This is a genomic window from Paraburkholderia sp. GV068, assembly GCF_003058125.1.
Taxonomy (GTDB): domain Bacteria; phylum Pseudomonadota; class Gammaproteobacteria; order Burkholderiales; family Burkholderiaceae; genus Paraburkholderia; species Paraburkholderia graminis.
In genome coordinates this window covers 286,009-328,050 of record NZ_QBUB01000008.1, presented here as the reverse complement: position 1 = coordinate 328,050, position 42,042 = coordinate 286,009, and the positions used below count along the sequence as shown (strand labels likewise).

40 protein-coding genes and 2 tRNA genes are annotated in these 42,042 nt (G+C 63.5%); 16 read left to right on the top strand and 26 right to left on the bottom strand.

Features of this window, described 5'->3' with window-relative positions:
- Positions 1-164: 164 nt before the first annotated feature.
- Positions 165-1,379: a lytic transglycosylase domain-containing protein gene (locus C8K18_RS18800; RefSeq protein WP_107708754.1), complete on the bottom strand. Its 1,215-nt coding sequence runs from the start codon at positions 1,377-1,379 to the stop codon at positions 165-167.
- A 615-nt stretch (positions 1,380-1,994) separates the two neighbouring features.
- Here C8K18_RS18800 and C8K18_RS18795 point away from each other — a divergent pair.
- Together C8K18_RS18795 and C8K18_RS18790 are read left to right on the top strand one after the other, a co-directional pair.
- Complete coding sequence (locus tag C8K18_RS18795; RefSeq protein WP_107708752.1) at positions 1,995-3,563, top strand: UbiD family decarboxylase; 1,569 nt, start codon at positions 1,995-1,997, stop codon at positions 3,561-3,563.
- Positions 3,564-3,620: 57 nt separating this feature from the next.
- The gene (locus C8K18_RS18790; protein ID WP_107708750.1) at positions 3,621-4,316 is read left to right on the top strand and encodes a LysE family translocator; all 696 of its coding nucleotides are present in this window, start codon (positions 3,621-3,623) and stop codon (positions 4,314-4,316) included.
- Positions 4,317-4,400: 84 nt separating this feature from the next.
- Here C8K18_RS18790 and C8K18_RS18785 read toward each other — a convergent pair whose 3' ends face one another.
- The 3 genes from C8K18_RS18785 to C8K18_RS33330 all read right to left on the bottom strand — a co-directional run bounded on the left by C8K18_RS18785 (position 4,401) and on the right by C8K18_RS33330 (position 6,408).
- Positions 4,401-5,375, bottom strand: coding sequence for a threo-3-hydroxy-L-aspartate ammonia-lyase (locus tag C8K18_RS18785; protein WP_107708748.1), 975 nt, complete (start codon positions 5,373-5,375; stop codon positions 4,401-4,403).
- Between the two features lie 191 nt (positions 5,376-5,566).
- Positions 5,567-5,878 (bottom strand): hypothetical protein, encoded by a 312-nt coding sequence (locus tag C8K18_RS18780; protein ID WP_006050154.1) that lies wholly within the window; start codon positions 5,876-5,878, stop codon positions 5,567-5,569.
- A 368-nt stretch (positions 5,879-6,246) separates the two neighbouring features.
- Positions 6,247-6,408, bottom strand: a complete 162-nt coding sequence (locus C8K18_RS33330; RefSeq protein WP_165919826.1) for a hypothetical protein — start codon at positions 6,406-6,408, stop codon at positions 6,247-6,249.
- A gap of 261 nt (positions 6,409-6,669) precedes the next feature.
- Between C8K18_RS33330 and C8K18_RS18770 the strand changes: the two genes are divergently transcribed.
- The 4 genes from C8K18_RS18770 to C8K18_RS18755 all read left to right on the top strand — a co-directional run bounded on the left by C8K18_RS18770 (position 6,670) and on the right by C8K18_RS18755 (position 8,974).
- Complete coding sequence (locus tag C8K18_RS18770) at positions 6,670-7,620, top strand: Rossmann-like and DUF2520 domain-containing protein (protein WP_107708746.1); 951 nt, start codon at positions 6,670-6,672, stop codon at positions 7,618-7,620.
- 77 nt (positions 7,621-7,697) lie between these two features.
- Entirely contained in the window at positions 7,698-8,018 is a 321-nt protein-coding gene (locus C8K18_RS18765; protein ID WP_107708744.1) for an EthD family reductase, read from the top strand.
- A 233-nt stretch (positions 8,019-8,251) separates the two neighbouring features.
- A complete protein-coding gene (locus C8K18_RS18760; RefSeq protein WP_006050150.1) occupies positions 8,252-8,815 on the top strand; it encodes a YggT family protein in 564 nt (187 codons plus the stop codon).
- Positions 8,816-8,900: 85 nt separating this feature from the next.
- Positions 8,901-8,974, top strand: a tRNA-Gly gene (locus C8K18_RS18755).
- Between the two features lie 67 nt (positions 8,975-9,041).
- Here C8K18_RS18755 and C8K18_RS18750 read toward each other — a convergent pair.
- Entirely contained in the window at positions 9,042-9,314 is a 273-nt protein-coding gene (locus C8K18_RS18750; RefSeq protein ID WP_258196145.1) for a hypothetical protein, read from the bottom strand.
- A gap of 560 nt (positions 9,315-9,874) precedes the next feature.
- On the opposite strand from C8K18_RS18750, the gene trmB reads away from it, so the two are divergent.
- Positions 9,875-10,669, top strand: coding sequence for a tRNA (guanosine(46)-N7)-methyltransferase TrmB (trmB, locus tag C8K18_RS18745; protein ID WP_107708780.1), 795 nt, complete (start codon positions 9,875-9,877; stop codon positions 10,667-10,669).
- 106 nt (positions 10,670-10,775) lie between these two features.
- On the opposite strand, the gene C8K18_RS18740 is transcribed toward trmB, so the two are convergent.
- The 3 genes from C8K18_RS18740 to C8K18_RS18730 form a co-directional block, all read right to left on the bottom strand.
- A complete protein-coding gene (locus C8K18_RS18740; protein WP_029968002.1) occupies positions 10,776-11,618 on the bottom strand; it encodes an undecaprenyl-diphosphate phosphatase in 843 nt (280 codons plus the stop codon).
- 87 nt (positions 11,619-11,705) lie between these two features.
- The gene (locus tag C8K18_RS18735) at positions 11,706-12,296 is read right to left on the bottom strand and encodes a DUF1439 domain-containing protein (RefSeq protein WP_107708740.1); all 591 of its coding nucleotides are present in this window, start codon (positions 12,294-12,296) and stop codon (positions 11,706-11,708) included.
- A gap of 74 nt (positions 12,297-12,370) precedes the next feature.
- On the bottom strand, positions 12,371-12,679 hold the full coding sequence (locus C8K18_RS18730) for a YkgJ family cysteine cluster protein (protein WP_029968005.1): 309 nt from the start codon (positions 12,677-12,679) through the stop codon (positions 12,371-12,373).
- A gap of 275 nt (positions 12,680-12,954) precedes the next feature.
- Here C8K18_RS18730 and hemN point away from each other — a divergent pair, with 275 nt between their 5' ends.
- Both hemN and C8K18_RS18720 read left to right on the top strand, forming a co-directional pair.
- Positions 12,955-14,340 (top strand): oxygen-independent coproporphyrinogen III oxidase, encoded by a 1,386-nt coding sequence (gene hemN / locus C8K18_RS18725; RefSeq protein ID WP_107708738.1) that lies wholly within the window; start codon positions 12,955-12,957, stop codon positions 14,338-14,340.
- Positions 14,341-14,446: 106 nt separating this feature from the next.
- A tRNA-Leu gene (locus C8K18_RS18720) sits at positions 14,447-14,531 on the top strand.
- A gap of 139 nt (positions 14,532-14,670) precedes the next feature.
- Here C8K18_RS18720 and C8K18_RS18715 read toward each other — a convergent pair.
- Positions 14,671-16,065 (bottom strand): amino acid permease, encoded by a 1,395-nt coding sequence (locus C8K18_RS18715; RefSeq protein WP_107708736.1) that lies wholly within the window; start codon positions 16,063-16,065, stop codon positions 14,671-14,673.
- A gap of 214 nt (positions 16,066-16,279) precedes the next feature.
- Between C8K18_RS18715 and C8K18_RS18710 the strand changes: the two genes are divergently transcribed.
- On the top strand, positions 16,280-17,284 hold the full coding sequence (locus tag C8K18_RS18710; protein ID WP_107708734.1) for an alpha/beta fold hydrolase: 1,005 nt from the start codon (positions 16,280-16,282) through the stop codon (positions 17,282-17,284).
- 22 nt (positions 17,285-17,306) lie between these two features.
- Here the strand turns inward: C8K18_RS18710 and C8K18_RS18705 are convergent, their stop codons facing one another.
- The 9 genes from C8K18_RS18705 to C8K18_RS18665 all read right to left on the bottom strand — a co-directional run bounded on the left by C8K18_RS18705 (position 17,307) and on the right by C8K18_RS18665 (position 28,256).
- On the bottom strand, positions 17,307-18,143 hold the full coding sequence (locus tag C8K18_RS18705; protein ID WP_107708732.1) for a M55 family metallopeptidase: 837 nt from the start codon (positions 18,141-18,143) through the stop codon (positions 17,307-17,309).
- A complete protein-coding gene (locus C8K18_RS18700) occupies positions 18,143-19,240 on the bottom strand; it encodes a P1 family peptidase (RefSeq protein ID WP_006050139.1) in 1,098 nt (365 codons plus the stop codon). The genes C8K18_RS18705 and C8K18_RS18700 overlap by 1 nt, the downstream gene beginning before the upstream one ends.
- Positions 19,237-20,142, bottom strand: coding sequence for a glutathione ABC transporter permease GsiD (gsiD, locus tag C8K18_RS18695; RefSeq protein WP_006050138.1), 906 nt, complete (start codon positions 20,140-20,142; stop codon positions 19,237-19,239). The genes C8K18_RS18700 and gsiD overlap by 4 nt, the downstream gene beginning before the upstream one ends.
- A 7-nt stretch (positions 20,143-20,149) precedes the next feature.
- On the bottom strand, positions 20,150-21,070 hold the full coding sequence (gene gsiC, locus C8K18_RS18690; protein ID WP_006050137.1) for a glutathione ABC transporter permease GsiC: 921 nt from the start codon (positions 21,068-21,070) through the stop codon (positions 20,150-20,152).
- Between the two features lie 118 nt (positions 21,071-21,188).
- A complete protein-coding gene (gene gsiB, locus C8K18_RS18685) occupies positions 21,189-22,751 on the bottom strand; it encodes a glutathione ABC transporter substrate-binding protein GsiB (protein ID WP_029968019.1) in 1,563 nt (520 codons plus the stop codon).
- 130 nt (positions 22,752-22,881) lie between these two features.
- A complete protein-coding gene (locus C8K18_RS18680) occupies positions 22,882-24,804 on the bottom strand; it encodes a dipeptide ABC transporter ATP-binding protein (RefSeq protein ID WP_107708729.1) in 1,923 nt (640 codons plus the stop codon).
- A gap of 59 nt (positions 24,805-24,863) precedes the next feature.
- On the bottom strand, positions 24,864-25,865 hold the full coding sequence (locus C8K18_RS18675; RefSeq protein ID WP_107708727.1) for an isoaspartyl peptidase/L-asparaginase family protein: 1,002 nt from the start codon (positions 25,863-25,865) through the stop codon (positions 24,864-24,866).
- The gene (locus C8K18_RS18670) at positions 25,862-26,845 is read right to left on the bottom strand and encodes a MurR/RpiR family transcriptional regulator (RefSeq protein WP_107708725.1); all 984 of its coding nucleotides are present in this window, start codon (positions 26,843-26,845) and stop codon (positions 25,862-25,864) included. The genes C8K18_RS18675 and C8K18_RS18670 overlap by 4 nt, the downstream gene beginning before the upstream one ends.
- A gap of 157 nt (positions 26,846-27,002) precedes the next feature.
- Positions 27,003-28,256 carry an MFS transporter gene (locus C8K18_RS18665; RefSeq protein WP_107708723.1) on the bottom strand — a complete coding sequence of 418 codons (1,254 nt, stop codon included), beginning with the start codon at positions 28,254-28,256 and terminating at the stop codon, positions 27,003-27,005.
- 93 nt (positions 28,257-28,349) lie between these two features.
- On the opposite strand from C8K18_RS18665, the gene C8K18_RS18660 reads away from it, so the two are divergent.
- Entirely contained in the window at positions 28,350-29,069 is a 720-nt protein-coding gene (locus tag C8K18_RS18660; protein WP_107708721.1) for a pseudouridine synthase, read from the top strand.
- Positions 29,070-29,258: 189 nt separating this feature from the next.
- Positions 29,259-29,447: a hypothetical protein gene (locus tag C8K18_RS18655; protein WP_006050130.1), complete on the top strand. Its 189-nt coding sequence runs from the start codon at positions 29,259-29,261 to the stop codon at positions 29,445-29,447.
- Between the two features lie 103 nt (positions 29,448-29,550).
- Here C8K18_RS18655 and C8K18_RS18650 read toward each other — a convergent pair whose 3' ends face one another.
- Positions 29,551-30,609 (bottom strand): NAD-dependent epimerase/dehydratase family protein, encoded by a 1,059-nt coding sequence (locus tag C8K18_RS18650; RefSeq protein ID WP_107708778.1) that lies wholly within the window; start codon positions 30,607-30,609, stop codon positions 29,551-29,553.
- Positions 30,610-30,746: 137 nt separating this feature from the next.
- Between C8K18_RS18650 and C8K18_RS18645 the strand changes: the two genes are divergently transcribed.
- From C8K18_RS18645 to C8K18_RS18635, 3 genes are all read left to right on the top strand, one after another.
- Positions 30,747-31,778, top strand: a complete 1,032-nt coding sequence (locus tag C8K18_RS18645) for a CDP-6-deoxy-delta-3,4-glucoseen reductase (protein ID WP_006050128.1) — start codon at positions 30,747-30,749, stop codon at positions 31,776-31,778.
- A 261-nt stretch (positions 31,779-32,039) separates the two neighbouring features.
- Positions 32,040-33,224 (top strand): acetylornithine transaminase, encoded by a 1,185-nt coding sequence (locus C8K18_RS18640; RefSeq protein WP_006050127.1) that lies wholly within the window; start codon positions 32,040-32,042, stop codon positions 33,222-33,224.
- A 19-nt stretch (positions 33,225-33,243) separates the two neighbouring features.
- Complete coding sequence (locus C8K18_RS18635) at positions 33,244-33,711, top strand: GNAT family acetyltransferase (RefSeq protein ID WP_107708777.1); 468 nt, start codon at positions 33,244-33,246, stop codon at positions 33,709-33,711.
- Between the two features lie 129 nt (positions 33,712-33,840).
- On the opposite strand, the gene C8K18_RS18630 is transcribed toward C8K18_RS18635, so the two are convergent.
- The 7 genes from C8K18_RS18630 to C8K18_RS18600 all read right to left on the bottom strand — a co-directional run bounded on the left by C8K18_RS18630 (position 33,841) and on the right by C8K18_RS18600 (position 40,895).
- Positions 33,841-34,545, bottom strand: a complete 705-nt coding sequence (locus C8K18_RS18630; protein ID WP_029968028.1) for an ABC transporter ATP-binding protein — start codon at positions 34,543-34,545, stop codon at positions 33,841-33,843.
- A 17-nt stretch (positions 34,546-34,562) separates the two neighbouring features.
- Complete coding sequence (locus tag C8K18_RS18625; protein WP_006050124.1) at positions 34,563-35,339, bottom strand: ABC transporter ATP-binding protein; 777 nt, start codon at positions 35,337-35,339, stop codon at positions 34,563-34,565.
- A 23-nt stretch (positions 35,340-35,362) separates the two neighbouring features.
- Positions 35,363-36,532 (bottom strand): ABC transporter ATP-binding protein, encoded by a 1,170-nt coding sequence (locus C8K18_RS18620; protein WP_006050123.1) that lies wholly within the window; start codon positions 36,530-36,532, stop codon positions 35,363-35,365.
- Between the two features lie 22 nt (positions 36,533-36,554).
- Positions 36,555-37,505, bottom strand: coding sequence for a branched-chain amino acid ABC transporter permease (locus tag C8K18_RS18615; RefSeq protein WP_006050122.1), 951 nt, complete (start codon positions 37,503-37,505; stop codon positions 36,555-36,557).
- A gap of 229 nt (positions 37,506-37,734) precedes the next feature.
- Positions 37,735-38,934: a branched-chain amino acid ABC transporter substrate-binding protein gene (locus C8K18_RS18610; protein WP_029968029.1), complete on the bottom strand. Its 1,200-nt coding sequence runs from the start codon at positions 38,932-38,934 to the stop codon at positions 37,735-37,737.
- A 543-nt stretch (positions 38,935-39,477) separates the two neighbouring features.
- A complete protein-coding gene (gene ispH, locus C8K18_RS18605; protein ID WP_006050120.1) occupies positions 39,478-40,437 on the bottom strand; it encodes a 4-hydroxy-3-methylbut-2-enyl diphosphate reductase in 960 nt (319 codons plus the stop codon).
- Between the two features lie 2 nt (positions 40,438-40,439).
- Positions 40,440-40,895, bottom strand: a complete 456-nt coding sequence (locus C8K18_RS18600; protein ID WP_006050119.1) for a peptidylprolyl isomerase — start codon at positions 40,893-40,895, stop codon at positions 40,440-40,442.
- A 177-nt stretch (positions 40,896-41,072) separates the two neighbouring features.
- On the opposite strand from C8K18_RS18600, the gene radC reads away from it, so the two are divergent.
- Positions 41,073-41,837 carry a DNA repair protein RadC gene (radC, locus tag C8K18_RS18595; RefSeq protein ID WP_006050118.1) on the top strand — a complete coding sequence of 255 codons (765 nt, stop codon included), beginning with the start codon at positions 41,073-41,075 and terminating at the stop codon, positions 41,835-41,837.
- The last annotated feature ends 205 nt before the right edge of the window (positions 41,838-42,042 follow it).

Here is a 42,042-nt window from a genome sequence, read left to right as displayed (position 1 = left end):
GCTGGTCCGCAGCGTCACGGGCCATCGCGCGAATTCCTACGCCTGAAAAACAAAACCCCACGCTCCGGAAAACGTGGGGTTGGTCAGCAGTCTGAAAGGACACTCGCAAGTGTCCTTTTTTCTGCCCTCAGCTTTCGCCGAGAGCTACTTAAGCCGTCAACCCCTCACGCACCCAGCTCCGCATTCGAAGCCACATGCTTAGGCGCATTCACGCTGGCATCGTCCTGCTCCGACGAACCCGGCGTCTTGCCCGGCGGCGTAGCAGCGCTCAAAGGATGGCTTCCTTCGAGCGTCACCTGCACGCGCTTGCCATTGTTGCTATTCGCAGCAGCCGGCGCAGAAGAAGCCGACGCATTGTTCGACGCCGTGATTACCGGAGCCTGCGGCGCATTGATCGGCACCTTGCGGCCACGCGCGACATCGCGCAGACGCCCGCGCTCGGCCATCACCTTGGCGCCGTAGCCGCCGTCGTCCGGCGAGGTCGAGCCGACATAGAGACGCAGACCGCCCGGCAATGAACCGCCGCGCGCGATGCAGTCCTTCAGGACCAGCGCGCCGACCTTGATGTTCGCGACCGGTTCGAGCGCCGCGCTCTCGCCGCCGAAATACTGGAATTTGTCCGAATGAACCTTGGACATGACCTGCATCAGACCCTGCGCGCCCACGCCGCTCTCGGCGTAAGGATTAAAGCCGGATTCGATCGCCATCACCGACAGCAGCAGCAGCGGGTCGAGACCGACTTCGCGGCCGGTGTCGAAGGCGGCCTTCACGAGCTCGCTGACGGGCTCCTGAGCGACACGGTAGCGTCGGGCAAGGTATGACGCGACGAGCGCCTGTTCACGCGACGAGACCAGCACGCGGTCATCGCGGGCGTCGGCGGAAACGCGTTGCGCCGGAATCAGCCGGGCAAGCGCGGTGACGCTTTGCATCGTGCGCGGATCGAGGCCGTTGAGCGCCGCGATCCCCATGCCGCCGGCCGAGCCGGTGCCGTCGAACGCACCGTCGTAGCTGGTGTTGCTCACGGCCATGCCGGCGTTGTTGGCGCCGTTGCCGTTGGCCGCATCGGCGGCGTTCGTGTTCGTGTTCGAAGACAGTGTTTCGTCTGACGACGTGCGCCCCGGCGGCCCGAAAGCCGGCAGCGGATTGCCCTGCAGGAGGCGCGCGGGTCCGGCCTGGACAGCGGCCGAGAGGACCGGCATCAGTTTGGCCGCGAGCGTGCCGCGCCACGTCGGCATCAGCCACAGCGCGATTGCCAGCACGACGGCCATGCCGCCGACAATGCTGAACAGGTGATGACTCAATTGCGTCCCACGACGCACGGCACCGCGCACGATCTGCGCGATACGTTCATCAGGACGCCACGATAACCAGGCGTTCATTCAGATCTCCCATGTTGCATGATCCGCGAATTCCGCTGAACAAACAGGCGGCAACACACATTCGCAGAGTCAAGACATCGCGCGCTCTGTCTGGTTAGGGCAGCAGCGACGTCGGGAAAACGGCAAATACCGTTGTGGGGAGCCATCTTGAAAGCGGTCCGCGGCAGGCTGCGAAGCATGCGGGCGGTGGCTCCCACGCGAAAAACCAGCGTCAGATGGCGCTGGCGAGGACATCAATAAGACCGACGAATACCGTGCAGGGCTTCGGTAAGCGGTGACGCGTTGCGTCAGATGGGACCGGGGGCGGTGGTAAAAAACTCCACGCCCTGCAACCAATGTGGACGGATTCTAGGGCACGGTTTTATAGATCGTCAACACTACAAACAGGCAAATGTATAACTAATTGTAATAACGACGGCCCTTCGGAGCCCGCGAACCACCGCGCGAAGCGCTTTTCGGGCGATTTTGCCGCGTCCGCGAGTCTTATGACGTTCGGCCGATCTACGTGCGCTAGCCAACGCAGGTAAAATCGACAATCGCTTCGGCGCCGCCAATAGCGTCACGCCGTTCCACGCCGTTCCCTTTTTTCGCCGTTCGCGGCATTGAACCGCCAACATGAAATACAAAGACTTGCGCGACTTCATCGGCCGTCTCGAGACGATCGGCGAACTGCGCCGCATTCCGCAAAAGGTATCGCCGGTCCTGGAAATGACCGAACTGTGCGACCGCGTTCTGAGAGCCGGCGGCCCAGCCTTGCTGTTTGAGAACAAGGAGGCGCATGCGTTCCCGGTGCTCGGCAACCTGTTCGGCACGCCGCGGCGCGTGGCGCTCGGCATGGGCGTCGACGCGCAGGCCGGCGAAGGCGATGGCGCGGCGCTCGAATCGCTGCGCGACGTCGGCCGCTTGCTGTCGGCGCTGAAGGAACCGGAGCCGCCAAAAGGGCTGAAGGACGCGGGCAAGCTGTTCTCGCTGGCGAAGGCGGTCTGGGACATGGCGCCGAAAACCGTGAGCGCGCCGCCCTGCCAGGAAATCGTGTGGGAAGGCAATGACGTCGACCTCGGAAAACTCCCGATTCAGACGTGCTGGCCGGGCGACGCCGGCCCGCTGATCACTTGGGGCCTGACCGTCACGAGGGGCCCGAACAAGAGCCGACAAAACCTCGGCATCTATCGCCAGCAACTAATCGGGCGCAACAAGCTGATCATGCGCTGGCTCGCGCATCGCGGCGGCGCGCTCGATTTTCGCGAGTTCGCGCTGAAGAACCCGGGCAAGCCGTATCCGGTCGCCGTCGTGCTCGGCGCGGACCCCGCCACCATCCTCGGCGCAGTCACGCCGGTGCCGGACACGCTCTCCGAATATCAGTTCGCCGGCCTGCTGCGCGGCGGACGAACCGAGCTCGCCAGGTGCCTCACGCCCGGCGTTGATGGCTTGCAGGTCCCCGCGCGCGCGGAGATCGTGCTGGAAGGCTTCATCTACCCGCAGGAAGGCGCGCCCTCGCCTGCTCCTGCTGGCGCGCCGCCGCGGCCAGTGAAGGGCGCGTCGGCGGCTTACGAGCACGCGCTGGAAGGCCCCTATGGCGACCACACCGGCTACTACAACGAACAGGAGTGGTTCCCCGTGTTCACCGTCGAGCGCATCACGATGCGCCGCGACGCGATCTACCACTCCACGTACACCGGCAAACCGCCCGACGAACCGGCCGTGCTCGGCGTCGCGCTCAACGAGGTGTTCGTGCCGCTGCTGCAAAAGCAGTTCGCCGAGATCACCGACTTCTACCTGCCGCCCGAAGGCTGCAGCTACCGCATGGCCATCGTGCAGATGAAGAAGAGCTACGCGGGCCACGCCAAGCGCGTGATGTTCGGCGTCTGGAGCTTCCTGCGGCAGTTCATGTACACGAAGTTCATTGTTGTCGTCGACGAAGACGTCAACATCCGCGACTGGAAGGAAGTGATCTGGGCGATCACGACGCGCGTGGACCCGACGCGCGACACCGTGCTTGTCGATCGCACGCCGATCGACTATCTGGACTTCGCGTCTCCGGTGGCTGGACTCGGCTCGAAGATGGGACTCGACGCGACCAACAAATGGCCGGGCGAAACAGATCGCGAATGGGGCCGCCCGATCGAGATGGACGCGGCGGTCAAGCAGCGCATCGACAGTTTGTGGAACGAGCTGGGCCTCTGAGCGCCGCCCCGCGCGACCAAACAACCCAATAACGAGATTGATGGAGCAGTTGCGCGGATGCATGCCTTTTCGATGATGTCCGACGGGTTTTTCCTGTCGTTGTCGCTGTGCCTGGACATCGGCCTCGTGAACGTCGCGATGATTTCTCTGGCGCTGTCGCACGGTTTCAAACCCGGCTTCTGGCTCGGCCTCGGGTCGTGTGTCGGCGATCTGATTTACGCGGCCCTCGCGCTCGCCGGCATGGCAGCGCTGCTGCAGTTCGAGTCGGTGCGGTGGGTCGTGTGGATAGGCGGCGCGGCCATCCTGCTGTTTCTCACATGGAAGATGGCGCGCGAAGCGATGTTCCCGGCGTCGGCGCCGCCGGTCGCCGGCGAGGCCGATGCCAACGCGCCGCATCTTTCGGCGTGGCGCGGCTTCTTGCGCGGCGTGTTGCTGGCGGTATCGTCGCCGTCGGCGATTCTGTGGTTCGCCGCAGTCGGCGGCGCGTTGATTGCCAAGGCCGGCGCGACCAGTGCGGCCACCGCACCTGTGTTCCTGGGCGGCTTCTTTCTGGGCGGCTTGTGCTGGACGGTGTTTATTTGCGGCCTGGGCAGCCACGGCCGCAAACGCGCCGGCACCGGTTTACTGCGCGCCTGCCATGTGCTGTCCGCGCTGCTGTTCGCGTACTTCTCATATAGCGTGATCGTGAACGGCTATCGCGATCTGATATTGCAAACGGCGCAGCACTCGCCCGTTGCGCAAGCAGCGAGCTGATAAAAAACGGCGCACGCCGGCAACGAGGCGAGGCCGTTTTCGCAGACATCAACGGCGGGCGGGCGCCGCCGGGCGATCAAGCGATCACGCCAGATACTGCGCGAGCTTCTCAAGGTCGACGTTGCCGCCGCTCACGATCACGCCCACGCGCTTGCCCTTCACGGGCACGACGCCGTTAAGCACCACCGCCGCCGCGAGGCAGCCGGTCGGCTCGACCACGATTTTCATGCGCTGAGCGAAAAAGCGCATCGTCTCGATCAATTGCTCGTCGGTGACCGTTTCGATGCGCGCGACGAGCTTACGGATAATCGCGAACGTGTAGTCGCCAAGATGGGTGGACGCGGCGCCATCGGCGATGGTTCGCGGCGTGTCGATATGCACGACCTCGCCGCGCGCGAGCGATTGCTGACCGTCATTGCCCGCTTGCGGCTCGATGCCGATCACCGCGCACTCAGGGCTCAGCGCCGCCGCCGACAACGCGCTGCCGCCAATCAGCCCGCCGCCGCCCAGGCAGACGAACAACAGGTCGAGCGGGCCGGTTTCGTCGATCAGTTCCTTGGCCGCCGTGCCCTGCCCCGCGATCACATGCGGATGATCGTACGGCGGAATCAGCGTCATGCCGCGCTCCTCGGCAAGCCGCCGGCCGATCTCCTCGCGGTTTTCCTTGTAGCGGTCGTAGGAGATGACTTCGCCGCCGTAGCCCTTGGTCGCGGCAACTTTGGCGGCGGGCGCGTCGTGCGGCATGATGATCGTCGCGCGGATGCCCGCGAGGCGCGCCGACAACGCGATGGCCTGCGCATGATTGCCGGACGAGTAGGTCAGCACGCCGGCCTTGCGCTGCTCGGCGTCGAAATGGGAGATCGCGTTATAGGCGCCGCGAAACTTGAAGGCGCCCATCCGCTGAAAGTTCTCGCACTTGAAAAACACCGACGCGCCGGTGCGCTCGTTGAAGGTGCTCGAGGTCAAGACCGGCGTGCGGTGCGCGACGCCTTCGAGGCGTGCGGCGGCGTCGAGTACGTCGTCGAATGTGGGAGCGGGGAGTGGCTGCTTCGGCTGCATCGGCGGAGATTCCTGAGCGGTGGCGAGACGGCCATTCTCCCAGCTTCGCCGCCGCTTTGGAACGCCGGCGAACATTCGCGCGAGGCAATGAAAAAACACGTCGAAAGCTAGTCAAAAAACAGAACGGCGTAACCCGGCAATCAAGCCGGCGTTACGCCGTTCATCGGGCTTCAGCTTGCTAGCTGACTCGCTCAGCGCCGATAGTAGCCGTGTCCGTAGCCATATCCACCGCGGTAGTAGCCGTGGCGATAATACGGTCGGCCATAACCATAGTATCCACCATATCCGCCGACCACCACCGGCGGCGGCGCATAGACAACGGGCGGTGCATAGACGACGGGCGGCGGCGGCGGGTAGTACACCGGCGGAGGCGCCGCGTAGACCGGGTACGCCGGCGCGACCGGTACCCCGATACCGATACCGACAGAAACGTGCGCTTGCGCGACGGAGGCAAGCCCCACGCCGAGTGCGGCAGCAACAACAAACGGGACGATCTTTTTCACTTTGTTCTCCTGGCGCGGCCCACTCAAGGTCGCCGACTGCGCATGCCTTGCATGCTACGAAATCAATTTATCTAAAAAGGCCGCGCGACGCTGTTCGCATTTGTTGCAAATTGCAATAGGCGAAAAGAAATTGCATTGCCGGCGCGTCGGCGGCGCAGTTGGAAATGCGGGAAGGTCGTGCAGAATCAAGCAATTGCGCGTGTCGCGCACGCGGCGAACGGTTTCCACAGGCGCATGCCGGTTCAACGGACGTCACCCCGGTAATCTTTAATTACAAATTAGCTTTAATACTGAGGGCGGCGCGCAACAGGCAATAAAAAGCCCGGCGCGCAGGCCGGGCATTGTCTCGTCCGAGGTTGGGTGCGGCGTCAGCCGACTTTCACGTAGGCAAATTCGCGGGACACATTCGGCGGAACGTACGCGACGCTGATCCGCACGCGCGGACTCAGACGTTTTTTCTGGTCCCACCAGCGACGCCGCTGCGCATGCGTCAGAAACCGCAGATGCTTCCGGTAAGAAAAAATGCTCATCGTGACCTCCCCGAGTTCGATTGCAACATTGCTAAGCGCGTACCCATGAAACAGCCACGGCCACATCGGCCATGCGGAAATTGTGAGCAGTTTTCAAGCCCGCGGGGCCGGCGCGCCGCCATGACCGGCTGTGCGCGTCATATCGCCGGCAAACTCATCTGACGACAGTCGTCGCCAGTTGCTCCACCTGCTTGCTCCACCTGCCGGCCGATGCGCGATACTGCTGCTTTCCCGTCCAAGCCCCGTCTGGAGCCCGCCGACATGTCCCAGTCCCGTCCTCTGCCCCGCCTCGGTTTTATCGGCGCGGGCCGGCTCGCGCGTTGCCTCGCGCTCGGCTTTTCCCACGCGGGCTATCCCGTGACGGCGGTGGCAAGCCGTACCGCGGCATCCGCCGCCCGGCTCGCCAGCCAGATTCCTGGCTGCTTGGCGCTCGACGACCCTCAGCAGGTCATCGACAACGCCGACGTCGTCTTTTTAGCCGTTCCGGACGACAGCATCGGTACGTCAGCGCACATACTGCGTTTTGAGCCGGACCAGGACCAGGACCGAGACAAAGCTGGCGGCAAGGCGCTCGTGCATTGCAGCGGCGCATCGCCGGTCGAGCTGCTGGCGCCCGCGCGCGACCAGGGGGCGTCGATCGGCGGGTTTCATCCGCTGTACCTTTTCGGCGGCGAGGCGAGCGACGTCGACCGTATCGCCGGCTGTTCGATAACAATCGAGGCCGACGGCGCCTTGAAGGACACGCTGACCGCGTTGGCCCTCGCGCTGCGCTGCCATCCGCTGTCGATTCCGCCAGGCAGCCGCATGCTGTACCACGGCGCCGCCCACTACGCGGCGAGCTTCGCGCTGTGCAGCCTCGCCGAATGCGTCGCGCTGTGGCGCACGCTCGGTTTTGCCGAAGACGACGCGTTGCGTGCGCTCTTGCCGATGCTCGCGGGCACCATCGAAACCGCACGCGACAAGGGGCTGTCGAACGCCCTCGCCGGACCCATATCGCGCGGCGACACCGGGGTCGTGCAGAAACAGTTGGCGCTGTTCGAGAGCCTCGGCGGCGACCATGCCGCGCTGTACGGCTTGCTGTCGCGGCGCGCGGTCGCGCTGGCGCAACGCCGCGCCACGCCGCCCGCCGCGATCGACGCCATCTCGGACGCCGTCGAAGAATCGTTGGGACGGTCACTCAATCAGGCGGCAGCAGGTGCAAGCGTCAAGTAAGCCGTGATAATGTGACGTCCGGCGCCGCGCGCAATCCGCCGGCGCCTCGCTTCGGGACCAACAGACGAGAACGCACAATGATCAAGGTCAGCATCCTCTATCCGTACCGGGAAAACGGCCACTTCGACGTGGAGTATTACTGCGCCACGCACATGCCGCTTGCGGCGGAGCTGTTCGGCCCGTCGCTGAAGGGCTGGTCCGTCGACGTGGGCATCAACGCCGGGCCGCCGGGCACGCCGCCGCCGTATGTGGCCGCGGGCCATTTCCTGTTCGACAGCACCGAGGATTTCTACAAGGTCTTCAAGCCGACGTCGGAGCGGCTTCTTGGCGACATTCCGAATTACACCGACGGCGGCAACGGCGCGATTTTCATCAGCGAGATCAAGGTTTCGGTGTAGTGACGCGGACGCGTGACGCGGAGCCGGAGCGGCACTGCTGGCGGCCGATTCGTGCGGCCAGTCGTTGCGCTTGCGTCGAGGCAACTGTGTTCCGCGTAGCTGTCTTAGCAACGTTGCACAACGCATGCAGCCGCATCGGCGGCGCATGCGACATGACAAACCGCCGTGCGCCCCACCGAAGCGCCGGCGCCCAGGCCGTTGAACGGCTGCCATCAGAAGCATAAGGACACGAGATGTTTGGCGATATCGCCCGTTTTCTGCTCAATACCCTCTTCACGTTGTTCGGCGCGGCGCTGCTGCTGCGCGCGTGGCTGCAGGTCGTGCGCATGCCGCCGTACAACCCGGTCACGAACGCCGTGCTGCAAGCCACCAACTGGATCGTTCTGCCGCTGCGGCGGATTCTGCCGACCACGCGCAACGTCGACTGGGCGAGTCTCGTCGCAGCGCTGATCGCGGCAATCATCTACGTGGTGTTGATGGTGGTGCTGACCGGCGCCGATCCGCTCACGCTGCTGCCCACGCTGCTGATCGTCGCGGTGCTGACGCTGATCAAGTGGGCGCTGAACCTGATCATCTGGCTGACGATTCTGATGGCGCTCCTGTCCTGGCTCAATCCGCGTTCGCCGGCCATGCCGATTCTGTACCAGTTGACCGCGCCGTTTCTGAACCCGCTGCGGCGAGTGATCCCGCAACTGGGCGGCATCGACCTCTCGCCGATTCTGCTGTTCGTGATCGTGCAGGTTCTGTTGATGGTGGTCACGCGTGCTGCGGTTCAGCTCACTTACTTCGTGATCTGAGGCGCGCTCGCGCGGCCCATGAGCTAAGCAAGGCAGCGGCGCAATTTGCGCTTGCTGCCCTTTCGCGAGTAAAATAGCGCGCTCTGCGGGCGTCGTATAATGGTAATACCCTAGCTTCCCAAGCTAGAGCCGTGGGTTCGATTCCCATCGCCCGCTCCAGATACTTTCCGGCAGTTGCCCAATAGTTGCCGCTGTTCCGTGGAAAGTATCTGCATTCCGCAAAACTTCAAATCCAGTGATTCGCTTGCCACACCAACCGTGCGGACGCCGCATGGTGATAGCGGCCGAGAATATATCGAATACCGCCGCGGCATTCTTCCACGGCATCGCCGAATGATTCGATGCCGTCCGGATTCAATTCATATTGCGACGGCAGCAATTGAAACAGCCCGCGCGCGCCCGATTTCGAATTGCGCAGATTGACCGCGCCGCCCGACTCCTGCGCCATCAGCCACAACAGGTCGTTGAATTGCGTCAGCGGCACGCGTTCAATCAGCATCGCTTTACGAAGCGCATTGCGTGAAGTAGCCGGAACACGGTTCGGCTCAATTGCGATCCAGCCGGATTTCGCTGATTTTGCTTCGCGGTGATTGTGTGCGTGCTGACTCATAACGGATATTCGCGTGAATTAATCGTTGGAAAGAAGAAATGGCTTACAGAACGATTAAATCACATAACCGGTGACTTCCGTTATCGAAACGTAATGTCGCCCGGTTCGCCGTTGCTGCCAAGTGGACTCTGTCTGGACGCGCCCTTTTGCGTTGTGCTACCTTACGCGCACTTGCAACGCCCGCTCCACCTGACTGCCGAGCCTTCGGCGGAAATCAAGCACGAGCCGCCTCGACGAAGGCGGCTTTTTTATAGCGACGGCTGGCCGGCGCGGCAACCCGGCGCGATCGCATGGCAGCCGACGCGGCAGCCGACGCGGCAATCGGCGCGCACAATATGCCGCCGACGCGGCCTACGCGCCGCGCCCGGCGGCGGCGTCACAAAGCGCCCAAGCGCCCGATGCCCCATGCCCACGCCAACCGCGACCTTCACCTTGTAGCAGCATCGACCATGATCCACGATACCCACGACGCCGGTTTGCCCGACGAACTCCCGACACCCTCCAGCGAAACCGACGCGCACCAGGCCGAGACCGAGGCCGACGCCAACGCTCCGCAAGACGAAACGCTGCACCGCCGACGCATCCGCAGCTTCGTCACGCGCGCGGGCCGCGTGTCGACCGGCCAGCGCCGCGCGATGGACGAACTCGGTCCGCGCTTCGTCGTGCCGTTCGCGCCGCAGCAGCCGGACTGGAACAGCGTGTTCGGTCGTGAAGCGCCGCGCGTGCTCGAGATCGGCTTCGGCATGGGCGCGACGACGGCGGAGATCGCCGCACACCGTCCGGCCGACGATTTTCTCGGCGTCGAAGTGCATGAGCCGGGCGTCGGCGCGTTGCTGAAGCTGATGGGCGAGCAGTCGCTCACCAACATCCGCATCATTCAGCACGACGCCGTCGAGGTGCTCGAACAGATGATCGCGCCCGATAGCCTCGACGGCGTGCATATTTTCTTTCCCGACCCGTGGCACAAGGCGCGCCATCACAAGCGCCGCCTGATTCAGCCGAAGTTCGTCGCCCTGCTCGCCTCACGGCTAAAGCCCGGCGCCTATCTGCATTGCGCGACCGACTGGCAAAACTACGCCGAACAGATGCTCGAAGTGCTGAGCGCGGAGCCGTCGTTGCAGAACACCGTCGACGGCTATGCGCCGCGGCCTGACTATCGTCCGGTGACGAAGTTCGAGCGGCGCGGTCTGCGGCTCGGCCACGGCGTGTGGGATCTGGTGTTCCGCAAGCGCGAGATCGCGTAAAGGCGAAAGCACTCACGGCCGGAACATCGGCCTCGCCAATAAAGAAGGTCCGCCAGCATAACTGGCGGACCTTTTTTATTGTCTCGCGCAAAAGAGCGCGCCGGCGTCAATCCGTCCAGCTCAACGCGCCGCTATAGCCGACCAGCAGAATCAGCAATCCGAAGCCGATGCGATACCACGCGAACGCCGTGAAATCGTGCCCGGCAATATAGCGAAGCAGCCAGCGCACGCACAGAAACGCACTGACAAACGCGGCCACGAAACCGAGCGCGAAGATGCCGAGCGCGTCGACGGACAACAGATGCCAGTCCTTGTACAACTCGTAGGCCGTCGCGCCGAACATGATCGGGATCGCGAGGAAAAACGAAAACTCGGTCGCCACGCGGCGGTCGAGACCAAACAGCATCCCGCCGATGATCGTCGACCCCGAGCGCGACGTGCCGGGGATGAGCGCGAAGCATTGCGCCAGGCCAACTTTCAGCGCGTCCATTGGCGTCATGTCGTCCACGTCGTGCACGCGGGCGGCCTTGCCTTCGCCGCCTTGCCCGCGCTGCCGAGCCTCGGCCCACAAGATGACGACGCCGCCCACGACGAGCGCGAACGCGACCGGCACCGGCGAAAAGAGCGCCGCCTTGATCGACTTTTCGAGCAGCAGTCCGAGCACGATCGCCGGAATGGTTGCGATGATTACATTGAGCGTGAAGCGCCGCGCCTCAGGACGGCTCGGCAAGCCGGTCACGACGCTGGCGATGCGCCGGCGAAACTCCCAGCACACCGCGAGAATCGCGCCGAGTTGAATCACGACGTCGAAGGTCTTCGCGTGTTCGTCGGTGAAGTTGAGCAGACTGCCCGCGACGATCAGATGCCCGGTGCTCGACACCGGCAAAAACTCCGTCAGACCTTCGACGATGCCCAGAATCAACGCCTTGCAAGCCAATAACCAGTCCATCCGTGCCCCTCATCGCTATTGATTGTCGATTGCCGGAACTGGCAGGAGCAGCACGGCGACGCGCGGCCCTGCCGGCCGCGCACAGCGTCATTTCTCGACGATTTGCACGCGTATACCGTTTGTAAGGATCGTGATTGTACCGGGTTCGTAGTTCACTCCGGCAAATTGCAACTGTTCCGGCTTGAACGTGTAGATCGGATAATTGCTCAGCAACTGCGTCGCGAGGACGGCGGCGGCAGCATTGATCTGTTGCGTGTACGCCTGCGCCTGGCCGTTCACGCTGACGTTGTCGACGTTCGGCGATTTAAGCACGACGGACCGGCTCGCGGCATCGTACGCGAGTTCGCTCGACAGTGTGAAAACGCCGTCGACCGGCTGCGGCATGAAGGGGCTCGCGAGGTGCGCGTCGAGCTTCACCGACACGCGGTTTGCGTCCGGCAGCAAGCCGACCACCGGATGGCTCAACGCGACGTCGAACACCTGGGAAACCGTGCGCTGATACGGAAATTTCCGCTGCACGGCGTCCTGCACCTGCTGCTGCGAGAACGTGTAATGCGACGGAATGAACGGAAAAGTCGACGTCGCGCACGCCGCGAGCGAGACGGCGCCAAGCGCGCTCGCGCCTGCCAGCGCGGCGAATAAAAAACGGCGCCGGGCCGGCGCAACCAATCGAGCCATACGGTTTCTCCAATCGACCACAGTTGAGGGCTTAGCCCTCTGTCAAAGCACTTGTTTCATCGCACTTGTTTGATTCAACGCGCGGGCTGCGTCTGCGCCTCCAGTTGCGTGAGCCACAAAAGCGCTTGCCCTCGATCGTCTGCGCACATCTCCGCTTGCGGCTGCAATCCCGAACAGCACGCGGGGCGCTCGGGCCGTCCGAAGATAGCGCAACGCAAATCGTCGGCAAGCTGCACGCAACGCACGCCTGCCGGCTTACCGTTCGGCATGCCCGGAATCGGGCTCGAAATCGACGGCGCGATGCAGCACGCGCCGCAATCGGGCCGGCACGCATGATCGGTCAGAGACTCGCGTTTTGCAACGCGCCCATATACATCGTTCACGACGAAAATTCCTGGATTCGAGCAACGGCGCCGCAGCGCCAGTCCCGCATTGTGCCACCGTGTCGCGTGCGACCTTTTTACACAATCGCGCGCGAGGCGGCTCCCCTACACTGGCTCTCGATCTGAGGATCTGAACGATCTTAAGGATCTAAATAAAGGCCACGCTCACGAGGCGCCCGAGTACGTCGCACGCAGTTTCCACGCGGTCCGCAAAAAACCATGCGCAACCGGCGCGACTCCCGCCTCTTATCGCGGCCGTCGAACACGAGCCACTCATGACCAACGCCAATTCGCTCTTTCGCCCCGACCTGCTCGCCAAATACAGCGCGAACGGCCCACGCTATACGTCCTATCCAACGGCCCTTCAGTTCCGCGACGACTTCAACTCCGCCGACTATCTGCGCGCGGCAGCCGATCCCGGCGCGTCCGCCGCGGACCTCTCGCTGTACTTCCATATCCCGTTCTGCGACACCGTCTGTTTCTATTGCGGCTGCAACAAGATCGCAACGAAAAACCGCGGGCGCGCGCGCCCGTATCTGGACCAGTTGAAGCGCGAAATCGCCTTGCAGGCAGCGTGTTTCGACACGCGCCGGCCGGTGTCGCAATTACATCTGGGCGGCGGCACGCCGACCTTCATGTCGAACGACGAACTCGCCGAATTGATGAGCGCGGCCCGCGACCACTTTACCTTGCTGCCCGACAGCGAAGCCGAATATTCGATCGAAGTCGATCCGCGCGAGGCCTCGCCGGATACGATCGTGCATCTGCGCAAGCTCGGCTTTAATCGGCTGAGTCTCGGCGTGCAGGATTTCGATCCGCTCGTGCAGCAGGCGATCAACCGCATCCAGCCGCTCGATATGACCGCGTCGGTCATGCAGGCTGCGCGGCACGTGGGCTTTCATTCGATCGGCGTCGATCTGATCTACGGACTGCCGCATCAAACGGTGTCGAGCTTCAGCCGCACGCTCGACACGATGATCGAGCTCGCGCCCGATCGCCTGTCGGTGTTCGCGTACGCGCACATGCCGAAGCTCTTCAAGATGCAGCGTCAGATGGACGCCGCGGCGCTGCCCTCGCCTGCCGAGCGTCTCGCTATCCTGCAACGCGTGGTGGAGCGTCTGACCGCGGCCGGCTACGTGTACATCGGCATGGATCATTTCGCGCTGCCCACCGACGAACTCGCGCGCGCCCAGGCACAGCGGACCTTGCACCGCAATTTCCAGGGCTACAGCACGCGCGCCGAATGCGATCTGATCGGCTTCGGCGCGTCGTCGATCGGCAAGGTCGGCGACGTCTACGCGCAAAACGCAAAAGATCTGCCGGCGTATGGCGCCGCGATCGACGCGGGCCGACTCGCGATCACGCGCGGCGTGCGCCTCACCGCCGACGACCGTTTGCGGCGCGACATCATCACCCAGTTGATGTGCAATCTGGAACTGCGCTTCGACGAATTCGAAGCGATGTACGGCATTCGCTTCGCCGATACGTTCGAGCCGGAACTCGAACGCTTGCGCGGCTTCGAGCAGGACGGCCTCGTGTCGGTCACGGACCGCAAGCTCGAAGTGCGGACCGCCGGGCGCATGCTCGTGCGCAACATTGCGATGGTGTTCGACCGCTATCTCGGCCAGCAGACGCTCGAACGGTTTTCGCACACTGTCTGAACGACTGGCGAATGGCGGCTGGGGGCGGCTTGCCCGTCGGCGGATTTTCGGCCATAATCTGCGTCTTCGCCGCGCGAGAGTTTTTAACGCGTGTGCCGCAAGATCTGCCCAGGTGGTGAAATTGGTAGACGCAGGGGACTCAAAATCCCCCGCCGCAAGGCGTGCCGGTTCGATTCCGGCCCTGGGCACCATCAAGTTTCCGAGCAATACCCAAGCAACACAAAGAAAACCCGCGCCGGCTGAACGCTTCGCGGGTTTTTCGTTTTTGGTTTCGCAATCTTGTCGCGCGGTTTGAGCAGCGCGACAGCAAGCCGCCGCGCCACCAAACCCTCAACTCTGCCCCCCAACCACCCGCGCAGCACTCCCATGCGCCGCCGCGCGCTTCCGCTTGAACGCATAACCCGCCCACATCACTACGAGCCACACCGGCACGAGCCACACGGACACGGACAAACCGGGCGTCATCGCGAGAATCACGAGGATCAGCGCCATGAACGCGAGGCAGATCCAGTTGCTCACCGGAAACCAGAACGACTTGAAGACGAGCGTCTCGCCCGCGGCGACCATCGCCCGGCGCGACTTCAGATGCGTCAGGCTGATCAGCGCCCAGTTCAGCACCAGCGCGGCAACCACGAGCGCCATCAGGAGGCCGAGCGCTTCCGCGGGAATCAGATAGTTGACGATCACGCACGTGAACGTGGCGAGCGCCGACAGGCCGATCGCCATATACGGCACGCCGCGCCGATCGACCTTCATCAGCGCGCGCGGCGCATTGCCCTGTTCCGCGAGACCATAAAGCATGCGGCTATTCGCATACACGCCGCTGTTGTACACGGAGAGCGCCGCGGTCAGCACGACGACGTTGAGCACGTTCGCGGTCAGCGTCGAACCGATCTGCGAAAAGATCATCACGAACGGGCTGCCGCCGGCCGCGACTTCGTTCCACGGATACAGCGAAAGCAGCACCGCCAGCGAGCAGATGTAGAAAATCAGAATCCGGTAGATGACCTGATTCACGGCCTTCGGAATGCTCTTTTGCGGCTCGTCGGCCTCGGCTGCGGTGATGCCGATCAACTCCAGTCCGCCGAACGAAAACATGATGACCGCGAGCATCGTGAAGAGGCCATGAAAACCATGCGGGAAAAATCCGCCGTGGCTCCAGAGATTCGTGACCGACGCCTGCGGTCCGCCGTGGCCGGAAATAAGCAGATAGCCGCCGAACAGGATCATGCCGATCACGGCCACGACCTTGACGATCGCAAACCAGAACTCGGTTTCGCCGTACGCCTTCACGTTCGCGAGATTGATCGCGTTGATGCCGGCAAAGCAGACGAGCGCCGATACCCACGTCGGCACACCGGGCCACCAGTAGTGGACATAGGTGCCGACCGCCGTCAGCTCGGCCATGCTGACGAGCACGTACAACACCCAGTAATTCCAGCCCGACAGGAAGCCGGGAAAGTCGCCCCAATACTTGTACGCGAAGTGGCTGAACGAGCCCGCCACCGGTTCCTGCGCAACCATCTCGCCCAACTGCCGCATGATCATGAACGCGATGATTCCGCCGATGGCGTAGCCGAGAATCATCGACGGGCCGGCGGCCTGCAACACGCTCGCCGAGCCGAGAAAAAGGCCCGTGCCGATCGCGCCGCCGAGCGCAATGAGTTGAATATGGCGATTCTTGAGCCCGCGCTTCAGGCCCTCTTGCTGTAGTGCATTGTTCAAATTGCGCCCCAGTGTATGGATTTCGATCGCCCGACAGCAGACTTGTGGCCCGCCCCGGCAGAACCGAAAATTTTACCCCGGCCGATATTGCCCAAATACTGGTGTCAACCCGCGCTTCGTGCCGCGCCGCACTTGCCCCGCCGAATGTGATTGTCACTGCGGCGCCGGTTCGGTATGTTGCCGTAGTCGGGTTGGCCGTCTCCGGAGATTCAGCATGTCGCCCAAAAAACGCCTCGTTTGCGCCGCCGTCTTGTGTCTTTGTTTTGCGAGCCGCGGCGCGTTCGCGCAGACTTACACGCCGGCTCCGGCGCCCGAGCCTGCAACGTCTGCGGCACCGGGCGTGGTGCTCACGCCGGGGCCGGCTGCCGAATCTTCCGCGCCTGCGGTACGGGATCAGATGCCCGGCCAGGCGCCTGCCGCCGAAGCCAGCGCCGCCGCAGTGCCCGCCCCCGCTTCAGGCGCGCCGAGCACACCGCCCGCGAAAGCCGCCGCCGCACCGCCCGCCGCCGCGCCCATGACCGGTCCCGTGCGCAACGTCGTGCTGGTCCACGGCGCATTCGTCGACGGTTCGAGCTGGAACGGCGTGGTCGCGAAGCTGCAGCAAAAGGGCTATCGCGTGAGTTCGGTGCAGAACCCGCTGACCTCGCTCGCCGACGACGTCGCCGCGACGCGCCGCGTGCTGGCTCGCCAGCAAGGGCCGACGATACTCGTCGGTCACTCGTGGGGCGGCGTCGTGATTACCGAAGCGGGCGCGAATGCGCCGAACGTCGCGGGACTCGTCTACGTGGCGGCCGTTGCGCCGGATCTGCACGAGTCGACGACGGACCTGCTGAAGCGCGCCGCGCCGATGCCGGCGGGCGCAGGCATGACCAAGGATGCAAGCGGCTTCCTGTGGCTCGATCGCAGCAAGTATCACGCGGATTTCGCCGCCGACGTCCCCGAGAACGTGACGCGCGTGCTGTCCGCGGCGCAGGTGCCGATCGCCGCGACGGCTTTCGGCGAAACGGTCAGTCAGGTCGCGTGGAAAGAGAAGCCTTCGTGGTACGTGCTGACGACGAAAGACCGCGCCGTGTCGCCGGACGTCGAGCGATTCATGGCCGAGCGGATGGGCGCGAAGATCGTGCCGATTGCGTCGAGCCATCTCGCGCCGGTGTCGCATGCGGGCGCGATTGCGGACGTGATCGACCGCGCCGCGCGCGAATTGAGCCGGCAGCAGTAGGCGTAGGCCCGCAATACACTCGCTACCGCAGCATGAACGACATCGCCGACAGGCAGTTGAGCATGCGCACCACATGTTCCGCCGACGCCGCGCTAAAGCGCAGCGTGACCGCATCGACGCGCGTAATGGTCGGCCACTGACAGAAGAGATCGGCGAGCGCACTGGTCTGCACGCGCAGTTCGCACTCGACGGGTTTTGCGGCCGCGGCCCGCGTTGCATGCGGTGCGCGTCCTTCGGCGAGATGCTGCTGCACGACCTCGCGCGCCGCGCTCTCTATCGCCGCGCGAGCGTTTGCCGGCGATTGCGTGACGCCGCTCGCGTGCCCCGTCGCGCTCTTCGTCACGACAAAACGCGCGCCTGGAAAACGCGGCGCGGTTTCCTCGGCGAATACGTCGTCGCCCGATAAAAGCGCTACCTGTGCGCCATATTCTTCAGCGAGCGCACCGTACAAACCGGCCTCGCCCACCTCCACGCCGTTCAGCGAAACGCGTGCGAACGCAAAGCTGTTGATGGTGTGCGCGAGAATGCCGCGCGTTTGCGACATCGCGTGATAGCCGATCATGAACACGAGCGACGCACCGTATTCGAGGCCCGCCATCATGCCGAGCGTGCGCGGTTTGCCGAGCACCACCTGAGCGCGTGCGTCGAGCAGATCGGGCAGCAGATTGCGAAAGCCGCCGTGCGAGTCGTTGACCCACACTTGCGTCGCGCCGCCCGCAAAGGCGCCTTCGATTGCGGCGTTCGCTTCGAGCGTCATCCAGCGGCGCGCGGCCTCATATTCGCCGTTGCCCGCACGCGTTTGCTCGGGGTGAAATACGCCGGCTATGCCTTCGATGTCGGCGGAAATAAGGACTTTCATCAGGGACTTTGCTTGAGTAAATGAGCGAGGTCGGGGACGCTCTCGCGCAGCGATAGACGTCGATGGCCATCGCGGCCGGTGACGGATTGCGCGCTCCACAACGCGTCGAGAATCGCCTGCTCGACGCTGTCGGCGCAGGCGCGAAAAAGCGGGTCCATGCATTGATCGGCGACGAGCGGCGGCAGCGCAATGTATTGCGCGAGATGCGGCACCGTGTAGGCCGTCGAAAAGGCGAGCGCTATGTCGCCGCTGCCGTGGCCATACACCGAACCCGTCCGCGCGAGGCCCGCTGCCGCGCGCAACGAAAGGCGCTTGAGTTGACGCGCGTCGAGCGGTGCATCGGTGGCGACGATCATGATGATCGAGCCTTGCTCGGGCTTTGTTGCATCGGCATCGGCTTTCGCTTTCGCTGCGCGTTCAGCCAGGATGCGCCCGACAGGATGGCCGTCGACAACCAGCATCGGCAAACGTCCAAAGTTAGCGAGCGCGAGCGCACCGACGACGTACTCTCGCCCCGCAACGCTCACCACGCGCGATGCAGTGCCGATGCCGCCCTTCAGATCGAAGCACGACATGCCGCGGCCCGCGCCCACCGAGCCGCTTGCCACCTTAGTTCCGGCTGCCGCGTACGCATCGTTGAAATGCTGTTCGCCGATCGCAAGCGCCTGAATATCGTTGAGATATCCGTCGTTGCATTCGAACACCAGCGGATTGACGGTCGGCCACTCGCGCCCAATGCCTGGGTTCGCGTTAATCGCCGCGCGAATCTGCGCCTGCGCCACCGCGGCCACGCCGAACGTGTTGGTCAACGCAATCGGCGTTTCGAGCGTGCCGAGTTCGTCGATCTGCACGAGACCAACGCTCTTGCCGAAGCCGTTGATCACCGACACAGCCGCAGGCACCTTGTCGACAAACGGATCGTCCGCATGCGGACGAATCACGGTCACGCCGGTTTGCAGCGCGCCTTCAGCGAGCGTGCAATGTCCGACGGTGACGCCCTCTACATCGGCGATCGTGCCCAGCGCACCGCTCGGCAATGTGCCGATATGCGGCGCGTTGTTATCAGCCTGCGAAGGTTGCGATTGCATCGAACTCATGCGCGATCGAGTTTCGGATCGAGCGCATCGCGCAAACCGTCGCCGAGCAGGTTGAACGCCAGCACGGTGAGGAAAATCGCGAGACTCGGGAACAGCGCGATATGCGGTGCGGTCACCATATCGGCGCGCGCTTCGTTGAGCATCGCGCCCCACTCGGGCGTCGGCGGCTGCGCGCCAAGTCCGAGAAACGACAGGCTCGCGGCCGTGATGATCGACGTGCCGATACGCATCGTGAAGTACACGACGACCGACGAAATCGTGCCCGGCAAGATATGACGCACGATGATGGTCCAGTCCGACGCGCCGATACTGCGCGCCGCTTCGATATACGTAAGCTGCTTGAGCATCAGCGTATTGCCGCGCACGAGCCGCGCGAACGCCGGAATGCTGAAGATCGCCACCGCGCAGATCACGTTGACCATGCCGTTGCCGAGAATCGCGACCACGCCGATCGCGAGCAGAATGCCGGGGAAAGCGAACAGCACATCGGCCACGCGCATCGTGATGCGATCCCACCAGCCTTCGTAGTAACCGGCGAGCAGCCCGAAGAACGTGCCGATCACAGCGCCTATCGCAACGGAAAGAAAGCCTGCTTCGAGCGAGATGCGCGAGCCCGCGAGAATGCGGCTGAAAATATCGCGGCCCAGTGAATCGACGCCGAACCAGTGCGCAGCGGAAGGCCCCGCGTTCAACGCGTCGTAATCGAAGAAATTCTCCGGGTCGTAGGGCACGATATGCGGCGCGGCAATCGCGACCACGACCAGCAGCAGCACGAAAATGCCGGCGGCCAGCGCCACATGCTGCTTGCGAAACTTGCGCCAGAATTCGCTCCACGGCGTGCGGATCGTGCGCTCGGCGTTCTTGGTTTTGGCCGCATTCGGCTCGGTGGCTGTCGTGCTCATGCGGGCCTCACTTGAAACGGATAGTCGGATTGATCACGGCGTACAGCACGTCCACGACCAGGTTGATGATGATGAATTCGAGCGAGAACAACAGCACCTCCGCCTGAATCACCGGATAGTCGCGCATCGACACCGCATCCACCAGCAGGCGCCCGAGGCCCGGCCAGTTGAATACGACCTCGACGACAATCGAGCCGCCGAGCAGAAAGCCGAACTGAAGCCCCATCATCGTGACGACGGGAATCATCGCGTTGCGCAGGCAGTGCTTGACGATCACGAGCCGCTCGGGCACGCCCTTCGCGCGCGCGGTGCGCACGAAGTCTTCGTTCATCACCTCGACGAACGACGCGCGCGTGAAGCGCGCCATCACTGCCGCGACGGCGGCGCCGAGCGTCAGCGAAGGAAGGATGTAGCTCTGCCACGAACCATCGCCGACGATAGGCAGCCAGCCGAGCTTCACCGAGAAGATTTCCATCAGCAGCATGCCGAGCGCGAAGGCAGGAAACGAAATGCCCGACACGGCGAGCGTCATGCCGAGCCGGTCCGGCCAACGGTTACGCCACACCGCCGACACGATGCCGATGCCCATGCCCAGCACCACCGCCCACACCATGCTCGCGAGCGTGAGCAGCAGCGTCGGCATGAAGCGCTCGGCGATCTCCTCGCTCACGGGCCGCTTGCTGCGCGTGGAAATGCCGAAGTCGCCGTGCGCGATCTTCACGAAGAAGCGAGCGAATTGCTGCGGCATCGGCTTGTCGAGTCCGAGGTCGGCGCGCACGAGAGCGACGGTCGCTTCGTCGGCATCGGGACCGGCCGCGAGCCGCGCCGGATCGCCCGGCAGCAGATGCACGAACAGAAAGACCAGCACCGCGACGATCGCGAGCGTCGGCAGCAGACCAAAGAGACGTTTGACGATGAAATTCAGCATTGAAGCTCAATCCGGCAATGATTCGGGCAACGAAATACCATGTACTGCTCATGCGAGCGCGCGGCGCCGCGCGTCCTGAAGCGTCCTGATCGACGTGCAGCGCCGCGCGCCCGGCTCGTCACTTGATGGCGATTTCGTCGAAGTTAAACGAACCGTCCGGCGCGACATACGCACCCGACAGACGCTTGCTGCGCGCATACACGACCTTTTCCTTGACGAGGAAAATCCACGGCGCGTCGGCCCAGATGCGCTTTTGCGCGTCCGTGTAGAGCGCGGCCTTCTGCGCGCGGTCGGTGGTTTCGAGCGCCTGCTTCAGATCGTTGTCGACGGTATCGTTCTTGTAGTACGCCGTGTTCATCATCTTCGGCGGGAACGAGACCGTTGCGAGCAGCGGCGTGATCGCCCAGTCGGCTTCGCCCGTCGACGACGACCAGCCCGCGTAATACATGCGCACCGGCGCAGTGGCGGCGTCCTGCGCGCTTTCGACTCGGGCGACGCGCTGACCGGCTTCAAGCGCTTCGACCTGCGCCTTGATGCCGACCTGCGCGAGTTGCTGCTGCACGAACTGAATGACCTTCTGCGCCGTCGAGTAGTTATACGCGGACCACAGCGTAGTTTCGAAGCCGTTCGGATAGCCGGCTTCCTTCAGCAACGCGCGCGCCTTCGCCGGATCGTACGGCCACGGCCCGAGCTTCACCGCATAGTCGACGCCCTGCGGCACCACGCCGTCAGCCGGCGTTGCATAACCGGCGAACACGACCTTCGTCAGCGCTTCCTTGTTGACCGCGTAGTTGAGCGCCTCGCGCACCTTCGGGTTATCGAACGGCTTCTGATTCAGGTTCAGGCTGATATAGCGCTGAATGATCGAAGGCGATGCGATCAGATCGACCTTCGGGCTCGACTGCAATTGCGCAGCCTGCTCGAACGGCACCTGAAACGCGAAGTCCGCTTCGCCGGTGCGCATCAGCGCGGCGCGCGTGTTGTTGTCGACCACCGGCTTCCAGTCGATCGCGTCGATCTTCGGGTAGCCCTTCTTCCAGTAGCCGGCAAACTTCTTCACCGTCAGGTCGCCTGCCGGGTCCCACTTCACGAATTCGAACGGACCTGTGCCGACCGGATGGAACGCGATGTCCTTGCCGTATTTCTTCAGCGCGTCAGGCGAAATCATCACCGCCGACGGATGCGCGAGCACGTTCACGAATGCCGAGAACGGCGCCTTCAGCGTGATCTTCACCGTGTACGGATCGACCACTTCGGTCTTCTCGATACGGTTGAACATGTTGTAGCGCTTGAGCTTGTTCGCCGGATCGGTCACGCGGTCGAAGTTCGCCTTGACAGCGTTGGCGTTGAAGTCCGTGCCGTCCTGGAACTTGACGCCATGACGCAGCTTGAACGTGTAGACGCGCGCATCGGGGCTCGCTTCATAGCTGTCGGCGAGCACGTTGACGAGCTTCATGTCCTTGTCGAAGCCGAAGAGGCCCTGATAGAACGACTTCGCGACGGCTTGCGAGAGCGTGTCGTTGGCATCGTAGGGATCAAGCGTCGTGAAGTTCGTGGCGACGGCCATCACTGCAGTCGTTTCGGCGTGCGCGGCGTTGCCCGCGAGCATGGCGAACACTACTGCGCCGCCGCCGAGCAGCGCGCGCAAACGAAACGGAGAAGACGGGACCAGCAGGTTCATGAGTTGGCTCCAGGCTGCGAGTTGAAACGGTTTAGGTTGTGTTTGACGACTTGCTTCGGCGTGTTGCGCCGAGGCTTTTTTGCTTTGCTTTTTGCTTTGCTGCTTTAATCGTTCGGCTTTGATGACTCGTTCAATACGCACCGCCCACGCGATGCTGCGCGACGAAGTGATCGGGCCCGACCGCGATAAGCGGCGCTACCACGGGCTCATCGCTCAATGCGCGGATCGGGCTCGGGATTTCGTCGGCGGCGAGCATGCGTTTCGCGTGACGGCGCGCCGGATCGGCAACCGGCACCGCGCCCATCAGCTTTCTCGTGTACGGATGCTGCGGCGCCTCGAACACCGCACGACGCGGCCCGATTTCGACGATCTGTCCGAGATACATCACGGCCACGCGATGACTGACGCGCTCGACCACCGCCATGTCGTGCGAAATGAACAGATACGCGACGCCCAGTTCGCGCTGCAAATCGAGCATCAGATTGACGATCTGCGCCTGCACGGAGACATCGAGCGCGGAAACGGATTCGTCTGCGATCACGACTTTCGGATTCAATGCGAGCGCGCGCGCAATTGCAATGCGTTGCCGCTGACCGCCGGAGAATTCATGCGGATAGCGGCGCGCGGCCTCGGGCGGCAAGCCGACTTTTTCGAGCAGCCACGCGACTCGCGCTTGCGCCTCGGCACCTTGCGCGACGCCGTGCACGAGCAGCGGCTCCATGATCGAAAAGCCGACCGTGAGCCGCGGATTGAGCGACGCGAACGGGTCCTGAAAAATGAACTGGATGTCGCGGCGTAATGCCTGTAGTGACGCGCCGGTCAGCGAACTGATTTCGCGGCCGTTGAATTCGATTGAGCCGCTTTGGCTTTGCACCAGTCGCAACAACGAGCGGCCCGTGGTCGACTTGCCGCAGCCCGACTCGCCGACGAGCGCGAGCGTCTCGCCCGGCCGCAAATCGAAGCTGACTTTTTCGACGGCATGCACCCGGCCGGTCAGGCGGCCAAAGAGACCGCTTCGCACCGGAAAGCGCGTGACGAGATCGCGCACACGCAGAATAGGCGGCGTGCTTTCGTCGACGCGCGGTTGTTCTTCTTTGGCGACGGCGGCCGCGGGGCGCACGGGTTCATCGGCGCCGCTCAAGCTCGCCTGCTCGACCGTCAGAATCGGAAACTTCGCGGGCTGATCGGTGCCTTGCATTGCGCCGAGACGCGGCACGGCCGCGAGCAGCGCCTTCGTATAAGCATGCGACGGCGCGGCGAAAATCGTATCCGACGCACCCTCTTCCACTTTTTCTCCGCGATACATCACGAGCACGCGGTCCGCGACTTCGGCGACCACGCCCATGTCGTGCGTGATGAAGATCACGCCCATGTTCATCTCGTCCTGCAAGCCGCGGATCAGTTGCAGAATCTGCGCCTGAATGGTCACGTCGAGCGCGGTGGTGGGTTCGTCGGCGATCAGCAACGCGGGCTTGCACGACAGCGCCATCGCGATCATCACGCGCTGGCGCATGCCGCCCGACAGTTGATGCGGAAAGCGCGCGGCCACGCGCCGCGCCTCGGGAATGCGCACGAGTTCGAGCAGGCGCAACGTCTCGGCGAAGGCCGCGGAACGGCTCTTGCCTTGATGCAGCGAAATGGCCTCGCTGATCTGATCGCCCACCGTGAAGACCGGATTCAGCGACGTCATCGGCTCCTGAAAGATCATCGCGATGTCGGCGCCGCGAATCGAACGCATCGTGCCCGACGACGCTTTCGCGAGGTCGAGCACGTTGCCGTCGCGGCGCCGGAACATGATGCTGCCGCCGGCAAGGCGCCCACCGCCGTGCTCGATCAGCCGCATCAACGCGAGCGATGTCACCGATTTGCCGGACCCCGATTCGCCGACGATCGCGAGCGTCTCACCGCGCTCGACCGTGAACGACAGATCGCGCACCGCGTTAAACGTGGTCTCGCCGCTGCGAAACGCAACCGACAGGTTGTCGACCGAGAGCACGCGCTGCGGCGGCAAGGGTTCAATAAGCGGGCTGGCGGTGTGCGATGAAGTCGGCACGGTGGTTCCTTTAAATTCGAACGCGCGGGCGGTTCTGCAATATTATTCTGGATGACGAACTAACGGTAGATCGCCGTCACCGGCGTTTCGCCGACGCGCGCGAAACCGCGGTACATGCCCTCCGTATTGAACGGCAGCGCAATGTTGCCGCGCGCGTCGACGGCGATCATGCCGCCGCGGCCGTCGATCTTCGGCAGGCGGTTCATCACAACGTCGTGCGCGGCGTCGTGCAACGACACGTTGCGATAGGCCATTTGCGCGGCGACGTCGTAGGCGGCGACCATGCGCATGAACATTTCCCCCGAGCCGGTTGTCGAGACCGCGCAGGTCGCGTCGTCCGCATAACAGCCCGCGCCGATCAGCGGCGTATCGCCGACGCGTCCCACCTGTTTATTGGTGACGCCGCCCGTCGATGTCGCCGCGGCCACGTGGCCGTGCCGGTCGAGCGCGACCGCGCCGACGGTGCCGAACTTGCGGTTCGGATCGATCGGTTCGTGCGGCGTGGGCTCCTGAGCAGCCGTTGACGTTGACGATAACGATGCAGCGAGACTCGCGCCGTCGTGGTCGAGCATCGCACGTTGCTGATCGCGCGCAAGCAGCCATTGACGATGACGCGCCTCGGTATCGAAGTACGCAGGCTCGACGAATTCGAGTCCCTGCGCGGCGGCGAAGCTTTCGGCGCCTTCGCCGGTGAAGAGCACATGTTCGCTGCGCTCGAGCACACTGCGCGCCGCCAGAACCGGATTGCGCACGCGCTTCACGCAGCAGACCGCGCCGGCTTCGAGCGTGCTGCCGTCCATGATCGCCGCGTCGAGTTCGTGCGTGCCCGCCGCGGTGTACACAGCGCCACGGCCCGCGTTGAACAGCGGACAGTCTTCGAGCAGCCGCACCGCTTCGCTCACCGCGTCGAGCGCGCTGCCGCCGTCCGCGAGCACGCGTTGACCGGCGCTCAGCACCGCGTGCAACGCCGCGTGATATTCGGCTTCGGCGCTCGGCGTGAGCGACGCGCGCAGGATCGTGCCCGCTCCGCCATGAATGGCAATGACTGCGTTGGTGTTCATCGTTTGAGTTTGGGTTGGGCTTTGGCAGTGCGATGTTTTGCAACGGCGGCGCCGGCCGCTTGCGCGACCGTACTCGCCGACGCCGACGCGGAGAGCGGATCGGTAAGCCACGGCAGGACGAATTCGGTGACTTCGGCGGCCGCCTTCACCGAGCGTTTCGCGCGATACGCAACCGCGTCGCACAGCGCTTCGATCACGGCGAGAACGGCCGCGTCCGCGTTCGCCGCGAGCCGGCGTTCGGAGCGCACATACAACGACAGGTCGGCGAATTGCGCGAGCGGCGAGCGCGGACCGTCGGTGAGCGCAAGCACGCGTGCCCCGCGCGTCGCCGCACGGCGCGCGAGTTCGATGGTGTCGTCGACATAACGCGGGAAGGCGATGCCGATCACGAGGTCGCCTTTATCGCAATTGAACAGACGCCGCGCGGCATGCGACGGTCCGCCGATGAACGCGAGCGACTGCACGTTGTCGTGATAGGCCATCAGGTTGTGCTCCATCAGCCCGGCGAGAAACGCGCTCGTGCCCGCGCCGAGCACGAACACGCGGCGCGCCGCGAGAATGGCTTCGACGACGGCTTCGGCGGCGGCGCTGTCGATCGCGGTGCGCGTCAAATGCAGATTGCTGGCCGCCTGTTCGAGCGAAGCGTCGACGACATCGTCGCCCGCGGCGAGCGACTCTTGCGCGCTGCGTAGCCGCTCGACCGGCGCGAGCGTCGCCTCGAAGCCGCGCACGAGCGCCTCACGAAACTGCGGATAGCCGTCGAAGCCGAGCGCGCGCGCAAAGCGATTCGCCGTTGCAACCGACGCACCGACGACGCCCGCGAGTTCGTCGATCCGCATGGTGGCCGCGCGAAACAGATTGGCCAGCACGTACTCGCCCATGCGCCGATGAATCGGCGTGAGCGTGGGCATCGCCGCTGCGATGCGCGCGGCAATGGCCTGCTCTGCCTGACTGGATGCAACGGACGGTTGATGAATCATGCGGGCGATGCAGCGCGGTAGTGTCTTTGCAACAGCGAGTTCTTAGTGGTGTAAGCGGAATGCATGAAAGTATATTTACATGGAATTGGCCTAGAAAAAAATTCATTTTCATTTTTACGGGTTTGCCCTGGCGTCCTGCACGCAATGGAATTGATCTTCAGCAAGCGGCGGCATGGTGCTGTTCGGGAATGCGGGCGAGCCGCGCGGCAGGCGACATCGCAATGATCGACGCCTGCACGAGAAACGCCGCTGCCGCTACGACGAGGCACGCGTCCACGCTCCAATGCGCGCTGATCAACGCACCCAGCAATGCGCCCGCAGGCCGCGCGCCGTACGTGGCCGTGCTGTTGAGCGCCGAGACGCGGCCCATCATCCGTTGCGGCGTGATGGCCTGACGCAGCGTGGTCGAGCCGACCACCCAGAGGATCGGCCCAACGCCGAGCAGGAAGAAGCTCAGCAGCGCGAGCCAGAACGACGGCGCGACGAGCGTCGCCACCATCACGAGCGAAGCCAGCAGTCCGCACGACGGCCCGATCATCAGCACGCGCCCGAACGTGAGGCGTCGCGCGATGGTGGGCGCGGCCAGCGCGCCGCACACCATGCCGACGCCATACGCGCCAAGCGTGATGCCAACCGCCGACGCACTGAGTCCGAGCCGATGCACCGCATACGGCACGTACACCGCTTGCAGCACGAAGAAGCCGAGGTTGAAAAAGACCGCGGTCGCGAGCATCGGAAGCAGTAAGGCGTCGCGCCAAACGAAGCGCGTGCCGTCGCGCAGTTCGTGCATGAAGTGACGCGCGGGCACTGGCGCGCGAGGCGGTTCGCGCAATCCCGCGAGCAAAGCCACCGCCAACGCCGACAAGCCGGCCGCGCAGCCGTATGCCCAGCCCGCGCCGATCCAGCCGACCAGCAACCCGCCGAGCGCCGGTCCCGCCGAATAGGCGACGCTGCGCGCCAGTTCGAGGCGTCCATTGGCGCTCGCATACGCTTCGCGCGAGACGATCGACGGCACCAGTGACGGCGCGGCAACGTTGTAGGCGACCGTGCCCGTCGCGGCGATGAAACCGAGCACGCCGAGCAAGGGAAGATTGAGTGCATGAGTCAGCAGAAGCATGAGAACGCACAGCATCGCGACGACACGCAGGCTTTCGGCGAGCGCCATCAACGTGCGGCGCGAGCGGCGGTCGGCCCAGACGCCGAGCGGAATCGACAGCAACAGGAACGGCAACGTCTGCGCTGTCTGCAACAAGCCGGTGCCGCGCGCGTCGGCGCCGAGCGCGAACACTGCGACGAGCGGCGCGGCGGCAAGACTGATCTGCTCGGCCGATTGCGCGACGAGATTCGACCATGCGAGCCGCTGAAAAGCGGCCGGCAAAGCGACACGGGATGAGGACGGCGTGGCGTGCATCGATGGCTCCTGCAACGGATTAGGAAGTGACCATCGTGGCCGCGATCGCCGCGCGGCACGCCCCGCTTCTTGCGGTGTTATTCTTCGCTCGCCATGAATCTCGAAAGCATTCTTTTCTCCCAGGGCTTCGGCTCGCGCCGTCAATGCCGCGCGCTGATTGCGGACGCTCGCGTCGCGATTGGCGGCATCGTATGCACGGACCCGGATGCGGACTGCGCAACCGACGACGCGTCGTTCAGCTTCAGCGTCGACGGTGTGCCGTGGCCGTATCGCGAGCATGCGTATCTGCTGCTCAACAAGCCGGCGGGCTATGAATGCTCGCGCGATCCGCAGCATCATTTGAGCGTGTTCAGTCTGCTGCCGCCGCAATTCGCCGAGCGCGGCGTGCAATGCGTGGGCCGGCTCGATCAGGACACGACCGGCCTGCTGCTCCTCTCCGACGACGGCAAGTTCGTGCACATGTTCACGTCGCCGAAACGCAAGGTGCCGAAGGTGTACGTCGCGACCACGCGCCATGCTATCGACGACCGGCAGTTGAGCGCGCTGCGCGATGGCGTGTTGTTGCACGGCGAGTCGAAAGCGGTGGCCGCGATCGACGCTCAGGCGCGCGGCGAGCGCTCGCTCGCGCTTACCGTGATGGAAGGCAAGTATCACCAGGTCAAGCGGATGATCGCCGCGGCGGGCAACCGTTGCGAAGCGCTGCATCGCGAGCGCGTTGGCGGCCTTGCGTTGCCCGCGACGCTTGCGCCCGGCGCGTGGCAATGGCTCGACGAAACCGAACTCAAGCTGTTGGGATCTTCACGGACTGGGTAAACGACAACAGCGCGACAACAGCGCCGCTACAGCGCACGCAACTCTCTGACGACGCAGGACATTCGATGCGCGCGGACGCACATTCGCTCGCGCCCTGCATGCGTTGAACGCTGCGCCGCAGCATGCGGTTGCTCATGGCTCGCCCTATACTCGTCTAAACAAAGACTACAAAGAGTTCAAGGAGGCGCCATGATCGTCCATAACGGAATCATGAACTCATATGTGATGGTGGCGTTTGTGTGTCTCGGGGTGCTGCTGATCGGCGGATTGCTGATCGTGATGCGGCGGCGGCACAAGTACGATCCCAATCTGATCGGCGCGTTGGTCGGCGCAATGCTGTGCTTTTTGCTGCTGGAGGCGCTGCCCGCGCTGACCTGAACGGCGAAGCGAGCGGCGCACGGCGCGCAGCGGTCGCGCCGGGTTCTCTGTTGTCCGCGGCCACGCGACGTGGCTATCGCGCTTCACAGTTTGGCGTCGTTCATCACTTCGAGCGCTGCTCGCCACACCCCGCTTCGCGCAAAAAATCCTCGACGCTCGGATAGCGCAAACGCACGCCCAGTTCCTCTTTCAGACGGCGATTCACGAGCCGCCTCGACTCGCGCATGAACGACAGCAAGGTCGGCTCGATCTGCGCTTCGGCTTGCTCCCGCGTGATGCGTGGCGGGCGGGCCAAACCGAATGCATCCGCAACGAGATCGAAGTACTCGCCCATTTTCAGCGACGAGTCGTCGGACGCATGGATCACGCGCGCGGGCCGGCCGTGTGTCGCGAGACGCACGAGAATCGCGGCGAGGTCGTCGGCGTGAATGTGGTTCGTGTAGACGTCGTCAGTAGCGACGAGCGCGGGCGTGCGTTTTTCGAGCCGCGCAAGCGGCAGGCGATTGCCCGCATAGATGCCGGGAATGCGCGCGATGCTCGCGGCAATCGAGCCGCGCGCGGTTGCGCGCCGCAACTGGCGCTCGGCGGACACGCGGCGCTTCGCGCGCGCATTGGCCGGATCGACGCTGCGCGTTTCGTCGATCCACGCGCCGCCGCAATCGCCATAGACGCCCGTCGTGCTCGCATAGACGAAGCGCACGGGCGCGCGCGAAGCCGCGGTCCGGCGAAGGCCGTCGGGTACAATATTGGCTGGTTCTGCCGCTGTGCCTGCTGTTGCCCACGAGGCGCGAGCGCGGCGCATGCGCCCAAGCGGCGCCGAGGTTGCATAGCGTGTTGCGCGTGCCAAAGCAAAGTCGCGGCGCATGCTCAAGGTGGCGAGCAACGCGCGGGTGCGGCGGTCGTCGTCGCCGGTTTTCTGCGGGGGTGCGAGATGCAGCACGGTCGGCGCGAGACCCGCGAGCCGTTTCAGGCTGCGGCGCTCGTCGAGATCGCCGACCAGCGGCGACACGCCCGCAGCGCGCAATTCGGCGCAGCGCCCGGCGTGGCTGGTGAGCGCGAAGACGTGAGCGTGCGGCAGCAGCAGAGGCACGCAGCGCATGCCGACATCGCCGCAACCTACGATCAACACGCGCGGACGGCGGAAGTTTCGTGTCGCTTTCATGGTGCAGGCATTGTAGCCGCCACGCGCCGCGCGCATCGGGCGGCAGTGGGCGCAGCCCTTGCTGCTCCTCGCTGTAGCTTCGCCGTAGCCTCGCCGTGACTTATTAACGATTACCGACTTTCCATTTCCGAACACATATGGCATTTAACGTCACGCTCCGGCAAAGCGGCCGGCAGTTTCAGGTAGAACAGGACGAACCGGTGTTGACCGCGGCCTTGCGTCAGGGCATCGGTCTGCCGTACGGCTGCAAGAACGGCGCATGCGGTTCGTGCAAGGGCGCCGTGGTGAACGGCCAGGTCGAGCAGCGCGCGCACTCGTCGTCGGCGTTGTCGAACGATGAAAAGACTCGCGGCATGGCGCTCTTCTGCTGCGCGACGGCGTGCTCGGATCTGGAAATCGACATCCGCGAAGTGGCCGGCGTGGGCGACGTGCAGGTCAAAAAGCTGCCGTGCCGCGTGAACGCGATCGAGCGCAAGGCCGACGACGTCGTCGTGCTCAAGCTGCAACTGCCCGCGAACGAACGCCTTCAGTATCTTGCCGGCCAGTACCTCGAGTTCATTCTGAAGGACGGCAAGCGCCGCAGCTATTCGATGGCGAACGCGCCGCACGCCGAAGGCCCGATCGAGCTGCATATCCGCCACATGCCCGGCGGCGCCTTTACCGACCACGTATTCAACACGATGAAAGAGCGCGACATTCTGCGCTTCGAAGCGCCGCTCGGCACGTTCTTCCTGCGCGAAGAATCGGACAAGCCGATCGTGCTGCTCGCGTCGGGCACGGGCTTCGCGCCGCTGAAGGCCATCGTCGAACATGCGGTGTTCAAGAACCTGAATCGCCCGATGACGCTGTACTGGGGCGCGCGTCGCAAGAAAGACCTGTATCTGCTCGAGCTTGCCGAGCAATGGGCGCGCGAGATTCCGAATTTCAAGTTCGTGCCGGTGCTGTCGGAGCCGGATGCGAGCGATGCGTGGACCGGCCGCGTCGGCTTCGTCCATCGCGCGGTGATCGAGGATCTGCCGGATCTGTCCGCGTATCAGGTGTATGCGTGCGGCGCGCCGGTCATGGTCGAATCGGCGCAGCGCGATTTCACGCAACATCATCGCCTGCCCGAAGACGAGTTCTACGCGGATTCGTTCACGAGCGCGGCGGATCTCGCCAACGCCGTCTAAGCAAAACGCCGACGCGACGCGCTGTGTGCAAATTCATGGTTTACACCGGCGCTTGCCTTGTCGTATTCTTTCGCGCATGAACCGCATCCAGTCCGAACTTCGACGTCGCCGCTCGCCGCTTCCCTAGGGACGCCGCCGGCTTCGTCACGGATTCGCGCTACAACAGAGCGCAAGCTGTTCGAATCATGAAAGCCACGGCATGCCGTGGCTTTTTTGTTTTTCCCTCACCCACTTGTTACCCGCTGCCTGGAGCCTGCCGTCATGAACTTCAATGAGTATCCGATCGAGTCGCTGATGTACATCACGAACCGGCCCGACATCGTTTTCACGCACGGCAAGGGCTCGTGGATCTACGACAACAACGGCAAGCGCTATCTCGACTTCATTCAGGGCTGGGCCGTGAACTCGCTCGGGCACTGCAATGAAGGCATGATCGAAGCGTTGAACAAGCAGGCGCAACTGCTCATCAATCCGTCGCCGGCTTTCTATAACGAGCCGATGGCGAAGCTCGCCGGCCTGCTCACGCAACATAGCTGCTTCGACAAGGTGTTCTTCGCGAACAGCGGCGCGGAAGCGAACGAAGGCGCGATCAAGCTCGCGCGCAAGTGGGGCAAGAAGAACAAGGACGGCGCGTTCGAAATCATCACGTTCGATCACAGCTTCCACGGCCGCACGCTCGCCACCATGTCGGCGAGCGGCAAGCCGGGCTGGGACACGATCTACGCGCCGCAAGTGCCGGGCTTCCCGAAAGCGGATCTGAACGACATTGCGTCGGTGGAAAAACTGATCAACGCGAAGACGGTCGCGGTGATGCTCGAACCCATTCAGGGCGAAGGCGGCGTGATTCCCGCCACGCGCGAGTTCATGCAGCAACTGCGCGAGCTGACCCGCAAGCACAACCTGCTGCTGATCGTCGACGAAGTGCAAAGCGGCTGCGGTCGCGCCGGCACGCTGTTCGCGTATGAGCTGTCGGGCATCGAGCCGGACATCATGACGCTCGGCAAGGGCATCGGCGGCGGCGTGCCGTTGGCTGCGCTGCTTTCGAAAGCCGAAGTTGCGATCTTCGAAGCGGGCGATCAGGGCGGCACCTACAACGGCAATCCGTTGATGACGGCCGTCGGCTATTCGGTGATCTCGCAACTGACCGCGCCGGGTTTCCTCGAAGGCGTGCGCGCGCGCGGCGACTATCTGCGCGCGAAGCTGCTGGAGTTGTCGGAAGAACGCGGCTTCAAGGGCGAGCGCGGCGAAGGTCTGCTGCGCGCGCTGCTGCTCGGCAAGGACATCGGCAACCAGATCGTCGAAAAGGCGCGCGACATGCAGCCCGACGGCCTGCTGCTGAACGCGGCGCGTCCGAACCTGCTGCGCTTCATGCCGGCGCTGAACGTCACGAACGAAGAGATCGACCAGATGATGGCGATGCTGCGTTCGATCCTCGACACGCTGTAATCGAAGCGGGCCACGCATGATGAGTACGACCGCCGCGCTTTCGATCCGCCGTTTCGACGCACGCGACACCGACGCCGTGATCGCGTTGTGGCAACAGGCGTTTCCCGAGTATCGGGACGCGACGAAGCCGCAACGCAACCCGCATCTGTCGATTGCAAACAAGCTCGCGACGCAGCCCGAATTGTTCTTCGTGGCCGTGCTGGGTGAACGCGTGGTCGGCACGGTGATGGGCGGCTACGACGGTCATCGCGGCTGGCTGTACTCGCTCGCCGTCGACGAGTCGTTGCGGCGGCATGGCATCGGCTCGCGTCTGGTCGCGCACGTCGAAGCGGCGCTGACCGCGCTGGGCTGCCCGAAGCTGAACCTGCAAGTGCTGTCCGCGAAGAACGACGTGCGCGCGTTTTACGAAGCGCTCGGTTATCGCGCGGATGAAGTCGTGAGTTTCGGCAAACGTCTTGGCGAGCTGGCGGATTCTTCGCGGGGTTGAGTGCTTCGTGGTGCGGTGTGCTGCGCCGCGCCGCGCAAAGACAAAGGCCGCATGCGTTGGTTACGCATGCGGCCTTTGTTATTGAGGCTTTAGTTTGCGAGGCTTATTCGCCCAACTCATTCACCCAGCTCATTCACCCAGATACGCCGCCCGCACCTTCGGATCGTCCAGCATCTGCTTCGCATCCCCCGACATCGTGACGAGACCCGAGTCCATCACATAGCCGCGGTTCGCCGCCTGCAACGCGAGACGTGCGTTCTGCTCGACCAGCAGCACGGTCATGCCTTCACCCGAAATCGCGCGCACCACTTCGAAGATCTTCTCGACCATGATCGGCGACAGACCCATCGACGGCTCGTCGAGCAGCAGCAGCTTGGGACGCGAGATGATCGCGCGCGCCATCGCCAGCATCTGCTGTTCGCCGCCCGACAGCGTGCCCGCGTATTGCGTGGCGCGCTCCTTCAGACGCGGGAAAAAGCCGAACATGCGATCGACGTCGGCCTTGATGCCGTCGGTGTCTGTGCGCAGATAAGCGCCCATCTGCATGTTCTCGACAATCGACATGCGCGCGAAGATGCCGCGGCCTTCCGGCACCATCGCGAGGCCGCGCTTCAAAAGCTCGTGCGGCGGCACGCCCTTGATCGACTGGCCCATATACTCGATGTCGCCCGCGGCATACGGCTTCAGACCCGTGATCGCCTTCATCGTCGTGGTCTTGCCCGCGCCGTTTGCGCCGATCAGCGTGACCAGCTCGCCCTGCGCGACTTCGAGATCGATGCCCTTGACTGCCTGGATGCCGCCGTAGTTGACCTGAAGGCCCTTGATTTTCAACATGGTTTGCGTCGTGGACATCAGTGGACTCCTGCACCCAGATAAGCTTCGATCACCTTCGGATCCTTCTGCACGTCTTGCGGCAGACCTTGCGCAATCACCTTGCCGTAGTCGAGCACCGTCATCTGGTTGCACAGACCCATCACGAGTTTCACGTCGTGCTCGATCAGCAGAATCGTCTTGCCGTCCGCGCGAATCTTGTCGAGCAGCCTGGTCAGTTCAACTTTTTCCGTTGCGTTCATGCCGGCAGCGGGTTCGTCGAGTGCGAGCAGCTTCGGATCGGTCGCGAGCGCGCGCGCGATTTCAAGCCGGCGCTGGTGACCGTACGACAGATTGCGCGACGTGTAGTCCGCGTACTGCGCGATGCCGACGTACTCCAGCAGTTCGATCGCGCGCTCCTTGATCTCGCGCTCTTCCTTGCGCTCGGCCGGCGTCTGGAACACCGCGCCGATCAGGCCGTGCTTCGTGCGCACGTGGCGGCCGACCATCACGTTTTCCAGCGCGGTCATGCCGCCGAACAGACGAATGTTCTGGAACGTGCGCGCGATGCCGGCCTTCGCAACCTGATAGACGGCCGTCGGCGTGTAGTTCTGGCCGTCGAGCTTGAAGTCACCCGAGTCAGGCGTGTAAAGGCCCGTGATCACGTTGAAGAACGTGGTCTTGCCGGCGCCGTTCGGGCCGATCAGACCGTAAATAGTGCCTTCCTCGATCTGAAGACCGACGTCCGACAGCGCCTGCAAACCGCCAAAGCGCTTGTTCACGCCCTGCACGGACAGACGGATTTTTTTATCGCTCATGTGATTTCTCCTATCCGCGTCCGTTACGCGCGCACCGGCTTCTTGCCGGCACGCTTCGACAGTTTGGCAATCTTGTCTTCGTGCTTCGGCGACGGCCACAGGCCTTCCGAGCGGTACAGCATGATCAGCACCATCGCCAACGCGTAGACGAGCTGACGGATCACTTCCGTATCGACGATTTCATGGCCGAAGATCATGTGCTGCAGCGGACCCATCGTCGAGCGCAGGAATTCGGGCAGCACCGCGAGCAGCACCGCGCCGAGAATCACGCCGGGAATGTGACCCATGCCGCCGAGCACCACGCACGCGAGCACCACGATCGACTCGGGCAGCGTGAACGATTCCGGCGACACGAAGCCCTGGAACGCGCCGAACATCGCACCCGACAGACCGCCGAACGACGCGCCCATCGCGAACGCGAGCAGCTTCACGTTGCGCGTGTTGATGCCCATCGCCTTCGCGGCGATTTCGTCTTCGCGGATCGCGGCCCATGCGCGGCCGATACGCGAGTGCTGCAAACGCGTACACACCCAGATCACGAGCAGCGCGGCGAGCACGAACAGGTAGTAGTACGAGTACACCGACGGAAACTGGAAGCCGAATAGCGAGTGCGACTGCGACAGGCTGAAGTCGCCCAGGTGCACCGGCGCGATTGCCGTAATGCCCTTTGGGCCGTTGGTGATGTTCACCGGACGGTCGAGGTTGTTCAGGAAAATCCGCACGATTTCCCCGAAGCCCAACGTCACGATGGCGAGATAGTCGCCGCGCAGACGCAGCGTCGGTGCGCCGAGCAAGACGCCGAACAGCGCGGCCACGCCCATCGCGCACGGCACGATGATGAGGAACGGCACGTGCAGCCCGTTCGGCGCGAGATGCGCGATCCATTCGAATTGCGACGACAGGTGCGGCGACGACAGCAGCGCCGCCGTGTACGCGCCGACCGCGTAGAACGCGATGTAGCCCAGGTCGAGCAGGCCGGCGAAGCCGACCACCACATTGAGGCCGAGCGCGAGCATCACGTACAGCATCGCGAAGTCGAGCACGCGGACCCAGTAGTTGCCGCCCGCGGTGCCGATGATCATCGGCGCGGCGATCACGAGCACCGCCGTGATGATGCCGACGGTCAGCGTCTTCGCCAGGTTCTTCTCGGGAATGAGCGTCGTCGACGGCTCGATCGGTTGAATTGAGGTCATTTGATTTACTCCTTGGCCTGGATCAAGCGCGATCCGCAACGCGTTCGCCGAGCAGACCCGACGGACGGAACACCAGCACGATGATCAGCACGATGAACGCAAACACGTCCTGATAGTTACTGCCGAACACACCACCTGTCAGGTTGCCGATATAACCCGCGCCCAACTGTTCGATGAGCCCCAGAATCACGCCGCCGACCATCGCGCCGCCGAGATTGCCGATACCGCCGAGCACGGCCGCGGTGAACGCCTTCAGGCCTGGGATGAAGCCCATGTAGAAGTGCGCGTTGCCATATTCGGAGGCGATCATCACACCGGCGAGCGCGGCGAGCGCCGAGCCGATCATGAAAGTGGCCGAGATCACGAAGTTCGGGTTCACGCCCATCAGCGAGGCGACGCCGGGGTTCTCGGCAATTGCGCGCATTGCGCGGCCGAGCTTGGTCTTGTGCACGAGGAGCAGCAGGCCCGCCATCACGAGGAACGCGACGACGATGATCACGATTTCAGTCATCGAGATCACGGCGCCGGGCGTCGTATCGGTGGCCTTGATCACGTTCAGCGGATCGGTGGGCAGAAGCTGCGGGAACGGCAGCGGATTGCGCGACCAGATCATCATGGCGAGCGTCTGCAGCAGGATCGACACGCCGATCGCGGTGATCAGCGGAGCAAGACGCGGCGCCTTGCGCAGCGGCCGGTATGCCACGCGCTCGATTGTGTAGCCGACGACCGCGCAGACCACGGCGGCGATCGCCAGCGCGATGCAGAGCGTCGGCACATTGCCCAAGCCGGGGAAGTGGTTCTGCAGCACGCCTATGGCTGACAGCGCAACCATCGCGCCGACCATCAACACGTCGCCGTGAGCGAAGTTGATGATGCCCAGAATGCCGTAAACCATCGTATAGCCCAGTGCGATGATGGCGTAAACGCTGCCAAGCACCAGCCCGTTGAGGACCTGCTGGATGAAGATATCCATTTAATGCTCCTTAGCCCGTGCGGCTGGATTCGCGCTCTTCATCAGCCGGTGGGCGGTGATGCGTCACGCAATCTCAACGGCACTGCGGGTACTGATGTAAAAGACCGGTAAGGGTTTATCCGCCGCCGATTCACCTTCACGACTGGGTCACAGTCGCAGGCTAGCCTTCAGCGGATGCAAAAACGGCACCGTCGGGTGGTTCGGTGCCGTCAGGCTGAACGTCCCGTCATTACATCTTCACGACGTCGAGAACCGCTTTCTTGCCGTCCTTGAAGTCGTAAAGCGTAATGGCGCCCTCTTTCAAATCACCCTTGTCGTCGAACGCGATGCGGCCGATTACCCCGTGGTAATCGGTGGACGGCATCGCAGCCAGCACCTTGGGCGCCTCGATCGAATTAGCGCGCTTCATTGCATCGACAATCACGTACACAGCGTCGTACGTGAACGGTGCGTAAATCTGCACCGGCGTGTGGAAGCGGTCGACGTACTTCTTCTCGAAGTCCGCTCCCCTGTCCATTTTCGAAAGCGCGAGTCCCGCTTCCGAACAGACCAGGTTTTGCACGGCGGTTCCCGCCAGCTCACCTACCTTGTCGGTACACACGCCGTCGCCGCCAAGGATTTTTGCCCTGATACCGAGCGCCGCCGCCTGTTTGGCAAACGGCCCGCCCGTTGCGTCCATGCCGCCGAACATGATGGCGTCCGGATGAACACTCTTGATCTTCGTGAGGATGGCCCGGAAGTCCGTGGCCCGGTCGTTCGTCGCTTCGCGCGTGACGACTTTCGCTCCGTTCGCCTCGGCGGTCTTCGCGAATTCGTCCGCGAGTCCCTTGCCGTAGGCGGTCGCATCGTCCACGACGGCGATGCGTTTCGCGCCCAGCGCCTTCGTCGCGTAATTGGCGAGTGCGGGACCCTGCTGCGCGTCGGTGGCGACGACGCGGTAGGTCGTCTTGAAACCCTGCTGCGTGTAAGCCGGGTTCGTCGACGACGGCGAGATCTGCACGATGCTCGCGTCGCTATAGACCTTGGAAGCCGGAATCGACACGCCCGAATTCAGATGCCCGACGACGGCCACCACGTGATCGTCCACCAGCTTTTGCGCGACGGCCGTTCCCGTTTTGGGGTCGGCGGCGTCGTCCTGCGCGTCGAGTTGCAAGTCGATCTTGTGGCCGTCGATCGTCAGGCCCTGCGCGTTGATTTCCTCGACCGCGAGACGCGCGCCGTTTTCGTTGTCTTTACCAAGATGTGCAATGCCGCCCGTCAACGGAGCCGCATGGCCGATTTTCACGACGATTGCTTCGCTTGCCGGCGCCGCGGATGCCGCTGCCGCCGACGCACCTGCTCCCGCCTCGCCATCCTGTTTTTTGCCGCACGCGGTCAACATCGCAACCGCGGCCGCGATGGACACGGCGTAAGCAAACTTGACTCGCATTAAGTAGGTCTCCCGCCCTTGCAAATTCCATCGTCTGAAGGCGCTAAGGCCTTGAGAACGCGCGCATTGTAACTCCAATTTTGCGACGGGCAATATTGTTGAACCGGCAGGGTTTTCCTGCATTGCAACCGTATTTTGAGACCGCTTTCGCGCAAAAGGCGCAACCCGGTTGCGACTGTTTTTCGTGCATCAGTTGCACCGGCTTGGGAACGCATGGCATCAAGTGTTGCGGCCGAACGGCGCTGCGGCCTGCTACAGCGTGGTTTACGTCAAATGGTGGGTTTTGTTGAGCCGCCTTTGGCGAGCACCATTTTAGTGCGCCAAAATTGCAACAGCGCGGATAGGTCGCAAACAATCGGGGACGCATCATCGAAAAACCGATTTAACGCCAGATCGAATTTCAAAAAAGATTGCCTGCGTCGGTGTGGGAAACCGCATTTCGCAGTGATGTGGCACCGTTTCTTGAATGGCCTTCGCGGCGTCAGGATGAAAAAAACGCGCCCGAAGGCGCGCTTTCTTATGGTCTATGGTGGCTGCGAACCGTCAGGCCGGCAGACCCAAGCCACGCGGCAGCGGAAACGCGATGTTTTCCTCGATGCCGTCGAGCGCGCGAACATTGCGCACACCCAACTCCCGCAATCGGGCGATGACCGCCTGCGCCAGCACTTCCGGCGCCGAAGCGCCGGCAGTCACGCCGATGCGGCGCTTGCCCTCGACCCATGTCGGATCGATCTGATCCGGGGAATCGACCATATAGGCCGGCACGCCGAGCTTCTCAGCCAGTTCGCGCAGCCGGTTCGAGTTCGAACTGTTCGGGCTGCCGACCACGATCACCACGTCGCACTGCGGCGCCATGAACTTGACGGCGTCCTGGCGGTTCTGCGTCGCGTAGCAGATGTCCTGCTTCTTCGGCTCGCGGATGGACGGGTATTTCGCCTTCAGCGCGCCGATGATTTCGGCGGCGTCGTCGACCGACAGCGTGGTTTGCGTGACGAACGCGATCCGCTCCGGGTCGGCCAGTTGCAGCGCCTGCACGTCCTCGATGTCTTCGACGAGATGCATGCCCTCGCCCGCCTGGCCCATCGTGCCTTCCACTTCCGGATGGCCCTTGTGGCCGATCATCACGATGTCGAAGCCGTCCTGGCGCATCTTCGCGACCTCGATGTGCACCTTGGTCACGAGCGGACAGGTCGCGTCGTACACGCGCAGCCCGCGCGATTCGGCCTCGCTGCGCACCGCTTTCGACACGCCGTGCGCGCTGAAGATGACCGTGTTGCCGGGCGGCACTTCTTCGAGCCGCTCAATGAAAATCGCGCCCTTCTTGCGCAGATCTTCGACGACGTAGGCGTTATGGACGATTTCGTGACGCACGTAAATCGGCGAGCCGTGCAGCTTAATCGCGCGTTCGACGATCTCGATAGCCCGATCGACGCCGGCACAGAACCCGCGCGGCTGCGCCAGCAGGATCTCGGTTTCGGCAAGGGTCGTATCCGCGATGGTCATGTTTACAAAATCCCGATGATTTTCACTTCGAACGCCAGCGCCTGGCCGGCAAGCGGGTGGTTGAAATCGAACAGGGCCGACGTTTCGCTCACTTCTTTCAGAACGCCGGCGTAGCGGCCGCCACCCGGCGCGTTGAATTCGACCAGGTCGCCCGGAGAAAAATCCTCACCGATCATGCTGTTTTCGCGCAGCGTGGCCAGCGACACGCGCTGGATCAACTCGGGATTGCGCGGACCGAAGGCGACGCCAGGATCTAGCCGAAAGGTCGAATGGTGCCCGACCTTCAAACCCAGCAAAATGTCTTCCAGCGGCGGCGCGAGCTGACCGGCGCCGAGCAGCAGCGTGGCGGGCTTGTCGTTGAAGGTATTGATGACTTCGGCGCCATCGGCAAGGGAAAGCCGGTAGTGAAGCGTCACGTGCGAACCGGGCTTCACTTCGGAAATGTCGATGATGCTCATGCAGTGCTCGCTCAGTCGAAGCGCGCTCTCACGCGTGCGCCGCGGGCGCAGCTGACGCGTGCGGCACACCGTCGGCGTGCCGTGCGCAAAGCGTCTATTGTAAGCCACATGGCTGGCCTCGGCTTGCGTCCATCGCACGCACGAAGCTTCAACCCTAAGCGGAGGAATTGTCTCTATATGTCTGATTATGCGTCCACAATCGGCGATCCAATGTTGGATTTCGCTCGTTCGCCGCCCGTCGCCCGCCCTGCCGATGCGCCCAATCCGCGCCGCGGGCGCAAATGGCCCAAACACGATATGCCGCGCGAACGGCTCATCGATCAGGGCCCCGCCGTGCTGTCGGACACGGAGATGATCGTGCTCGTGCTCGGCTCGGGCCTGCCCGGCCACGACGTGTTCAGCGTGGCGCGCGAACTGCTCGACCGCTTCGGCTCGCTGCGGGCCATGCTCGATGCGACTTACGCGGATTTCGACGGCCTGCGCGGCATCGGGCCCGCGAAAAAAGCGCAATTGCTCGCGATCATGGAAATGGCGCGCCGTTCGCTGGTCGACAAGATGCGCCGGCGTTCGCTGATGAATTCGCCGGAGGCCGTGGAAGATTACCTGCGGCTTCTGATCGGCGGCCGTCCGCAGGAAGTGTTCGTGTCGCTGTTCCTGGACGCGCGGCATCGGCTGATTCGCAGCGAGGAAAGCGCGCGCGGCACGCTCACGCGCATGGCGGTGTATCCGCGCGAGATCGTGCGGCGGGCGCTGGCGCTCAATGCGGCCAGTCTGATCGTCGCGCACAATCATCCGTCGGGCGCAGTGCAGCCAAGCGCGAGCGACTGTAGTCTCACGCGCACACTGCGCGAAGCGCTGGCGCTGATCGACGTACAGCTGGTCGATCATCTCGTGATTGGCGCGGACAGCGTATACTCGTTCGCCCGCGCCGGGTGGCCGTGACGCGGCCCGATCGGTAGCTTGACGGGTCTTTCAGCGCTCTTTAGGCGACATGAAAAAAGCGTGAACGGGACGCGAAAGGGCGCCGCGCCGTGTTTCGCCACCGCAAATAAGGTTTGATTTTGCGGCTTTTTTCCTGCTAGAATTCCGGTTTGCCTATTTCCAACCCCCTGTTCCGAAGCCACCAAGGCGTTCCGGAAAGGATACG

Bases quoted from the DNA above. Each gene is read 5' to 3' on its own strand.
- C8K18_RS18800 (WP_107708754.1), bottom strand. From the start codon at position 1,379: ATGAACGCCTGGTTATCGTGGCGTCCTGATGAACGTATCGCGCAGATC.
- C8K18_RS18795 (WP_107708752.1), top strand. From the start codon at position 1,995: ATGAAATACAAAGACTTGCGCGACTTCATCGGCCGTCTCGAGACGATC.
- C8K18_RS18790 (WP_107708750.1), top strand. From the start codon at position 3,621: ATGCATGCCTTTTCGATGATGTCCGACGGGTTTTTCCTGTCGTTGTCG.
- C8K18_RS18785 (WP_107708748.1), bottom strand. From the start codon at position 5,375: ATGCAGCCGAAGCAGCCACTCCCCGCTCCCACATTCGACGACGTACTC.
- C8K18_RS33330 (WP_165919826.1), bottom strand. From the start codon at position 6,408: ATGAGCATTTTTTCTTACCGGAAGCATCTGCGGTTTCTGACGCATGCG.
- C8K18_RS18770 (WP_107708746.1), top strand. From the start codon at position 6,670: ATGTCCCAGTCCCGTCCTCTGCCCCGCCTCGGTTTTATCGGCGCGGGC.
- C8K18_RS18765 (WP_107708744.1), top strand. From the start codon at position 7,698: ATGATCAAGGTCAGCATCCTCTATCCGTACCGGGAAAACGGCCACTTC.
- C8K18_RS18760 (WP_006050150.1), top strand. From the start codon at position 8,252: ATGTTTGGCGATATCGCCCGTTTTCTGCTCAATACCCTCTTCACGTTG.
- C8K18_RS18750 (WP_258196145.1), bottom strand. From the start codon at position 9,314: ATGCTGATTGAACGCGTGCCGCTGACGCAATTCAACGACCTGTTGTGG.
- trmB (WP_107708780.1), top strand. From the start codon at position 9,875: ATGATCCACGATACCCACGACGCCGGTTTGCCCGACGAACTCCCGACA.
- C8K18_RS18740 (WP_029968002.1), bottom strand. From the start codon at position 11,618: ATGGACTGGTTATTGGCTTGCAAGGCGTTGATTCTGGGCATCGTCGAA.
- C8K18_RS18735 (WP_107708740.1), bottom strand. From the start codon at position 12,296: ATGGCTCGATTGGTTGCGCCGGCCCGGCGCCGTTTTTTATTCGCCGCG.
- hemN (WP_107708738.1), top strand. From the start codon at position 12,955: ATGACCAACGCCAATTCGCTCTTTCGCCCCGACCTGCTCGCCAAATAC.
- C8K18_RS18710 (WP_107708734.1), top strand. From the start codon at position 16,280: ATGTCGCCCAAAAAACGCCTCGTTTGCGCCGCCGTCTTGTGTCTTTGT.
- C8K18_RS18705 (WP_107708732.1), bottom strand. From the start codon at position 18,143: ATGAAAGTCCTTATTTCCGCCGACATCGAAGGCATAGCCGGCGTATTT.
- C8K18_RS18700 (WP_006050139.1), bottom strand. From the start codon at position 19,240: ATGAGTTCGATGCAATCGCAACCTTCGCAGGCTGATAACAACGCGCCG.
- gsiD (WP_006050138.1), bottom strand. From the start codon at position 20,142: ATGAGCACGACAGCCACCGAGCCGAATGCGGCCAAAACCAAGAACGCC.
- gsiC (WP_006050137.1), bottom strand. From the start codon at position 21,070: ATGCTGAATTTCATCGTCAAACGTCTCTTTGGTCTGCTGCCGACGCTC.
- gsiB (WP_029968019.1), bottom strand. From the start codon at position 22,751: ATGAACCTGCTGGTCCCGTCTTCTCCGTTTCGTTTGCGCGCGCTGCTC.
- C8K18_RS18675 (WP_107708727.1), bottom strand. From the start codon at position 25,865: ATGAACACCAACGCAGTCATTGCCATTCATGGCGGAGCGGGCACGATC.
- C8K18_RS18670 (WP_107708725.1), bottom strand. From the start codon at position 26,845: ATGATTCATCAACCGTCCGTTGCATCCAGTCAGGCAGAGCAGGCCATT.
- C8K18_RS18665 (WP_107708723.1), bottom strand. From the start codon at position 28,256: ATGCACGCCACGCCGTCCTCATCCCGTGTCGCTTTGCCGGCCGCTTTT.
- C8K18_RS18660 (WP_107708721.1), top strand. From the start codon at position 28,350: ATGAATCTCGAAAGCATTCTTTTCTCCCAGGGCTTCGGCTCGCGCCGT.
- C8K18_RS18655 (WP_006050130.1), top strand. From the start codon at position 29,259: ATGATCGTCCATAACGGAATCATGAACTCATATGTGATGGTGGCGTTT.
- C8K18_RS18650 (WP_107708778.1), bottom strand. From the start codon at position 30,609: ATGAAAGCGACACGAAACTTCCGCCGTCCGCGCGTGTTGATCGTAGGT.
- C8K18_RS18645 (WP_006050128.1), top strand. From the start codon at position 30,747: ATGGCATTTAACGTCACGCTCCGGCAAAGCGGCCGGCAGTTTCAGGTA.
- C8K18_RS18640 (WP_006050127.1), top strand. From the start codon at position 32,040: ATGAACTTCAATGAGTATCCGATCGAGTCGCTGATGTACATCACGAAC.
- C8K18_RS18635 (WP_107708777.1), top strand. From the start codon at position 33,244: ATGAGTACGACCGCCGCGCTTTCGATCCGCCGTTTCGACGCACGCGAC.
- C8K18_RS18630 (WP_029968028.1), bottom strand. From the start codon at position 34,545: ATGTTGAAAATCAAGGGCCTTCAGGTCAACTACGGCGGCATCCAGGCA.
- C8K18_RS18625 (WP_006050124.1), bottom strand. From the start codon at position 35,339: ATGAGCGATAAAAAAATCCGTCTGTCCGTGCAGGGCGTGAACAAGCGC.
- C8K18_RS18620 (WP_006050123.1), bottom strand. From the start codon at position 36,532: ATGACCTCAATTCAACCGATCGAGCCGTCGACGACGCTCATTCCCGAG.
- C8K18_RS18615 (WP_006050122.1), bottom strand. From the start codon at position 37,505: ATGGATATCTTCATCCAGCAGGTCCTCAACGGGCTGGTGCTTGGCAGC.
- C8K18_RS18610 (WP_029968029.1), bottom strand. From the start codon at position 38,934: ATGCGAGTCAAGTTTGCTTACGCCGTGTCCATCGCGGCCGCGGTTGCG.
- ispH (WP_006050120.1), bottom strand. From the start codon at position 40,437: ATGACCATCGCGGATACGACCCTTGCCGAAACCGAGATCCTGCTGGCG.
- C8K18_RS18600 (WP_006050119.1), bottom strand. From the start codon at position 40,895: ATGAGCATCATCGACATTTCCGAAGTGAAGCCCGGTTCGCACGTGACG.
- radC (WP_006050118.1), top strand. From the start codon at position 41,073: ATGTCTGATTATGCGTCCACAATCGGCGATCCAATGTTGGATTTCGCT.